We start from the raw sequence: 57,671 nt of genomic DNA, 5'->3' as shown, positions 1-57,671 counted from the left end.
CGCAGGTGCACGCCTTCGAAGCGGAAGTGCCCACGCTGCAGCGGCTGCAGGTGGTAGTGCAGCGTGGAGGCGCTACTGGCCCGCAGGCGCACGCGCTGTGGCAGCGATTCCAGTGGCCAGCCGCCGGGGACCAGGTCGAACACCTGCACCGTCATCGATTGCTCGGCCTGCAGCCGCAGCGCCGCCTCGCGGCGCACGCCCAGCGCCAGCGCTTCGGGCAGTTCGCGCTGTACCTGCGGCGACGGGCGCTGCGACTGGCGCCACAGGTCGAACAGCGCAGGCAGCGCGATGGCCACGGCGGCCAGCGTCCAGCTCCAGCGCGGCAGCAACCCGCCCAGCACCAGGCCGCCCAGGGCGGCCCAGGCCAGCAGCAGCGCCAGCAGCAGCGGGGCAGGCCTCATCGGCGCGGTGCTTCCACCTTGGCCAGCAGTGCGCCCAGCACGTCGTCGGCGTCCTGGCCTTCGATCTGCAGCTCCGGGGCCAGTGCAATGCGGTGGCGCAGTGCCGGGCGAGCAATGTCGCGCACGTCGTCCGGCGTGACGAAGTCGCGGCCGGCCAGCACCGCCTGCGCACGCGAGGCACGCACCAGCGCGATGCTGCCGCGTGGGCCGGCGCCGACCGCGATGCCTGGCCACTGCCTCGTGGCCGCCACAATCCGCACCGCGTAGTCGATCACTTCGTCATCGACGGTGATCGCCGCGGTCGCACGCTGCAGTTCCAGCAGTTCGCCGGCACCGAGTACGCGTGGCACCTGGCTCAGGTCGAAATCGCTGGCGGCGCGGCCACTGGTGATCGCGGTCACCATGCGCTTCTCGTCCTCCAGCTGCGGGTAGTCGATCAGCACCTTCAGCAGGAAGCGGTCCAGCTGTGCCTCCGGCAGCGGGTAGGTGCCTTCCTGCTCCAGCGGGTTCTGCGTGGCCAGCGCCATGAACGGCGGCGCCAGGGTGAACGCCTTGCCTTCGATGGTCACCTGGCCTTCCTGCATCACTTCCAGCAGTGCCGACTGGGTCTTGGCCGGCGCACGGTTGATCTCGTCGGCCAACAGCAGGTTGGTGAACACCGGGCCACGGCGGATCTTGAAGCTCTCGCTCTTCGGGTCGTACACCGCATGGCCACTGACGTCGCTGGGCATCAGGTCGGGGGTGAACTGCACGCGGCCGTAATCCAGTTCCAGGGCCTGTGCCAGTGCGCGCACCAGCAGGGTCTTGCCCAGCCCGGGCACGCCCTCGATCAGCACGTGGCCACCGGCCAGCAGCGCCACCAGGATCTGGTCCAGTACATCGGCCTGGCCAATGAAGGCGTGGCCGACGGCATCGCGGATGGCATCGACGCGTTCGATCAGGCGGGCGTTGGCGGCCGCCGGCAGCTCGGGTACTTCGGTCATAGCAGGGATCTCATCTGGAGCAGCAAGCGGATGCGCTCGCGCAGGGCGGAGGAATCGTGCGGCGGAGGGGGCGTGAGCGCGCTGGCAACGCGGCCTTGCGGCCAGGACAGCAGTTCGGCGATGGCCTGTTCGCGCGGCGCGCCGTCCAGTGCGGCGGCCACCGGTGCGCGCAGGCGCAGGCGATGCAGGAACAGGGCGAGCACGGCGTCATACAGGCGCGCGCCTTGGCCGAAGCGCAGCAGCAGCTCGCCGCTGGCACGCACGTGTTCCAGCAGCGAGCGGCGTTCCAGCACCGGCGACGGCAGGCGGCTGCCGAAGCGTTGCGAACGGCCCCACAGCCAGCCCAGCAGGGCCAGCAGCAGCGGCGCCCACACCGGCCAGCCCTGGTAGAACAGGCGCGCCCACAGCGATGGCGGGCGGCTGGCGTAGACCAGCCAGAAAGTGCCCTTGCCGTAGTTCGGATCGAGCAGATAGCGGGTCAGGTCGCGGTGCGAGAGATCGTGCAGGCCGTCGCTGGCCTTGCCCGCAGCCGACGCCAGGCGTGCTGCCGGCGAATCCACCTCGCCGCGCATGAACGCCATGTCGGCCAGCACGCTCACCTTGCCCTGCCCGTGGCGCAGTCGCGCGAACACCAGGTTGCGCTCGTTGCCCCAACGCCGTTCGGCGCGTGTACGGGCGGCAAAGCCCAGCGTGAAGCGACGACCACCGCAGAACTCCACATGGCTGGGATCGTCGATGACGTGGAACGGCTGGCAGTCGCTCTGCTGGTACAGGCTGTCCACGCCCAGCTGGTCCAGCAGCGGTCCCTGCGTACTGCTGGCGTCGTCCTCTGCGGGTGGCGGCGTGCGCACCAGCAGATGGCCACCACCATCGACCCAGGCCAGCAGGGCCCTGGCCGCCGGTGCCGGCAGTTCGCTGCTGTCCTGCAGCAGCACCACCGTGTCGCGCGGACCCAGCGCCATCTGCTGCAGGTCCAGCCGCGGCCGCGAGTGCACGTCGATGCCATCGGCACGCAGGGCCTGTCCAAGCACGTACAGCGGGTTGTAGCCAGCTTCGCCCTGCGGCGGCAGCTGCACGGTCTCGGTCACCCGCTCATGCGTGCGCAGGTAGAGGATCGTCAGCGGTACGCCGAGCAGCACCAGCCCGCCCAGCAACAGCGACCAGAACAGGCGCGGGCTCATGCCAGCCACCGGTACTGCTGGCGCAGAGTGTCGGCCAGTGCATCGAAATCGGCGCGGCTGGGCAGGCGGCCACCGTAGGCGGCGTACTGCCACATGCGCACGATGCGCGCGAACAGGTCACGGTCGGTGGCATCGGGCATGCGCCGCGAGGCGCGAAGGCATTGCGCTTCGGTGGCACCGGGCGGAAGCGCGATGCCGCTGCGCTCGCCCACCGTGCGCACGCTGGCGCGGTACAGCAGGGCCAGCGCCTGACGCGGCCGGCCCTGGTCCCACAGCAGGCCGGCCTGGGTGGCCACGTCCGGCGGCAGCACGACCGGCAGCTCCACCTGTTCCTCCACCACCTGCGGTACAGCGTCGGCCTTGCGCCGGCCACTGCCGCGCAGCCACGGCAGCCACAGCCGTGCGGTCAGCAGCAGCACCAGCAGCAGGACGCCCAGCAGGGCCCACAGGCCCCACTCGGCCAGGCGCGCCAGCCAGGCAATGCCGGCCTTGCGGTTGCTGCGCTCGCCCTTGCTGCTGCCGTCGCTCTGCAGCGCCTTGTCTTCCTTCTTTTTTTCCTCGGCCTGTTCGATCGGCTTCCAGCGCGTGACCTGGCGGGTCGGGCGCTGCAGCGGATCTTCATAGGCGCGGTTCACCGCCTGGCGGAAACCGGCGGTGTCCACCGGCGCCGCACCGAAGATCATCGCCGGCGTATTGGCCGGGTCGTTGGCCGCAGTGGCGGGTTCTTCCGCGCTGTCCTCGTCCCCTTCGGCATCGCCGGCCTGCCCAGCGACCGTCTGCGCGTCCTGCGCATGCACTGGCGCGAAGGCCAGCGGCAGGGCAAGGCACAGCAGCAGCGCCAGCGTCGATGCTGCCGGCAGCAGCCGCTCGCGCAGGCGGCGCAGCGCGATCTCCACGTCCCACGCTTCCATCTGCGTACGCCGGTTCAAGTACAGGCCGAAGCCGGCGCCGACATAGAACGGTCCGATCAGCACCGATGCCAGCCAGCACGCCAGGTTGAAGCCCAGTTGCGCCCAGGCAGGCGTGTCCTGGCCGATCATGTCCCATGCGGCACGCCATGATTCGGACATCAGCTCCAGTGGCATGAACATGAACACCGCGCCGATCGCACCGGACACCAGCACCCCTTCAAAGGCCATGCAGGCCACGGTCAGCACGACGGCGGCGCCCGCAGCACCGGCCGCCACGGCGCGGCGGCGTGCACCGCGCTGGGCCGGCGCGTTGCCTTCCAGCAGGTTCACCGGCAGGCACAGGCTGCGCAGCACGCTGAAGCGGCGCCAGCCCAGGTAGCCCCAGAAGCCTGCATTGCCCCAGCTGCGCTGCGCGCGCAGCGCTGCCAGCGCGCCCACCGGCTCACCGAAGATGCCGCGCGACAGCACGTACAGCGGCGCTCGCTCGAACAGTGGCTTGCACCACCACATCGCCAGCCAGGCCCAGCCGAACGCATCCAGCCACCAGCCCAGCGCGTTGAAGATCACGAACAGCGGTGCACTGGCCAGCAGCCAGCTGCCCCATACCGCACGCGCGTGGCGGCGCGACAGGGCGCTGCCCAGCTCCATTGCTTCCCAGCCACTGCGCGCGCGCAGCGCCACGTCCAGGCGGTCAATGCGCATTGCCGCCTCCGCGCCCGCCGCGCCACAGCCACAGCAGCACGCCGGCCCACAGCACGCCGGCCACGCTGAACTTGCCCCACGCCGGCACTTCGGCAATCGACGACCAGAACGCTTCGATGAACGCGGCCACCAGCAGCATGAACGCCACGCCCAGGCACAGCCGGGCCCCGATGCGGCCGCCTTCGACCAAGGCATCCAGGCGGCTGCGCCGGCCGGGGGCCAGCAGTTTCATGCCCAGCTGCAGGCCGGCACCGCCGGCGATCACTATCGCGGTCAGCTCGAACGCACCATGGCCCGCGACGAAGCGCCAGAACGGATCGCCATGGCCGATGTGCTGCAGGTGGCCGGCCACCGAACCGATGATCACGCCGTTGAACAGCAGCACCAGCAGCGTGCCCAGGCCGGCCAGCAGGCCACTGGCGAAGGTACGCAGGGCGATGCTGATGTTGTTCAGGATGTAGTGGCCGAACATCATCCAGTCCGTGCCGCTGTCACGCCCGAGGCGCTCGGCCGCTGGATCGTACATGCGCTCCATCTCGGCGATCTGGCGGTTGTCCATCACCATGTGGATCAGGTCCGGGTAGAGCTGCGCCAGCACGAAGCAGGCCACCGCCGGCAGCGCGAACATCGCCAGTGCCACCCACATGCTGCGCGCCTGGCTGCGCACCAGCAGCGGGAAGTCGGCCACCAGGAATTCAAGTGCACCGCGCCAGCGCGTCGGCGGCGTGCGGTACAGCACGCTGTGGCCCTGCTGCATCAACTGCTGCAGGCGCTGCACCAGCTGCGGGCTGTAGCCGCGCTCGCGGGCCAGTGCCAGCTGCTGGCACAGGCGCCGGTAGCGCTGCGGGAAGGCGGCGTCGTCCACTGCCAGCGCGCTGGCCTTGCGCCGCGTGCGGCGCGCAGCACCAGCACGCAGCAGCAGCCAGTGTTCCAGGTCCTGCCATTCCTGCTGGTAGCGGGCGACGAACTGCTCCTGCTTCATCGCCGCCCCAACAGCCAGTTGGCCATGGCATACAAGCGCAGTACGCCGACCTGGCCGTGGGTGCCGGTCAGCGGTTCGGCGATGCCGGCCAGTTCCTGCTGGCGGGCCGCCGACAGCCGTGGCGCGCGCTCGGCGAAGGCCATCAGCGCGGCCTGCTCTTCCGGTCGCAGCGGCTGCGGCGGGGCCAGCACGCTGTCGATGGTGGGCGGAGGCGGCAGGTACAGCACGGGCGCATGCACCACCACGGTGCCGGCCACCAGATCGCCCAGGCGACGGCCATGGGGATCGAACAGGCTGCTGATCAGGCCCAGTGCATAGCCGAACGGCAGCATGTCCACGGTGCGCAGCAGGTTGCGGGTGATGGCAGGCATCCAGCCTACCGGCGCGCCGTCGCGCGCAAGCACGCGCAGGCCCAGCGCGCGCTTGCCGAGGGTACGGCCCCACAGCGCTTCGCAGACGATCGGGTAGGCCCAGTAGACCAGGAACATCAGCACCAGGCCGAGCCCGGAGCCGAACGAATCCAGCAGTGCCAGTGGAATCGACATCACCACCAGTACCGCGATGCGCACGCCCAGATCCACCAGCCACGCCATCGCCCGTGGCACCGGGCCGGCTGCCGGCAGCTGCAGCGGCACACCCTCCGGCGTCACCACCTCGCGGTAGGTATCGAGCATCGGTGCGGCCATCAGTGCGATGGCCTTCGTTGTGGGCGCCGGAGTCCTCTCCGGCAGGCAGCCACAGGCATGGGGGTCTCGACAGGTCCTGGTCGGGCCCAGACTTTAGCAGAGCCGCATGGCGGCGTTGGCTGCTCAGCCCAGGTATTCGTCCTTCAGCCGCACGTAGTGGTCGGCCGAGTAGTGCAGCGACCCGATCTCCTTGTCGCTCAGCGTGCGCGCCGGGCGGGCCGGATTGCCCACCCACAGCTCGCCTTCGCCAACCACCTTGCCCGGGCCGACCACCGCACCGGCGCCGACGAAGCCATGACGCTCGACGCGCGCACCATCGAGAATGCAGGCGCCCATGCCGATCAGGCTGTAGTCGCCGATCGTGCAGGCATGGATGATGCAGCCGTGGCCGACGGTCACGCCTTCGCCGATCAGGGTCGGGTAGCCGGCCTTGTTGTAGGGGCTGTGGTGGCTGACGTGGATGATGGTGCCATCCTGCACGTTGGTGCGCGCGCCGATGCGCACGTAATTGACATCACCGCGGATGACCGTGCCCGGCCACACTGATACGTCCTCGGCCAGCTCCACGTCACCGATGACGGTGCAGGCCGGGTCGATGTACACGCGCTCGCCGAGGACGGGCATCTTGTCGCGGAAGGGGCGCAGCGGGTTCATCGAAGTCTCCGGAAATCAGGGCGTTCGCGACGATGATACGCGTGCGTCCGCTGGGGGAGGTACCGCCCTGGGCCGCGCGGATACACAGTAGATCCACGCCATGCGTGGATGGTGATCTCGGTGCCGACCAAGGTCGGCAGCTACCAGAAACGGGTGCAACCGCTCAGGACGGCGCGTGTTCGGCCAGCATCCGCCGGAACAGCACGTCCAGCCAGGCGCTGTCGCCCTGTCCGGCCGGCAGCTGCGGGGCCTGCGCCGCGCGAACGGCCATCGCATGGTCAATGTACTCGCTGATGAGCGCGATGCGCGGACGAGCGCTGACCTCGGCGCTGGCGCGCTTGACCACCAGCAATGCGTCGATGGCGTGGCGCACCGGGCCGTCCGGCAGCAACCGGTCCAGCAGATCCTCGAAGGCCATCGGCGGCGGCGTGGGCTCGTTCTCGATCCACTGGCAGGCAAGCAGGGCGCGCAGCACATACAGGTACTTCTTGGTGCTGATGGTGGGCTCACCCAGGTGGCGGCTGTGCGTGGTCCTGGCCATGCTCATGTAGTGCCACCAGCTGCCCAAGGGTGAGTAGAAGCGTTGGGCCGCTTCCCACAGCAGTGCCACCGCAGCGTCATCCTGCCGGTACACGATCGGCGAGCGCAGCCATTCGATCAGTGTCGGATTGGATTTTGAGACCAGCCGCAGTGCCTTGCGCAGGTCCCAGCCGCTGACGTCGAGCTCATCGTCGATCGGCAGCTCGATCACATCGCGCTGCGCTTCGCCGGGACCGGTGCTCTCGTTGACGCTGAGATACCACGGCTGGCGATGCACGTAGATGAAGCGTGCATCGTAGTCGCTGTCCGGCGAAGAGAAGCCCCAGCCACGGCTGCCGGATTCGCAGGCCAGCAGCACACGCACATTGTGGCGCTGTTCGATGTCGGCGAGGCTGGAAAGAATGGCGGCGCGCTTGTCCGGCGCGATCGGGTGGATGTCGTCCATGCAGGTGTGTTCTTAATGTCGAGCGTTCTCGACTGTAGCGCAGGTCTGCATCGCTGCGCTCGCCGGGCATGGCCCGGCGCTACCAGAGGGTGACGTTCGTCGACGAGGCGTGACGGGGTAGCGCCGGGCCAAGCCCGGCGAACGCGATCACGGCTCGTAGCTGTAGCCCATGCCATACACCGAACGGATCGGTTCGCCTTCCATGCCGGCGTCAGCCAGCTTGCGGCGCAGATTGCGCACGTGGCTGTCGACGGTGCGGTCGACCACCACGCGGTGGTCCAGATAGAGGCGGTCGAGCAGCTCGTCGCGCGCCCAGATCCGGCCCGGCGTGGCCAGCAGCGTGCGCAGCAGGCGGTATTCGACCGGGGTCAGGTCCAGGCCCTTGCCGTTCCAGGTAGCGCGGGCTGCCGGTTCGTCGATATGCAGCCCGCTGTTGGCACGCGCAGCGGGGTCCGGGCGGTAGCGGCGCAGCACCGCCATCACCCGTGCGACCACTTCGCGCGGACTGAACGGCTTGCAGATGTAGTCGTCGGCACCGATGTCCAGGCCCAGCAGGCGGTCGATCTCCTCCACCCGTGCGGTGACCATGATCACCGGTACATCGCTGCTGGCGCGCAGTTCGCGGCACAGGTCCACGCCATCGCGCTGCGGCAGCATCAGATCCAGCAGCACCAGGTCGGGCTGGTAGCGCGCGAATGCGTCGATCACCTGGCCGCCATCGTCCACCCATTCGCTGGTCATGCCGGCGGCGGCCAGGTAGTCGCGCAGCACCGAGGCCAGGCGTGGCTCATCCTCGACGATCAGGATCTTCGAGGACGCGGCGGTGGACAGGCTCATGCAGGCTCCGGCAGGGTAATGACCACGCGCAGCCCGCCCAGCGGCGATGGCTCGGCGTGGATGAGGCCGTGGTGGGCGAGGATGATGTTGTGGCTGATGGCCAGGCCCAGCCCGCTGCCGCCGCTGGCCCGGTTGCGCGAGCTCTCCACCCGGTAGAAGCGCTCGAACAGCAGCGCGCACTTGTCCGCCGGCACGCCTGGCGCGGTGTCTTCCACGATCAGCTGCACGCCGGCAGGCACGCGCGCTGCCTGCACGCGTACGCGGCCCCCGGCGTGGGTGTAGCGCAATGCGTTTTCCAGCAGATTGGCCAGCACCTGCTGCAGGCGTCGTTCGTCACCGGATACCTGCAGCGGTGTGGCGGGCAGGTTCTCCTCCAGTGCCAGCCCGGCCGTGGAGAAGCGCACGCGCATGCCATTGAGCTCGCTGCGCAGCAGCGCCACCAGGTCCAGCGGTGCGAAGCGGTAGGCCAGGCCGCCGGACTGGGTCATCGACAGGTCGTGCAGGTCGTCGATCAACTTGCCCAGTTGGCGGATCTCGCCCTGCAGGGCACCGAGGTTGGCGCGGTCCAGCGGGCGGATGCCGTCCTCGATGGCTTCCAGTTCGGCACGAACCACCGCCAGCGGCGTGCGCAGTTCGTGCGAGATATCGGCGATGAAGGCACGGCGGTTGCGCTCGGTGTCGTCCAGCGCCTGCGCCATCCGGTTGAAGTCGTTGACCAGTGCATCCAGCTCGTCGTCGCTGGTGCGCTCGATGCGGGTGGCGTAGTCGCCAGCGGCGAGCCGGTGGGTGGCCGCCGCCAGTTTGGCAAGGCGCTGGCGCAGCGCGCGCGACACCAGCCAGGCCAGCAGCACCGTCACCAGCAGCAGCGCGATGCCGATCACCCACCACGCACGCATCTGGGTGTTGTAGAAGTTCAGGTCGTTGGTGGCGATGACGGTCTGGAACGGCACCATGCCCAGCCAGCCGACCGTGTGCCCGTCCACCTGCACGGCGTGCGGCTCGTCGTCGCTGGTGGCGTCCGGGTTGCCGGCTACGAACCGATGCTGTGCATCGAACAGGCCCAGGCGGGAGGGAACGCCGGTCTGGTCGGACAGCGGTGGCACGGGCCCCTCGTGCCCATGGGCCAGATCCGGGCGCAGCAGCCGCGCCCAGCGGTCACTGTCGCCGCGCAGGTGCTCCCAGCCGCCGTGCGCACTGTACTCGCGCTGCAGGTGCGGCATCACGCGCTGCATGCGCAGGTCGCCCTGGTCATTGAGGTAGTCCAGAAAGCCGGTCTGGAACGCCACGCGGCTGGCAATACCGTTCACTGCCAGCACCAGCAGGCAGGCGGTGAAGATCGCGAGGAAGGTCTTCGCGGTCAGGCCGAATTTGAGTCGAATCTTCGCCATCGCGGGGCCATTAGCGGCGCATGCGGCGCCGAAAGCAAGCGCCCGCTGAGCCGGTCGCACAATCTCCATATTCTCTGCACAGTTCCACGGCAGCGTGCACGGGTCAACGCAAGGCCCCCACGCCCCCCATGTCACTCCTGCTCCCGCTGTCCCGCTCCCCCCGTCCGCTGTTGCTGCCCCTGCTGCTGGCCCTGGCGGCCTGCTCGGCGGGCAGGCCCGAGGCCCCGGCCACCCCTGAAGTGGGCGTCATCACTGCCAGCGTGCAGCCGCTGGCCCTGCAACAGACCCTGCCCGGTCGCGCCGTACCGTTCGAGGTGTCCGAGGTGCGCCCGCAGGTCGCTGGGCTGATCCGCCAGCGGTTGTTCACCGAAGGCCAGCAGGTCAAGGCCGGCCAGCTGCTTTACCAGATCGATCCGGCGCCGTACCAGGCCGCCTTCGATACCGCGCGTGGCCAGCTGGCGCAGGCCGAGGCCACTGTGTTGTCGGCGCAGCCGAAGGCCGAGCGCACCCGCACGCTGCTGGGCATGGATGCGGCCAGCAAGCAGGACGCCGACGATGCCACCTCGGCACTGAAGCAGGCCCAGGCCAATGTGATCGCCGCGCGCGCTGCGCTGCAGGCGGCCCGCATCAACCTCGACTACACCCGGGTTACTGCACCGATCGATGGCCGCATCGGCACGTCCAGTGTCACCGCTGGCGCGCTGGTCGCCGCCGGCCAGGACGCGGCGCTGGCAACCATCCAGCGGTTGGACCCGGTCTATCTGGATGTCACCCAGTCCAGCACGCAGATGCTGGCGCTGCGCAAGCAGCTCGATGCCGGCCTGGTGAAAGCCATCGACGGCAAGGCACAGGTGAAGGTGCTGCTGGAGGACGGCAGCACGTACGCGCATGAAGGTACCCTGGAGTTTGTCGGCAGCGCAGTCGACCCGGGCACCGGCAACGTGCTGCTGCGCGCGGTCATTCCGAACCCGGAGGGCCTGCTGCTGCCGGGCATGTACCTGAGGGCGGTGCTGCCGATGGCCACCGATGCGCGCGCCCTGCTGGTGCCGCAGAAGGCGGTGCTGCGCAATGAACGTGGCGAGCCGCTGCTGCGCCTGCTCGACGCAAAGGACCGCGTGGTCGAGCGCCGGGTCAGCACCGGCCAGGTAGTGGGCAACCAGTGGCAGATCACGCAGGGGCTGAAGGCTGGCGATCGGGTGATCGTCAGCAACGGCAGCGCGGTAGCGCTTGGCCAGCAGGTGCAGGCGGTGGCGGCCACCACCGCGCAGCTGGCCGCAATGCCGGCGATCGACCCGACCGGCAACACCGACGAAACGTCGCACTGAGGCCTGCCGCGCATGGTTCGTTTCTTCATCGACCGGCCGATCTTCGCCTGGGTGATCGCCATCGCGGTCAGCCTGCTCGGCCTGCTCGCGATCCTGATCCTGCCGGTGGACCGCTACCCGCAGATCGCCCCACCCACCATCACCATCCGCGCCACCTACACCGGCGCCTCGTCGCAGACCGTGGAAAACGCGGTCACCCAGGTCATCGAGCAGTCCCAGCAGAGCCTGGACCACCTGATGTACATGACCTCCACCAGCGCCTCCGATGGCTCGGCGCAGGTCAACCTGGTGTTTGCCACCGGCACCAATCCGGACACCGCGCAGGTGCAGGTGCAGAACCAGCTGCAGGCGGCGATGGCGACGCTGCCGCAGGCGGTGCAGCAGAACGGCCTGACCATCACCAAGTCCAGTGGTTCGATCTTCGAGGTGCTGTCGTTCACCAGCGAAGACGGCAGCATGGACAACTTCGATGTCGCCAACTTCATGGAAGCGCGCATCGACGACCAGATCAGCCGCGTCAGTGGTGTCGGCAACATCCAGCCGATCGGCCAGGAATACGCCATGCGCATCTGGCTGGACCCGGAGAAGATGCGCCAGTACGCGCTGATGCCGTCGGACATCGAGACCGCACTGCAGGCGCAGAACACCGACGTCTCGGCCGGTGAGCTGGGTGGCCAGCCGGCACTGAAGGGCCAGCAGCTGGACGCCACGGTCACCGCGCGCAGCCGCCTGCACACGCCCGAACAGTTCGCGCGGGTGGTGCTGAAGGCCGATGCCAACGGCAGCGTAGTGCACCTGGGCGACGTGGCGACGATCGGCCTGGGGCCGGAGAGCTACGACAGCATCAGCACCTTCAACGGCAAGCCGTCGGCGTCGCTGGGCATCGAGCTCAATGCCGGCGCCAATGCCATCGCCGTGTCCAAGGCCATCGAGACCCGCCTGCAGCAGTTGCAGAAGTACTGGCCGCACGGCTACACCTACCACGTGGCGTTCACCACCACGCCGTTCGTGACCATCTCGCTGAAGGAAGTGGTGATCACCCTGATCGAGGCGATCATCCTGGTGGTGCTGGTGATGTACCTGTTCCTGCAGAACTGGCGCGCCACCCTGATCCCGACCATCGCGGTGCCGGTGGTGCTGCTGGGCACCTTCGGCGTGCTGGCGGCATTTGGCTATTCGATCAATACCCTGACCATGTTCGCACTGGTGCTGGCCATCGGCCTGCTGGTGGACGATGCCATCGTGGTGGTGGAGAACGTGGAGCGGGTGATGACCTTCGAAGGGCTGGCGCCGAAGCCGGCCACGCTGAAGGCGATGGGCCAGATCACCGGCGCGCTGGTGGGCATCGTGCTGGTGCTGACCGCCGTGTTCCTGCCGATGGCGTTCTTCAGCGGTGTCACCGGCGTGATCTATCGCCAGTTCTCGGTGACGATTGCCGCTGCGATGATCCTGTCGGTGCTGGTGGCGATGACCATCACCCCGGCCCTGTGCGGCAGCATCCTGCACCAGATTCCCAAGGGCGGCCATCCGCATGGCGACCACGGCGGTGAGCCGAGCCTGCTGGGCAAGTGCTTCATCTGGTTCAACCATCGTTTCGAGCGCACCTCCAACGGCCTGCGTCGCCGGGTGGATGGCTTCCTTGGCCGGCGCACGCTGGGCGTGGTGTTCTACCTGGCGCTGAGCGTGGCCACCGGCCTGCTGCTGTGGCACCTGCCGGGCGCGTTCCTGCCCGACGAGGACCAGGGCATGCTCAACGCGCTGGTGAAGCTGCCGGCCGGTGCCACCCTGGAGCAGACCCGCGCGGTGATGGATCGCCTGAGTGCCGCCGCGGTGAAGGACGACGGCGTGCTGTCGATCCAGGCCACCGCCGGTTTCAGTGTCACCGGCAGCGGCCAGAACGTCGGCCAGGCCTTCATCCGCCTGAAGGACTGGGATGACCGCAAGGATGACGCCGACACCATTGCCGCACGGTTGACCGCGGCCATGGCCAGCGTGCCCGATTCGCAGGTGTTCATCACCTCGCCACCGGCCATCCTTGGCCTGGGCGATGCGGGCGGTTTCACCCTGGAACTGCAGGACGAAGGCGGCGCCGGCCATGCCGCCGCCGTGGCCGCGCGCAACACGCTGCTGAAGGAGGCCGCCAGGGATCCGAAGCTGGTCAACGTGCGCTACGCCAGCCTGGAAGACGCGCCGGTGTATGCGGTGAAGGTGGACGACGCCAAGGCGCAGGCCATGGGCGTGAATCCGCAGGACATCAATGACACCTTGAATGCGGCCTTGGGCGGCGACTTCGTCAACAACTTCATCTACAAGGGCCGCATCAAGAAGGTGTTCATCCAGGGCACCGCCGAAGCGCGCATGCAGCCGCAGGACATCGAGCGCTGGAGCGTGCGCAACCAGGCCGGCCAGATGGTGCCGCTGTCGTCGCTGGTCAGCGCGCACTGGACCAGCGCGCCGGCCGCGCTGCAGCGCTACAACGGCGTGTCGGCGATGGAGATCACCGGCCAGCCCGCGCCGGGCGTCAGTTCCGGCGAGGCGATGGCCGAGATCGCGCGCCTGGCCGACGCGCTGCCGGAAGGCTTCAGCCATGCCTGGTCGGACATGGCCTACCAGGAACAGCTGTCGGGCAATCAGGCGCCGATGCTGTACGCCATCTCGCTGCTGTTCGTGTTCCTGTGCCTGGCCGCGCTGTATGAAAGCTGGGCGGTGCCGTTCGCGGTGATGCTGGCGGTGCCGGTGGGCGTGTTTGGTGCGGTGCTGATGATGAACCTGCGTGGCCTCAACAACGACGTGTACTTCCAGGTCGGCCTGCTGACCACGATTGGCCTGGCGGCCAAGAACGGCATCCTGATCGTCGAGTTCGCCCGCATCCTTGAACAGCAGGGCAGGAGCACCCGCGAGGCGATCCTGCAGGCCGTCTATCTGCGCCTGCGGCCGATCGTGATGACCTCGCTGGCGTTCCTGATGGGTGTGCTGCCGCTGGTGTTCGCCACCGGCGCTGGCTCGGCCGCGCGCCGCTCGCTGGGTACCGGCGTGGCCGGCGGCACGGTCGCCTCGATGGTGCTGGGCATGTTCTTCGTGCCGCTGTTCTACCTGCTCGTGCGCCGCCTGTTCCCGGGCCGCGCGCCTGCCGAAGCCACTGCCCCGGAGGCAAGCCCATGAAGCCGATGCTGCTGCGCGCCATTGCTGCCGCAACGATGACCACCGTGCTGGGCGGCTGCGTGAGCATGGCGCCGCATTACCAGAGGCCCGAGGCGCCGGTGCCGGCACAATTCGGCAATGCCGCCACGGCCGAGGCCGAGCCAGCACTGGCGGTGCCAGCCTGGCGCGAAGTCTTCCTCGAGCCGCGCCTGCAGCAGGTGATCGCGCTGGCGCTGCAGAACAACCGCGACCTGCGCGTGGCCATGCTGCAGGTGGAGAAGGAACGCGCGCAGTACCGCATCCAGCGCGCGGCGCTGCTGCCGTCGGTGGATGCCAGCGGCAGTGTCACCCGCTCGCGGGTAAGTGATGCCAACAGCGAGACCGGTGCCACCCAGGTAACCGAATCCGATGCCGTGCAGGTGGGTATCAGCAGTTGGGAACTGGATCTGTTCGGACGCATCCGCAGCCTGAAGAACGAGGCCCTGCAGAACTGGCTGGCCAGCGCCGAGAACCAGCGCGCCGCGCGCACCAGCCTGGTGGCCGAAGTGGCCACGGCGTGGCTGGCGTTGGCAGCGGACGAGCAGTCACTGGCGTTCACCCGGCAGACCCTGGACAGCCAGCAGCAGACCCTGCAGCGCACCGAGGCCCGCCACGCCCAAGGCCTGGCCTCGGGCCTGGACCTGTCGCAGGTACAGACCAGCGTCGAAGCCGCGCGCGGTGCGCTCGCCAAGCTGCAGACGCAGCAGGCGCAGGATCGCGATGCATTGCAGTTGCTGGTGGGGGCGCCGCTGGATCCGGCCTTGCTGCCAACCGCGCAGGCGCTGGATGGCAGCGTGGCACTGGCGCCGCTGCCGGCCAACCTGCCGTCCAGCGTGCTGCTGCAGCGCCCGGACGTGTTGTCCGCCGAACACGCACTACAGGCGGCCAATGCCGATATCGGTGCCGCGCGCGCCGCATTCTTCCCGACGCTGACCTTGACCGCCAACTACGGCCACAGCTCCACCGCGTTGTCGACGCTGTTCTCGGCCGGCACCCGTGGTTGGTCGTTCGCGCCCAGCATCACCGCGCCGATCTTCCACGCCGGTGCGCTGAAGGCCTCGCTGGATGCCTCGAAGATCGGCAAGGACATCGGCATTGCGCAGTACGAGAAAGCGATCCAGCAGGCCTTCAGTGAAGTAGCCGATGCCCTGGCCACGCGCGATCACCTGACCGTGCAGATGGACGCACAGCGCGCGCGGGTGGCCGCCAGCCAGCGCAGCTACACGCTGGCCGATGCGCGTTACCGCACCGGGCTGGACGGCTATCTGCAGGCACTGGATGCGCAGCGCAGCCTGTTTGCCGCACAGCAGGACCTGATCGCGCTGCAGCAGCAGGAAGCGGGCAACCGGGTGACGTTGTTCAAGGTGCTGGGCGGCGGTGCCGACGCACGGTAGCGCGTTCGCCAAGGTGGGTGCGTGTTCCGCTCCGGTGGGTGCCGACCTTGGTCGGCACGGAGACCTTCATCCACGCATGGCGTGGATCTACCGGAGCGGGAGGCCTTGGTAGGTGCCGACCTTGGTCGGCACGGAGGCCTTCATCCACGTATGGCGTGGATCTACCGGGGTGGGAGGCCTTGGTAGGTGCCGACCTTGGTCGGCACAGATGCATGCAGCATCGCGATCGGATGATTTGTGCCGACCAAGGTCGGCACCCACCAGAGTAGAGTCCTGTGCCGACCAAGGTCGGCACCCAGCAGAAGCAGGTTCGACCGCTTACGCCACGCGGCCGCGGCGCGCGCGCTCCAGGTGCACCAGCAGCAGTGAGATCGCTGCCGGGGTCATGCCCGGAATACGCTGCGCCTGGCCGATGGTCTGCGGGCGCACCCGCTCCAGTTTCTGCAGTGCTTCGGCCGACAGCCCGCGCACGGTCGCATAGTCGAACGCCTCGGCGATCGGCGTGGCCTCATGCCGCTGCTGGCGCTCGATCTCCTCGCGCTGGCGGTCCAGGTAGCCGGCGTACTTCACGCCGATCTCCACCTGCTCGGCCACCTTGGCGTCGGCCACGGCCGGCCCCAGCGATGGCACCTGCATCAGCTGCGCGTAATCCAGCTCGGGGCGCTTGATCAGGTCCAGCACGTTGGTCTCGCGGCTGACCGCCACGCCCAGCATGTCCTGCACTTCGCGGCCCAGCGCATTGGTCGGGGTTGCCCACAGCGCACCCAGGCGCGCGCGCTCGGCAGCAACAGCGGCCTGCTTGGTCTCGAACGCACCCCAGCGACGATCATCCACCAGGCCCATTTCGCGGCCGGCCGGGGTCAGGCGCTGGTCGGCATTGTCCTCGCGCAGCTGCAGGCGGTACTCGGCGCGGCTGGTGAACATGCGGTACGGCTCGTTGGTGCCGTGGGTGATCAGGTCATCCACCAGCACGCCCAGGTACGCCTCGTCGCGGCGCGGGCACCAACCGTCCAGCCCACGCACCTGGCGTGCGGCGTTGAGGCCGGCCAGCAGGCCCTGCGCGGCGGCCTCCTCATAGCCGGTGGTGCCGTTGATCTGGCCAGCGAAGAACAGGCCGTTGACCAGCTTGGTTTCCAGCGACGCCTTCAGCCCGCGCGGATCGAAGAAGTCGTACTCGATGGCGTAGCCCGGGCGGGTGATGTGCGCGTTCTCGAAGCCACGGATGCTGCGCACCATCTCCAGCTGCACGTCGAAGGGCAGCGAGGTGGAAATGCCGTTGGGGTAGATCTCGACGATGCCCAGGCCTTCCGGTTCGACGAAGATCTGGTGGCTGGCCTTCTCGGCGAAGCGCACCACCTTGTCCTCGATGGACGGGCAGTAGCGCGGGCCGATGCCTTCGATCTGGCCGCTGTACAGCGGCGAGCGGTGCAGCGCGTCGCGGATGATCTGGTGGGTCTGCTCGGTGGTGTGGGTGATCCAGCAGCTGACCTGCTGCGGATGCTCGTCCACCGAGCCGAGGAAGGACATCACCGGCCGCGGCGAATCGCCCGGCTGCTCGTCCATCACGCTGTAGTCCAGTGAGCGGCCATCGATGCGCGGCGGCGTGCCGGTCTTCAGGCGGTCCACCTGGAAAGGACGCTCGCGCAGGCGCGCCGCCAGCGTGGTGGCCGGCGGGTCGCCCATGCGGCCGGCGGCGTACTGGGTCGGGCCGACATGGATCTTGCCGGCCAGGAAGGTACCGGCGGTCAGCACCACGGCCCCGGCGTCGAAGCGCAGGCCGGTCTGGGTCATGACCCCGCGCACGGCGTCGCCTTCAATGACCAGGTCATCGACGGCGGCCTGGAACACGGTCAGGTTGGCCTGGCCTTCGACGATGGCGCGGATCGCCATGCGATACAGGTTGCGGTCGGCCTGGCAGCGGGTCGCGCGCACGGCCGGGCCCTTGGAGGCGTTGAGCGTGCGCCACTGGATGCCGGCGCGGTCGGCGGCATGCGCCATCGCACCGCCCAGGGCGTCGATTTCCTTGACCAGATGGCCCTTGCCGATGCCGCCGATGGCCGGGTTGCAGCTCATCGCGCCCACTGTTTCGATGTTGTGGGTCAGCAGCAGGGTGCGCACGCCGGTACGGGCCGCGGCCAGCGCGGCTTCGGTGCCGGCGTGGCCACCGCCGATGACGATGACGTCGTAACGATGGAAGGACGGGTTCATGGGGCTGTTCAGCTGGGGGCGGGCGCGGCCGGGGCGGCACCGGGGTGGCGATTTTAGCGCCATTCGGGGCTGGGACGTCGGCGCCAGCCGGCTCCCGTCGAAATCAGCTCTAAAGTTGGCAGGATTTTTGCAGATAACCCAATAGCACCCACCGTGGCTGGCGCCGCAGGCGCCCGTGACCGGAATTGGAACAGGGGCCGGTACAGGCGCACGGTGGGGGAGCAGGGGGCCGGCAGTCGGGGGACTGCCCGGCCCTGTTTTTTTCTGGAGGCTATCGGGAGAGCTCCATCCACGCATGGCGTGGATCTACTGATGACGGGCCTTGGGTAGATCCACGCCATGCGTGGATGCCGTGGCGGCGGCACCAGAACAACGTGCCCCAAAACAAACGGCCCCGCACTGCGGGGCCGTCTGCTTTCAGAGGTGCCGACATCCGACAGGGCCGGAACAGGGGGGATCCAGATGTTCCTGTCGGATATCGACGTAGAGATTTTTGCGGCGGCCCGTGTCGTTTTTGTCACTTTGTGACGCGGGCCGTCACTGGCCCCGTAGAGTGCGGCTTGGACCGTGTGAAATGCAAGACGGTTCAGCGCTCAACTGTGCGCTGCGTCCCACGATCCATGTTGCGCCAGGGGGAACCGTTCATTCTTGGCGCACTCGGCGCCGGAGCCGGACGGGCCGGCGGCGGAGGCGCAGAGGGCTGGATGTTCGATTGCGGCGGCCGGCGCATCGAGTCCATGTTCCGCCACGGCGAACCGCCGTTGTACGACGGCCGCGACGGCGGTGGCGGGCGGTTCTCGCCACCGTTGCCGGGTGGGCGCGGTGGCGGGCGGTGGTTGTGCGGCGGGCGGTAGATCGGGCGCGAGTAATACGGATTGCCATAGCCGCCGTAGTAGCCGCCATAGCCGCCGTAGTACGGGTAGCCGTAGTTGTAGGGATAGCCGGCGGGGTAGCGGTACTCCACCGACGGCGCACCGTGGTAGTAGCTGCCGCTGCGGCCACCGCCGACATAGTCGTAGGTGGTGCAGCCGGCCAGGGCCAGCATCAGGCCACCGGCAAGCATCAGGCGCGTTTTCATGGTGGGTCCCCCCAGAGGACGGGTTGTACAGTGAGCTTCATGCGCAGGCGTTGAATCGGCCCTTAACTTCACTGTCCAGGATGAATGGAGGTGAAGGCTGCCATGCTGGCATGACCTGTGCCGGGGTCGCCAGCAGGGAGCCATACGTTAATCTTGCGTCATGAGCGATTCACTGTTGCCCCGTGCCGATGATGTCCTGGCTGCCGCTGCGCGGATCGCGCCGCACGCCAGCGTGACCCCGGTGCTGCGCTCGCGCACGCTGGATGCGCTGGCCGGCGCGCAGCTGGCGTTCAAGGCCGAGCATCTGCAGCGCGGTGGCGCATTCAAGTTCCGCGGCGCCTGCAATGCGGTGTGGTCGCTGGATGCCGATCGCGCCGGCGCCGGCGTGGTCACCCATTCCTCCGGCAACCACGGCGCCGCCCTGGCCCTGGCCGCGCGCACCCGTGGCATTCCCTGCCACGTGGTGGTGCCCGAAGGTGCAGTGGCGGCCAAGCTGGCCAACATCGCCCGCCATGGCGCCACGCTCTGGCGCTGCCCGCCAACCATCGCCGACCGCGAGGCCTCCTGCGCCAAAGTGCAGGCTGATACCGGCGCGACCTTGGTCCATCCCTATGCGGACCCGGCGGTGATGGCCGGGCAGGGCACCGCAGCACTGGAGCTGCTGAACAGCGACGGCCCGTTCGACGTGCTGGTGGTGCCGGTGGGCGGCGGTGGCCTGGCCAGCGGCACCGCGCGGGCCCTGCAGCTCGCCAGCCCGCAGACCCGGCTGGTGCTGGCCGAGCCGGCCGGCGCGGACGACACCGCGCGCTCGTTGGCCGCTGGCGAGCGCCAGGCGGCGTTCACCCCAGACACGATCTGCGACGGTCTGCGCACCCTGATCGGCGCGCCCAACTTCGAGCTGCTGCGTGCGGCCAACGCCGAGGTGATCGTGGTCGATGACGCGGCGACGATGGCGGCGATGCGCTTGCTGTGGGAGGTCCTCAAGCAGGTGGTCGAGCCGTCATCGGCGACCGTGCTCGCCGCGGTGCTGGCGCAGCCTCAGCGTTTTGCCGGCCTGCGCGTGGGCCTGGTGCTGTCCGGCGGCAACGTCGACCTGCCCGCACTGCGCTGGGGCGCGCCGTGAGCCGCGACCGGCACCGGCATCGCACTGGCCTGCTGGGCTGGCTGTGGCGGTTGTTTGTCCTGCTGGTGATCTGGCTGCTGGGCGTGACTGCCTGGATCGTCTGGGTCGGCGAGCGTGACCAGGCGGCCAAGGCCGACGCCATCATCGTGCTCGGTGCGGCGGCCTATGACGCCAAGCCGTCGCCGGTATTCGAAGAACGCATCCGTCACGGGCTGGATCTCTATGAGGCCCAGTTCGCGCCACTGCTGATCTTCACCGGCGGCTATGGTGGTACCGGCGCGCGCTTTTCCGAGTCACAGGTGGCGCGGCGCTATGCGCTCAAGCACGGCGTGCCGGACGATGCGATCCTGATCGAGACTGCCTCGCGCAACACCGTGCAGAACCTGGTGGAAGCCAAGCGGCTGATGGACCAGCGCAACCTGCACCGGGTGATCATCGTCAGCGATCCGCTGCACATGGCGCGCGCGCTGCGCCTGAGCAGGGCGCTGGGCATCGATGCACTTGCCTCGTCCACGCCCAGCACGCGCTTCCGCAGCTTCCACACCAGCTGGCGCTTCCTGGTGCAGGAAATCTATTTCTTCCACCGCGACCTGGTGCGGCCGCCGCTGAGTTCGCCGGCCAACACCTGAGGCGGAAACCTGATTTGGGCGGGTGCCATGCGGTAGTGCCGGCCGCTGGCCGGCAGACGCCCACCATGGAATCGTGAGGTTGCCGGCACTGTGCCGACCAAGGTCGGCACCCACCAGAGCGATTCGCGTATGGCGTCGCATTTGGTAGTGCCGGCCGCTGGCCGGCAGATGCCCACCATGGAATCGTGAGGTTGCCGGCCAGCGGCCGGCACTACCAGACGATCAGGTCTGCTTGCGCCGGATCGGAATCGCCGAAACCGGCACTGAGGCCACGTCATGCCCGCCTTCGCGGATCGGTGCGCCCGGGTCCGGTGCCCAGGCATGGGCATAGATCACTTCCCAGCTGCTGGGCAGCTTGCCGTCGGCGCGCCGCATCGGTTCATACGCCGCTGCCGCCGCAGCGAAACGGCCACGCCCGGTCAGCGTGTGGCGGCGATCCACCCGTGCATTGGTCGCGCCCATCGCGCGCAGCTCGCGCATCAACGAGGGCAGGTCGTCGTAGGTCAGGGTGAACAGATCGCGGTCCAGCACCGGGTCGCGGAAGCCGGCCATCATCAGCGCATCGCCGAACTGGGCGATCTGCGCGAAGCGGCTCACGTGCGGGCGGTCATCGGCGGCCGCGAAGGCCTCGTTGAGTTCGATCAGGGTTTCCGGGCCGAAGGTGGAACACAGCAGCAGGCCACCGGGCTTGAGCACGCGACGGAAGCCTGCGAACACCGCCGGCAGGTCGTCCACCCACTGCAGGCACAGGTTGCTGAAGATCACGTCCACGCTGTTGTCGGCCAGCGGCAGCGCGGCGGCGTCGCCGCACAGGCGCTGGAACGGCTTCCACCAGCCGGCCTGGCGCTTGGCCTGGTCCAGCATCGGCAGTGCCACATCCAGCGCGATCACCTGCGCCTTCGGCCAACGCTTCTTCATCAACGCGCTGGCGTGGCCGGTACCCGCGCCGATGTCCAGCACCACCTCGGGCTTGCGTGCCTCCAGGTAGTCCAACGATTCGATCAGCCGCGACTGCACCTCGCGCTGCAGGGCGGCGGCAGCGTCGTAACTGGTGGCGGCACGCGCGAATGCGCGGCGGACATGGCGGGCATCGAAGTGGGACGGCATTGCGAAAGTCTCTTAGAACGTACCGGGGTAGGCGCCGCCGTCGATCAGCAGGTTCTGCCCGGTGAGGTAACCGGTGTGTGCGCTGCACAGGAAGGCGCAGGCGGCGCCGAACTCGTCCGCCGTGCCGAAGCGGCCGGCGGGAATCTGCTGGCGGCGGCGTTCGGCCACTTCGCCGGCATCGCCGTCCTTGCCCGCAGTGTGGGCGAAGTTGGCGCGCAGGCGGTCGGTGTCGAACTGGCCGGGCAGCAGGTTGTTGATCGTGACGTTGTGCGCGACGGTGCGGCGCGACAGGCCGGCGACGAAACCGGTCAGGCCGCTGCGTGCACCGTTGGACAGCGCCAGGATGTCGATCGGCGCTTTCACCGCCGACGAGGTGATGTTGACGATGCGGCCGAAGCCACGCGCAATCATCGCGTCCACGGTGGCGCGGATCAGCGCGATCGGCGCCAGCATGTTGGCGTCGAGCGCGGCGATCCAGTCGTCGCGCTCGAAAGTGCGGAAGTCGCCTGGCGGCGGGCCACCGGCATTGGTGACCAGGATGTCCACCTGCGGGCACGCGGCCAGCGCCGCGGCACGACCGGCGTCGGTGGTGACGTCGGCGGCGACCGCGCGCACCTCAGCGGCACCGGGCAGTGCACGCAGCTCTTCGGCAGCGACCTGCAGTGCAGCCTCGCCACGGGCCACGATCACCACGTTGACGCCCTCGCGCACCAGCGCGCGCGCGCAGCCCAGGCCCAAGCCCTTGCTTGCGCCGCAGACCAGTGCCCAGCGGCCGTTGATACCCAGATCCATGCGTCAATCCCGTGGAATGAGGAAGGCGCTCATTGTCCGCCATCGGCCGGTGACAGGCCGGCAACGAAGTGTTGCAGGGCGCTGGCCACCTCGTCGGCATGGCCGAGGAAGGGCGCGTGGCCGCCATGGGCGATGGTCAGCGCCTGCGCACCCGGGGCCAATGCCGCAGCGGCCTGCATCGCCGCCGGAGACACCAGCCGGTCGCGCTGGCCGGCGATCCACAGGCTGGGTTTGCCCAGTGTTGGCAATGCGCCGCGCAGGTCGGTGCTTTCCAGCAGGCGCAGGCCTTCCAGCAGGGCCCGTTCGGTGGGCGCGCCGCGCTCAACCAGGCGTTGGCGCAGCGTGCGCAGCTCCTCGCGGGCGTGCGCCGAGCCCATCACATCCAGCGCCAGGAAGCGTTCCAGGGTGCCACCGAAATCGGTCGCCAGCTCGCGCCCGAACTGCTCGAAGACCGCCGGCTCCACCGCATGCGGCCAGTCGTGGCCGCGCACGAAGCGCGGCGTGGCCGCGATCATCGCCAGCCCGCGCACTTTCGGAAGCGTTGCGGCGGCGTGCAGTGCGAACAGGCCGCCCAGTGACCAGCCGCACCACACCGCCGGCGGCGTGGCCGCGGCAATGGCGTTCACCACGAACGGCAGGCGCAACGGCGTGGTGTCTTCGCGGCTGTGGCCATGGCCCGGCAGATCAACCAGATGCAGGGTGAACCGGTCGGCCAGGCGCTGCACCAAGGGTGCGAACACACCGCCCTGCAGGGCCCAGCCATGGATCAGTACCAGGTCCGGCCCCTGGCCGGTGACGTCGATATGCATGGGAAAACGACAGCAGGCTCAGGCAAAGACAGGCAATGGCGGTGGCGCGGCGTCACGCACCGCCAGATCCACGCGATCGCGCGCGCTGGCGATCGCGTCCACCAGGCCACGCACCTGTTCCGGCGTGTGCAGGGCGGACAGGGTCACACGCAGGCGCGCCTTGCCTTCGGGCACCGTGGGCGGACGGATCGCGCCGACCAGCCAACCAGCCTGCTCCAGTGCCTTGGACATCGCCACGGCGCGGTGATCGTCACCACACAGCAGCGGTTGGATCGGCGTTTCCGAAGCCATCAGGTCCAGGCCATGGCGGCGTGCCTCGCTGCGGAACAGCGCGATCAGGTCGGTCAGTTTCGAGCGGCGCCAGTTGTCACGGCGTGCCAGGCGCACCGCTTCCAGTGCAGCGGCGGCCAGCGGTGGCGGCATCGCCGTGGTGTAGATGTAGGGGCGTGCGGTTTCAGCCAGGTGCTCGACCAGATCGTCGCGGCCCAGCACCAGCGCGCCGGAACCGCCCAGTGCCTTGCCCAGCGTGACCAGCTGAAGCGGCACATCGTCCACGCCCAGCCCGGCGGCGGCCACGGCACCACGGCCGTCACCGACCACGCCTACGCCGTGCGCATCGTCCACATAGAACAGCGCCTGCTGCAGGCGTGCCACAAGCGACAATGCACGCAGCGGTGCGATGTCGCCATCCATGCTGAAGACACCATCGGTGGCCAGCATCGCCGCGCCGTCGGGCGCGTGCTTGAGCTGGCGCATCGCGCCTTCGGCATCAAGGTGCGGATAACGGCGCAGGCGCGCACCGGCCAGCCGCGTCGCATCCAAGAGGCTGGCGTGGTTGAGCTTGTCCTGCACGCAGACATCACTCTCTTCGCTCAGCAGTGCCTGCTGCACGGCCAGGTTGGCGGCGAAGCCACTACCGAACAGCAGCGCGCTCGGGTAGCCCAGCCACTCCGCCACTTCGCGCTCCAGCGCGTCATGCAGGGCGTGGTGGCCGCAGACCAGATGCGATGCACCGGCGCCGGCGCCTTCGCGTGCAGCGGCATCTTGCAGCGCGTTGACCACGCTGAACTGCTGGGCCAGGCCCAGATAATCATTGCTGCAGAAGCCGGTCAGCCACTGGCCGTCCACTTCCAGGCGGACGCCATCACGACGGTTGACCGTGCGCCGCGTGCGGCGACGGCCTTGGGCATCGCGCAGGGCGCGCTGGGCGTGGAGGCGGGCGGTCAGGTCGGGGCGGGCCATGGCGGCTGAATGCGGCGACGGGGCGGCTAGGGTAGCGCGTTGCCGCGACGCCTGCTTGTACCCCGTCTCAGGCCGCGTGAGCGCAGCCGCAGCCGGGCGCATCGGCGCTGATGTCGGCGTGCACTGTACCGCCGTGATCGTGGCCCTCGGCATCCACCTGCACCGCCATCGGTTGCAGTCCCAGCCGGGCGAACAGGGCCAGGTCGCGCTCACTCTCCGGGTTGCCGGTGGTCAGCAGCTTGTCGCCGTAGAAGATCGAATTGGCACCGGCCAGGAAGCACAGCGCCTGCAGTTCGTCACTCATGGCTTCGCGCCCGGCCGACAGCCGCACCATCGAGCGCGGCATGGCGATGCGTGCCACCGCGATCATGCGCACGAATTCGAACGGGTCCAGCTCCGCGCTGCCATGCAGCGGGGTGCCCGCCACCTGCACCAGCCTGTTGATCGGCACCGAATCGGGATGCGCCGGCAGCGTGGCCAGCGCCAGCAGCAGGCCAACGCGCTGCGCGCGCGTCTCGCCCATGCCGACAATGCCGCCGCAGCAGGTCTTCAGGCCGGCCTCGCGCACGTGCTCCAGCGTGTCCAGGCGGTCCTGGTACTGGCGCGTGTGGATGATCGAATCGTAGTAGTCCGGTGCGGTGTCGAGGTTGTGGTTGTAGTAGTCCAGGCCGGCGTCCTTCAGCGCGCGTGCCTGTTCGCCACTGAGCATGCCCAGCGTGGCGCAGGTCTCCAGGCCCAGCGCCTTCACCCCGGCGATCATCGCCGCTACCTTCGGGATGTCGCGGTCCTTCGGTGATCGCCACGCGGCACCCATGCAGAAACGCGACGCACCGGCGGCCTTGGCCTGGCGGGCCTTGGCCAGCACCGCATCGGTGTCCATCAGCTTCTGCGCGTTCACCCCGGTGCTGTAGCGCTGCGCCTGAGGGCAGTACGCGCAGTCTTCCGGGCAGCCTCCGGTCTTCACCGACAGCAGCGTGGAGACCTGCACCTGCGCCGGGTCGAAGTGCTCACGGTGGACCGCCGCGGCGCGGAACAGCAGCTCGGGCAACGGCAGGTCGAACAGGGCCTGCAGTTCGTCGTGTTGCCAGTCGTGGCGGATGGCAGCAGCCATGGCGGACCTTGGGTGCGAGTGGAGCGAGGGCGGCAGTGTGGGTGGGTTGGTGAGTGCTGTCAACCAAATTCTATATAGAAAAGTTTACATTGAGCGGCCGCCATGAATGGGCGCTACGGTGTAAGTTCATTGCTGCATAAGGACGCGCGAGTACATGCCATGAACAGCTACCAGTCCTATCCGATCCGCCGCGACGCGGTGCTGTGCAGCCTGGCCGCACTTCCTGACGGCGGCCTCCGCGTGGTGCTGGATGATCTGCGTCAGGCCGATGCGCCGGGGCAGTGGAAGAATCACACCTTCGTGACCTTCAAGGACTACGCGGCGGGGGAGCTCGATCCGGCGATGCTGCCGAAGGAGGAACTTGAAGCATTCGGTCACTATGTCTTGGTTCGCTTGTTGGCGATAAACGGTTGCCTGCGTGATACGGACGAAGGTCCTGACAGCGATGTCCCTCTCACCGACCAGTAGCGGCAAAGCACCGCCGCGCTGACCGATGGAGGCATCGCCCGGATCGATGCGCAACTGCGTTTCCACTGCGATGGACAGTTCCGAACATCGCCTGCATCGTGGGGAACGCGATGTCGCTGGACCCGCAGCGCCACCCCGGCATTGCCGATGTCTTCTACGCCCAGCGTGTGCGCGAACGGGTTGCGCGCGGTGTACTGGAAGCGCGGGGTGAAAAAGCGCCGGTGGCGGGAGCGCCTGCGCGTCCAGCGATGTACGCACGGGGCAGGCAGTCGGGACGACCCGTATCGGGGCATTTCACCGCATCCTGCAAGGCCTTCAGCCACAGTAGCCGCTGTCCGCTCGCACCCGCCGCATCCAGACTGTCCTGCATGACCGATCTCAATCGCCTCCGCGGCCGCATCACCGCGCTGGTTCTCAGTGAGGCCTGGCGCCGCCGTGCCGCGCTCTGGGGCGGTGCTGTGGCCGTAGCGCTGGTGGCCATCCTGTTTGCCAAGGCCAGCGACGCGGCCTTCCATCTGTTCCAGCGCATCACCGCGCACTCGCCGTGGTGGGCCCTGCTGCTCACGCCCGGCATCTTCGCGTTGCTGGCCTGGCTGACCGCGGGTGCGCTCAAACCCACCCGCGGCAGTGGCATTCCGCAGGTCATTGCCGCACTGGACAGGCCGGACGAGTCCTTCCGCAAGACCAACCTGTCGCCCGCGGTCTCGGCGGGCAAGCTGCTGCTGACCTCGCTGTCCCTGCTCGGTGGCGCGTCCGTTGGTCGCGAGGGCCCGACCGTGCATGTGGGCGCGAGCCTGATGTACCTGTTCGGCCGCTGGTTCGGCTTCAAGGACCCGCGCGAACTCTCGCACTTCCTGCTGGCCGGGGGCGCGGCCGGCATCGCGGCGGCGTTCAACACACCGCTGGCCGGCATCGTCTTCGCCATCGAGGAGCTCAGCGGCCGCTTCGAGCATCGCTTCTCCGGCACCCTGCTGACCGCAGTGATCGTCGGTGGCGTGGTCTCGCTGGGCCTGCTCGGCAACTACACCTACTTCGGCCATGTGAGTGCGCGCCTGCCGCTCGGCCAGGGCTGGCTGGCGATCCTGCTGTGCGGCGCAGTGGCCGGATTGCTGGGCGGATTGTTCGCGCGCGCGGTGTTGGCCAGTGCGGCGGGCCGCCCCCGTTGGCTCGGGCAACTGCGGCAGCGGCATCCCGTGTTGCTGGCCGCAGGCTGCGGGCTGGTGGTGGTGCTGCTGGCCCTGGCGTTCGGAGAAGGCGCATTCGGCACCGGCTACGAACAGGCGCGCAGCCTGGTGCAGGGGCAGGCGATGGTGGGCCACGAGTTCGGTCTGGTGAAGCTGCTGGCGAACCTGGCGTCCTACGTGGCGGGCATCCCCGGCGGCCTGTTCTCGCCGGCGCTGGCGGTCGGTGCCGGTCTTGGGCATAACCTGGCGATGTTGATGCCGGGCGTGGATCCGCGTGCGTTCGTGCTGCTGGGCATGTGTGCCTACCTGACCGGCGTCACCCAGGCCCCGCTGACCTCGGCGGTGATCTCGCTGGAGCTGACCGACAGTGGTGATCTGCTCCTGCCGATCCTGGCCACGGTGCTGATCGCGCGCGGCGTGTCCGGGCTGGTGTGCCGCGTGCCGATCTACCGTGGGTTGGCGGAGCTGTTGATGGTGCCGAAAGCAGAGCCAGCTGACAGGCCTCACTGATTGCCTTGATCAACAGGACCAATCATCTCGAATCTTCACTCCTGTAGTGAAGCTGATTCCGCGCTGCACCGTCTACCCGATGCCGCGTGCGCCGCAGAAGATGCGTCCACGCCGGGGCTGCACCCGGACCCGCATCGAGAGCAACATGATCAACTGTCGTATCCGCAGCCTGGCGGCTGCCGTCCTGGCCCTGGCCAGTTCCCCCGCGCTGGCGATGTCCGGCGCGCCCATGCTGCCCAGCGAGCGCAGCATCGGTACCCTCGAACCGGTGGCGCGTTTCGAGGGTGCCATGCCCACCAGCGTGGCGGTATCTGAAACCGGGCGCATCTTCGTCAACTTCCCGCGCTGGGGCGATGACGTGAGCTGCAGCGTGGCCGAATGGCGCGACGGCCGCGCCGTACCCTATCCGGATGCGCGCATCAACAGCGCGGACGGAGCCGACCCGGCTGCACACTTCATCAGCGTGCAGAGCGTGGTGGCCGATGGCCAGGGCCGGCTGTGGGTGTTGGACACTGCAGCGCCCGCATTCTCCGCACCGCAGGCCGGTGGCGCCAAGCTGGTGGCGATCGATCTGGCTACCAATACCGTGGCCAGGACACTGGTGTTCCCGGCCAACGTCATCGACGCGCGCACCTACGTCAACGATGTGCGCTTCGACTTCCGGGTCGGCCGCGAGGGCGTGGCCTACGTGACCGACTCGTCGCTGAGCGGTATCGGCGGCATCATCGTGATCGACCTCGCTACCGGTAGCGCCACCAAGCGCCTGATCGGGCATGTGTCCACGTCAGCCGACCCGACCTTCGTACCGATCGTGGAAGGGCAGCAGATGCGGCTGCGCAACGCGGATGGTTCGACCCAGCCGTTCACCGTGGCCGCCGATGGCATCGCCCTGTCGCCCGATGGCGCCACGCTGTTCTACACGCCCTTGTCCAGCCGTCATCTGTACAGCGTGCCGACCGCGCTGCTGCGCGATCCGAAGGTGAGTGAAGCGGAACTGGCGGCCGCAGTGGTCGACCACGACGACAAGGGCGCCTCCGATGGCATGGAGATGGACGCCGACGGGCGGTTGTATGCCAGCGACTACGAGCACAACGCGATCCATGCCCGCGACGCGCAGGGGCGATGGACGACCGTGGTTCACGACCCGCGCATCCTGTGGCCGGATACGTTGTCGATGGGGCCGGACGGCTATCTGTACTTCACCGCCAACCAGCTGCACCGCCAAGCCGGATTCAATGGCGGCGTTGATCGGCGGCAGGCGCCGTACATGGTGTACCGCACGCGGGTGGATGCCGCGCCGGCGCCCACGAGGTGAAGTGATCCGGTAGAGCGGTGAAAGTTCCTACGGCCCACTGGGAACACAGCCGATGGCATCGCGCCATCGAGGTGCTCACGCTGCAACGTATGCCTGCCTTTACCCCCGCCGCCTGGAGCCTGCAGGCCGTGCTTCGCCTGCTGCTGCCATTGCGCTGCCTGGTCTGTGACGACCCAGGCCATGATGGCCTTGACCTATGCCGCGCCTGCCTCGCCGAACTACCCTGGGCCGGCCGCGCCTGCCTGCGTTGCGCGCTGCCGCTGCCGGACGCCGCCCTGATCGTCTGCGGCAGCTGCCGCGAGGAAGCGCCACCGCAGACGGCCACCCATGCCAGCCTGTTGTACCTGCCGCCAGTGGACCAGCTGCTGCTGCGCTACAAGTTCCATCAGGACCTGGCGGCTGGCCGCCTGCTGGCGCAGTTGATGCAGCGGGCACCGCCCGCCTGGTCATGCCCACCACTGGCGCCGGTACCCCTGCACCGCCGCCGCCTGCGCCAACGCGGCTACAACCAGGCCGCCGAGCTGTGCCGGCTGCTGCCGTTGCCGGTCTGGCATGGGCTGTACCGGCGGCGGCATACCGCACCGCAGTCCGAACGAACGGCCGAGCAACGCAGGGAAAACCTGTTCGATGCGTTCGATGTACGCGGTCCGGTGCCACCCCGATTGACCGTGGTTGACGACGTGATGACCACCGGCAGTACGGTGATGGAGATTGCCGAAACGCTGCGCTGCGTGGGTGCTGAAGAGGTGCGGGTATGGGTGTGCGCGCGGGTGCCGTGATCGCTGTCTTCATCGCCGGGGGCTAGGATGTGGCCGGTTCCGGATCGAAGGAGTGGCCATGAATTCCCCCTTGTCTCCCTTGTTGTCGGCGGTGGGTCGCAGCTGGTGGATCCTGCTGCTGTATGGGCTGGTTGCGCTGGGCTTCGGCATCATCGCCATCGGCTGGCCGCTGTCCGCCGCCATGGCATTGGCGTGGACGCTGGGCGTGATGGCCATCGTTGAAGGCGTCATCAGCCTGTTCGCACTGGTCAGCGGCGGCAGCGGCGCGTCGCGTGGCTGGCTGGCACTGTATGCCATCGCCTCGCTGGGTTTCGGCATCCTGGCGGTGATCAATCCGCTGGCCACCGCCAGCGTGCTGGTGCTGTTCCTGGCGGCGTGGCTGCTGGTGGCCGGCATCTATCGCATCGTGTTCGCGATCCGCGTGCGCAAGCAGATCCAGGGCGAATGGTTGCTGATCCTCAGCGGCGTGCTGGCGGTGGTGCTGGGCCTGCTGTTTGCGGCGAATCCATATGCCGGCGTGGCGGTAACTACGCTGTGGATCGGCATCGGCAGCCTGCTGTACGGCCTGCTGCAGGTGCTGGTGGCATTCAAGCTGCGGAAGCTGAAGTGAGGGCTGCGCTTCCGCTGTTGCTGGGCGTGGCCTTGACCCTGGCCGGCTGCATGCCGGGCGCCACGCCCGGTGGCTTGGCAGGGAAGGATCACGTGCCGCGCCCTGGCGTGGATGTGCGCCTGAGCGCGGTGGACGCCTCCGGCAAAGGCAAGCCGGCGCAATGGCAAGGCGAAACCCTGGCCCTGCGCGAGCCGCCGATTGCCGGCAGCACCGACATTGCCGACGTGCGCTACGTGCTGGATGAAGCCAAGCAACCTGGCCTGCAGATCCGCTATCGACCCGAAGCGCACCAGCGCATCCACGATGGCACGGCAGCACTGGTGGGCCAGCGCGCGGCGCTCAGCGTGGACGGCCGCGTGCTGATGGTGGCGACGGTGAAAGGCCCGTTCGGTGAATCGATGATGCTGAGCGGGCTGCCGAGCATTGCCGAGGCACAGGCGTTGGCGAAGCACATCACCGGTCAGTGACGGGCGCGCCAACACCACCGCGTTACGCGCGGAGGTCGACCAAGGTCGACCGCTACCGGGCGAACCGTGCCTCGATCTCCTCCAGCGACTTGCCCTTGGTCTCCGGCAGCCAGAACGCGGCTACCAGGAAAAATACGAAGGTGCACGCCGCCCAGAACACGAACATGCTGGCGTAGCCGTAGTGGCCAACCGTGGGCAGGAAGATGGCGGCGATGGTGGTCGACACGAACTGGTTGATCAGCAGCGCGATGCTCATGCCATTGGAACGGATGCGGTTCGGCATCAGCTCCGACAGTGCCAGCCACACGCACACGCCGGGGCCGACCGCGAAGAACGCGACGAACACCAGGATGCAGGCGGCCACGGCCCAGCCGTGTGCCGGTGGCGGCACCGGGCCGATGCGGGCCTGTTCGACGCGCAGCGGCGCCTGCGCGGCACTGGCGGGGTCGGCGAACGGGTTCAGATGCAACTTGCGGAAGAATGCGCCGATCACGCTGTCCGGCTGTACGGTGCCGGTGCGGTCGATACGCAGTTCGCGATCAATCAGGTTGTCGCTGCGCACGGCGCGCACATTGGTGAAGTCGCCGTAGGCGTACGACACGGTCAGCTGCAGCGGCCGGCCCTCGCTGTCGATGCCAGCACCGAGGCGCTGCCACTGGGCTTCATCCAGCACCAGCTGCAGGCCATCGCCGTTGACCGCCGCCTGCAACTGCGGCTGCACATCAGCGCGACCGCGCTCGGCCTGGAAGAACAGCGTGGCCGCGGCCAGCAGGGCCACGCAGATACCACCGCTGCCGAGCATCAGCAGGAACTTGCGGCCCTTGCGGTCGACCAGCAGCAACGCGACCACGGTCATCACCGCATTCAGCAGCTTGATCGCCACGTCGGCGCCGTTGGCCACTGAACCGGACAGGCCGGCCTGATTGAGGATGTTCACCGCGTAGGCCAGTACCGAGTTGATGCCGGTGGCCTGGGTGCAGGCCAGCACGACGCAGGCGAGCAGGAACGGCACCACGTAGCGGCGGCTGAGCAGTGGATCGCGCTTGCTGTGGCTGCTGCTCGATTCCGGCGCCTGGATCTGCGCAAGGGTGGGCTCCACATCGGCAGCGGGCAGTACGCGCTGCAGGCTGCGGCGGGCTTCATCAATGCGGCCCCGGCGTACCAGCCAGCGTGGCGATTCGGACAGCCAGAAGATGCCCGCGCAGAACAGCAGGCCCGGCGCCAGGCAGGTCCAGAAGATGGTGCGCCAGGCGTGGTCCTTCACCGTGAACAGCTCCTGCGCCTGCTGTGCCAGCGGCAGCGAGCGCACGGTTTCGGCGGCGGCATCCACGGCGTGGGCGTGGTACAGGCCGATCAGGGCTGCCAGCACCAGGCCAACGGTCAGCAGCAGCTGGAACATCGCGGCGCCGCGCCCGCGTCGCTCGGGGCTGAGCACTTCGGCCAGGTACAGCGGAATCACTACACCGATCAAACCGCCACTGATGCCCTGCAGCAGGCGGCCCAGCAGCAGCGGCGTGTAACCGGAGGCCAGCGCCATGATCGGAATCGAGGCGGTGAACAGCAGGCCGGCCAGCAGCATCGCGCCGCGGCGGCCGATCAGGTCGGCGATCATGCCGGCGAACAGCGAGGACAGCACGCTGCCCAGCAGTACCGCGGCCACCACGAAGCCAAGCTGCTGGCTGCTGAGCTGCCAGGCGTGGCTGGCGGTGGCTTCAAGATAGGGCAGGGCGCCGGCGATGATGCCGATGTCGATGCCGTACAGCAGGCCACCGAGGCCGCCGATGAAGAGCAGGTAACGTACGGGCCAGCGCGGAGCGGTGCTTGCAGTCATCGGCAGTTCCTGTGGTAGCGCCGGGCCAGGCCAGGCGGCGGTTCGTCGCAGAGTGCATTCTGTAGAGCCGAGCCATGCTCGGCTGCTTTCCGTTCCGATATCGAGGTTCCCCATGCCGCGCTTCGTGCGGTGAGCCGAGCATGGCTCGGCTCTACAGGGAGCCCGCGCGGCATCCGGGCCGCATCGCTTGCGTCAGGTCAGATCGATCACGCGCCCACCAATGACCACCTGCTGCAGGCGCAGTTCGGCGTCCAGCACCACCAGGTCGGCACGGGCGTCGGGCGCGATGCGGCCGCGATCGCCCAGGCCCAGATAGTCGGCCGGGAAGGTGGAAACGCGCTGCGAGGCATCGGCCAGCTCCAGGCCCACGCGCACCAGGTTGCGCAGCGCCTGGTCCATGGTCAGCGCGCTGCCGGCCAGTGAACCGGTCGCCAGGCGCACGCAGCCGCCGCACTTGTGCACGCGCTGCTCGCCCAGCGCGTACTCGCCGTCGGGCATGCCGGTGGCGGCCGTCGCGTCGGTCACCGCATACAGGCGCGGGATCGCGCGCGCGGCCAGGCGGATCACGCCGGGATGGATGTGCTGCAGGTCGGGAATGATCTCGGCGTACTGTGCATGCGCCAGCGCCGCCGCGGCGATGCCGGGTCGGTAATGGTCGACACCGGTCATGCCATTGAACAGATGGGTGAAGCCGGAGGCGCCGGCCTGCAGCGCGGCTACGCCTTCCTCGTAGGTGCCGGCGCTGTGGCCGAGCTGCACGCGGATGCCCATCGCCGAAAGCGCCGGAATCAGTGCGGTGTGATCGCCGATTTCCGGTGCCAGCGTCATTACCCGGATCGGCGCCAGTGCGTGCAGTTGCTGCACCAGCGCCAGCGTCGCCTCGATCGTACGGTTGGGCTGTGCACCGAGCCGCTGCGGGCTGATGAACGGTCCTTCCAGATGCACGCCGACGATGCGGGCGGCGTCGGCATCGGGCGCCGCCATCGTCGCAGCCACGCCCTGCAGCGCGTGCTCGATCTCAACCAGGCCGGCGGTCATGGTGGTTGCCAGCAGCGTGGTGGTGCCGAAGCGCAGATGCGTGCGCGCGATGGTGCGCGCCACGTCGCCGCCCTGCATCAGATCCACCCCGGCCGCGCCGTGCACATGCAGGTCGATGAAGCCGGGCAGGATCACCGGCAGCTGCAGGTCGTCAGCACCACTGTGGTCATCCACCTGCAGCTGGCGCACGTGTGAATCGAAGTGGACCTGGCCACGCCGCCAGCCCAGCGGGGTGAGGATGCGGCCATGCAGGGAACGGATGTCGGTCATGCGGGAGGCTCGGCAATGATCACTTCGATACCCAGCCGCTGCAGCCCTTCGCGGGTTGCCTCGTCGATGCCGGCGTCGGTGATGATGGCGTGGATCTGGTCGAGGCGGGCGATGCGGTGCAGGCTGACACGGCCGAACTTGGAGGCGTCGGTCAGCACCACGATGCGGCGCGCGCGCTCGACCATGCGGTGGTTGAGGCGGGCTTCGGCCTCGTCGTGGGTGGTCAGGCCGAACTGCAGGTCCAGGCCATCCACGCCAAGGAACAGGGTGTCGAAGCTGTACGAGTTGAGGCTGGCCTCGGCCTGGCTGCCCTGCAGCGACAGCGACTGCTGGCGCAGCAGGCCACCGGTCAGCAGCACGGTGATGCCTGCGGCATTGGCCAGTTCCCAGGCGATGTTCAGGCCATTGGTCATCACCGTCACGTCGCGATGCGCGCGCAGGTGGCGAGCCAGCGTCATCGTGGTCGAGCCGGAGTCGATGATGATGTTGTCACCAGGCCGTACCAGGCGCGCGGCACACGCGCCGATCGATTCCTTTAGCGGCAGGTTCAGTGCGTCCTTTTCGTGGATGTCCTGTTCCTGCGGCGGCGTGCGCACCAGGGTGGCGCCGCCGTGGGTGCGGTTGGCCAGGCCCTGCGACTCGAAGTGGGTCAGGTCGGCACGGATGGTCACCGCCGACACGCCGAAACGCTCGACCAGATCGGCCACCTGCACCGAGCCGTGCTCGATCAGCAGCTGCAGGATCTGTTGCCGGCGGGAGCGGGTGTTGCGCATGGCCATTCTCGGTTTCGCGGGGAAAGGTAGAGATTAGCCGTTCGCAGCAACTGCGGCAGCCGAACGTGCGTTCTGCGTGCGGGTTCCGGCCTGGTTGGCGCTGCAGGCGCGCGCGTACTCGCCCAGGCACAGGCCGATGCGGTGCTGCACCAGCGCGGTGGGGGTGTTGGCCAGCGTGCCCTCACGCACGGCGCGGTACTGCTCCGGCAGGTACTGGCTGAGCAGCACCAGTGGCGGCGCGTGCTGTTCCAGGTTGGCGAACAGGGTCTGCACCGCCTGCACCAGCGCGGGCTCGCCCCAGTAGTAACGGCAGCGGTCACTGAAGGAGTAGCTGCGCAGCAGGCGCAGCGCAGTGTCATCGCCCTGGTAGTAGGACTGCCAGTACTTCGGCTGCGCCACCATCACCTCGTCCAGCACCTGCGGCAGGCGCGAGCACTGTGCCGCCGGCAGCAGTTCGGCCTCGATCGCGGCCAGCGCGAACAGCGCTTCGCGGTAGGCGAAGGTGGCCGCGGGCCCGACCTTGAGGATGGCGAAGTGGTCGCGCACCAGCGCGTGCAGGCCGCTCTCGCGCTGGTAGTCGGTGGAGTGCGCTTCGAACACGATGCGTGGCTGCTGTTCGAGGAAATCGGCCAGCGTACTGGCAGCGGCAGCGTCGTACTCGTGCACGCTGCTGTGGTCGAAGTCCACGCCCGGCTGGACCACCATCGCGATCACACGCTGCCACGCATCGCGCAGCTGCGGGGTATCGAAGGCCTGCCGGTGGATGGCCAGGGTCTGCGCGGCGGCGGCCGGCGTGGTCACCTGCAGGCCCTCGGCCAGCGAGGCTTCGCCTCCGGGAATCGGCACTTCGGTACCGATCACGTAGACCGGCGGCGGCAGGCCATGTTCGGCGGCGGTGCGTTCGGCGATTTCGGCCAGCTCGGCCGAGCGCGCAGCGACGATGGCATCGGGCAGCGGCACCGGATCATCGGCGCAGGACATGCTGCAATCCAGATGGATCTTGTGGAAACCGGCGGCGACGTAGGCTTCGATCAGCACGCGCGCGTGGGTCATCGCTTCGGCCGCCGGGCGCTTCTGCCAGGCATTCGGGCCGAGGTGGTCGCCGCCCAGGATCAGCCGCTCGCGCGGGAAGCCTTCTTCATCGGCCAGCGTGCCCACGTAGTCGCGGTATTGCGGCGGGGTCATGCCGGTGTAGCCGCCGAACTGGTCGACCTGGTTGGAGGTGGCCTCGATCAGCAGCACGGTGCCATGCGCCAGGGCGACGTGCATGGCCGCGCGCAGCACCTGCTCGTTGCTGCAGCAGACGCTGTACAGGCCGACGTTAGCGCCGGCGCGGTGGGAAGCAAGCAGGGTCTGCAACGGGGACATGGTCAGGCTCCGGAGATCGGGAAAACGAGGGTTGGCAGGCGAGCAGGGCGGCACCACGTGCGCCACCGGCATCGCCGAACCGTGGCGGCACGATCGGGGGGACCTGCACGCCATCGAACAGATGGGTGGCGATGGCGGCCGGCAGCTGCCGGTACAGCGGCGCGTACTGCGACAGGCCACCGCCGAGCACGATCACGTGCGGGTCCAGCGCCAGCACCAGCGCGGCCAGGCTGTGGCCGAGCAGATCACGATGAATGTCCAGCGCCTTGCGCGCGTGGGCATCGCCGGCTCCGGCCAGCGTGATCACCGCACTGGCATCGACGGCGCTGCCTCCGAGGTGGCGTTCGATCATGGCCAATCCGCTGCCGGACACATAGCGCTCCACGCAGCCCTGCAGGCCGCAGCCGCAGTCCACCAGCGGCAGGCCATGGCGCTGCAGCAGATGGCCGGGCACGCTCCAGTGGCCCCACTCGCCGGCCAGGCCGTTGAAGCCGGACAGCAGCCGGCCCTGCAGGCAGAAGCCACCGCCGGCACCGGTGCCGAGGATGGCGCCGAACATGCTGGGGTAGCCATCGGCGGCGCCGCCGTGCGCTTCCGACAGGGCAAAGCACTGCAGGTCATTGCCGAAATGCAGCGGGCGTTGCAGCCGCGCCTGCAGATCCTTCGCCACGCATTGGCCGGTCAGTGCGGGCACGTTCGCGCTGAGCTGGCGGCCGCTGCGGCGGTCACGCACGCCGGGCAGGGCAATGCCGATGGCCGCATCATTCCGGCCCAGCGCGGCGTCGGCCTCGGCCACCAGCGTCACCACGGCCTGCAGGAAACCATCGTAGTCGCCCTGCGGCGTGGCCACGCGGCGGCGCCAGGTGACCTGCATCGCCGCATCGCACGCCACCAGCTCGATCTTGGTGCCGCCGATGTCGATGCCATAGCAGGCGTGGGCGATCAGCTCAGCCATGGTGGATGGTGACGCCCTTGACGACGCGGTTGACGGTGCCGTCCGGGAACGGGTTGTCCGGGGTCAGTCCCAGCGCGGCCGAGCGCTGCAGCGCGAACAGCTGCGCGAAGCCCAGCCACACCGGTGCCAGCCACGGATCGTCCAGCGCCGGTACGGTGAGGGTGTAATCGTCATCGGCGCCGATGTCCGAATGTGGACCGATCGCCAGCACCTGCCCGGCCACGCCATCGCGGCGCAGTTCGTCCAGCAGGTCCTGCTCGTAGCGGCGCGCGAGCGGCTGCACGCTGCGCAGCACCACCACCAGGGTGTTGCCATCCAGCGTCGACTTGGGACCGTGACGGAAGCCCAGCGGCGTGTTGGCCAGCGCCAGAACGCGGCCAGCGGTCAGCTCCAGCACCTTCAGTGCACACTCGCGGGCCAGCGCTTCCAGCGGGCCGCTGCCAAGGTAGATCACGCGGTTGAACGGGCGCTGCGCAAGTGTTGCCACTGGTGCGTCCCACTGCGCCTGCCCTTCGCGGGCCAGCGCGGCGATCTGCTTCAGGCGCGCCACGCGCGCATCCCACGGCGAGCGATCAAACACCGTCAGTGCCGCCAGCAGCATGCAGGTCAGGCTGCTGGTCATGGCGAAGGCACGGTCGCAGCTGGCCGACGGCATCAGCAGGGTGCACGTATCGCCACGGCCGGCGCCACGGCGGGCCAGTTCGCCATCGGCGTTGCAGGTGATGTCGAGGAAGCGCGCGTCGTCCACGTCGCTGCGCACGCGATCCACCGCTGCCACGCTTTCCGGGCTGGAGCCACTGCGGCCGAACGACACCAGCAGGGTCGGGCGGTCACGCTGCAGGTACAGCGCCGGGTGGGTCAGCAGGCTGGTGGTGTGCACCACGCGCACCTCGGCCGCCCACTGTGCGTTGATCGCGTCGGCCACCATCTCGGCGATGAAGCCGGAACTGCCGGCGCCGGTGAACAGCACGCGCTGGTTGGGATCGTTGAGGCTGTCGCCGAGGAAGGCCTGCAGGCGGTCGCGGGCACGCGACAGGTCCTGTGCGAGTGCTTCCCACAGCGCAGGCTGCTGGGCGATTTCGATTGCGGTATCGGCTCCGCCAAGGCGCTGCCAGGCGGACACATCGGAAAGCAGGGTGACGTCCATTCGGAGGTTCCAGTTGGGCCAGCGCACCATCTGTGTTTTCTTTCGAAATGTCAAACATCGAAAGTAAAAAGAAAGAAAATGGCCGAGTGGCTTTCCCAGTCGCGGAATGACCATGAAAACGAAAGGACGGGTCAAATGCCGTATCGCACAATGCTTAACAGGCGACTGCAAGCGCTTACACAAAGTATTGCGACGCAACAACTTTCGTTTCAATGGAATATATCTTCCTTTTTCCTTTCAATTTGTTGACATCTTTCGAATCGCTGCCCTAGAGTCGGCCCAATCGCTTTCGAAACGCCCGGTGAACGGGTTGGGAGTCCGCGTGGAAAACTGCGTACGTCGCTCGCCGCTGATGCTGGCCCTGTTGCCGGCCTTGATGCTGGCGTCCATGACGGCCCGGGCCGAGCCGGTCGGAAACCTGCGATCGGTCAGCGCCAGCGCCAGCCGCGATGGCGTGCAGGGCTGGGACCTGCAGACCGACAAGGGCGCGCGCATCCGCATTGAACTGCCGGCGACCGACATCATCCGCGTGCAGGCCGGCCGCAACGGCACGTTGACCGGCGCCGGCGACAAGGCCGCACCGATCGTGCTGCCGCAGCCCAAGGCGAACGTGCAGGCGCAGCTGGAAGAAGACGCGCAGGAAATCCGCGTGCGTACCGACGCACTGGTCCTGCATGTGCAGCGGCAACCGCTGCGCCTGCGCCTGGAACGCCTGGACAACGGCCAGCCCACCGCGCTGTGGCAGGAACTGCAGCCGCTGGACCTGGAGGCCACGCAGAGCGTGCAGGTGCTGTCGTCGCAGGCCGATGAGGGCTACTTCGGTGGCGGCCAGCAGAACGGCCGCTATCAGTTCAAGGGCCGCGAGCTGGAGGTGTCCTATTCCGGCGGCTGGGAAGAGGGCGACCGCCCCAGCCCGGCACCCATGCTGCTGAGCAGCCGTGGCTGGGGCATGCTGCGCAATACCTGGAGCGATGGCAGCTACGACCTGCGCCAGCCCGACCAGGCCACGCTGCTGCATCGCGAAGACCGTTTCGATGCCTACTACTTCGTCGGCGCGGACCTGCCCAAGCTGATCGAGCGTTACACCCAGCTGACCGGCCGCCCGAACATGGTGGCGCGCTGGGCGCTGTCCTATGGCGATGCCGACTGCTACAACGACGGCGACAACAGCAAGAAGCCCGGCACCGTGCCCGAAGGCTGGAGCGACGGCCCGACCGGCACCACGCCGGATGTGATCGACAGCGTGGCCAAGCAGTACCGCGCCCACGACATGCCCGGTGGCTGGATCCTGCCCAATGATGGCTACGGCTGCGGCTACAAGCAGTTGCCGGAAACGGTGAAGGGGCTCGCCGGCTACGGCTTCCGCACCGGCCTGTGGACCGAGAACGGCGTCGACAAGATCGCCTGGGAAGTCGGCAAGGCCGGCAGCCGCGTGCAGAAGCTGGACGTGGCCTGGACCGGCAAGGGCTACCAGTTCGCGATGGATGCCAACCGCCAGGCGTTCAACGGCATCCTCGACAACTCCGATTCGCGCCCGTTCCTGTGGACGGTGATGGGCTGGGCCGGTATCCAGCGCTACGCCGTAGCGTGGACCGGCGACCAGAGCAGCAGCTGGGATTACATCCGCTGGCACGTGCCGACCCTGGTCGGTTCGGGCCTGTCCGGCATGGCCTACGCCAGTGGCGACGTCGATGCAATCTTCGGCGGCAGCGCCGAGACCTTCACCCGCGACCTGCAGTGGAAGGCGTTCACGCCGGTGCTGATGGGCATGAGCGGCTGGTCGTCGAACGCGCGCAAGCACCCGTGGTGGTACGACGAGCCGTACCGCAGCATCAACCGCGACTACCTGAAGTTGAAGATGCGCCTGACCCCGTACATGTACGGGCTGGTGCACGAGGCCGCGCAGACCGGCGCACCGCCGGTGCGGGGGCTGATGTGGGACTACCCGCGCGACCCGCATGCACAGGATGAGACCTACAAGTACCAGTTCCTGCTCGGCCGCGACCTGCTGGTGGCGCCGGTGTACCGCAGCCAGGCCGCCAGCCGTGGCTGGCGCCGCGACATCCACCTGCCGGCCGGCGGCTGGATCGACTACTGGGACGGCCGCCGCGTGCAGGCCGGTGCCGACGGCCGCCAGCTGGACCGCCAGGTGGACCTGGCCACGCTGCCGGTGTTCGTGCGCGCCGGTGCGATCCTGCCGATGTACCCGTCGATGCTGTTCGACGGCGAAAAGCCGCTCGATGAAGTGACCTTCGACCTGTACCCGCAGGGCGACTCGCAGTACACGTTGTACGAAGACGATGGCAACACGCGCCGCTACCAGCAGGGCGAGTCGAGCACGCAGGTAATCCGCGTGCAGGCGCCTGCACTGGGCAGTGGCCCGGTGCAGGTGCAGATCGATGCGGTGCAGGGCCAGTACAACGGCCAGCTGGCGCAGCGTCGTTATGGCCTGCGCGTGCTCAGCCGGCAGGCGCCACGTGCAGTGCAGGCCGGTGGCCGCGCGTTGCCAGCGCTGGCCGATGCGGCGGCGTTCAACGGTGCGGCTGAAGGCTGGTACTTCGATGCCAAGGAGCGCCGTGGCACGCTGCACGTGCGTACCGCTGTCCAGGACATCCGCCAGCCGCTGCAGCTGCAGCTGGACTTCGCGGCGGCCGCTGCGGCCGCCGACGATGCCTATCCGGCCGCGCCGGTACTCGGCCGCGAACTGCCCGCAGACAGCCTGCTGGTGGTCAACCGCCCGGCCGAGGAGCCCGGCCATGCGCTGGAGAACGCCTTCGATGACGATCCCAACACCTGGTTCCGCAGCGTGCGCAACCAGGCCGTGCGCACTGGCGCGCACGAGTGGGTGATCGGCTTCGGCGAGCGCAGGATGATCGATGGCATCGACATCGCGCCGCGCAACGACAAGAACTGGAAGCACGGCCAGGTGCGCGATTACGAGGTGTACCTGGGCGACAGCAATGGCGAGTGGGGCGAGCCGATCGCCCGTGGCCGCCTGCAGCTGAAGGAAGGCGTGCAACGCATCGACTTCCCGGCCCATGCCGGCCGCCTGCTGCGCTTCCGCGTACTGAGCGTGCAGAACCCCGAAGGCGACGGCGCCAGCAGCACCGACCCGATGGTGACCGCCGCCCAGGGCAGCGCCCGCGCGTTCGATGCACTGCAGCCGCGCGACGTCGGCCCGATCGCACTGTCCACCTTCCACATCCTCGAACACCAGGAACCGGAGCGACCGGCCCGGCAGCGCTATCTCTCCGAGCTGCCGGTGCCGGCCGCGCTGGCCAGCCAGCTGCGTACCGACCAGTCCTTCCGTGGCGACGCCGGCATGCGCATGAACGGCCTGCAGTTCCGCCGTGGCCTGGGAGTCGGCGCCAACAGCCGCATCGACCTGCGCCTGCAGGGCGGCTGGCACCTGCTGCGTGCCGACCTCGGCATCGACGACGCCTGCCGCAACGCCGGCGGCCTGCAGTTCCAGGTATGGGGCGACAACCGCCTGCTGTACGACAGCGGCCTGGTGAAGGCGCCCGGCGTGGTCAAGCCGGAGCTGGACATCCGTGGCCTTTCCACCCTGAGCCTGCGCACGCTGGGTGCGCAGGGCAGCCAACCCGCCCAGGTCTGTGCCAACTGGGCCAACGCCGTACTGATCGGCCAGGAGGGCGACTCCGCCAGCATCGTCGCCCCATGACCCCCACGTAACACCGCTCCTCCCCCGCCCCATCCCGACTACGGCCCTCATGGCCGTGGCCCGGGAGCGTTTTGCCCGCCGAACGCCCACGCGCTCACTCAGTTGCGCCGCACCCCTGCCAGGAGAGAACCCCGATGTTGCCCGCCCGCCACCACCGCCCCCCCTGCCGCTCGATCGCTCCGCTGACGCTGGCCATTGCCGGCGCGCTGTTCTCGCTTGCCGCTCCTGCCTTCGCCCAGGAGAGCAAGGACAACGCCACCGACCTGGCCCGCATCGAGGTCACCGGCTCCAACATCCGCCGCACCGACGTTGAAACCGCCTCGCCGGTGCAGGTGATCAGCAAGCAGGACATCCAGAACATGGGTGCGCGCACGCTGCTGCAGGTGCTCGACAACCTGCCGGCCGCACGCCCTGCGCAGCAGGATGCGCGTTCGCTGTTCACCGGTTCCGACGGTGCCTCGCAGGCCAACCTGCGTGGCTTGGGCGCGCAGGGCACGCTGGTGCTGCTGAATGGTCGCCGCCTGTCGTACTACGGTGCCCCGGCCGGCTTCCAAACCCAGTTCGTCAACATCGACGCGATCCCGGCGGCGGCCATCGAGCGCATGGAAGTACTGACCGACGGCGCGTCGGCGGTGTACGGCACCGACGCGGTGGCCGGCGTGATCAACGTGATCACCAAGCGCAACTTCCAGGGTGCCGAGATCAGCTTCACCAACGACACCTCCTCGCGCATCGATTCCTACGGTGAGCGCCAGGCCAGCATCACCGCCGGCTTCGGTGACCTGGCCGAGAACCGCTTCAACATCTACGGCGCGGTCAACATGTACCGTCGCGACGCGATTCCGCTGAGCGATTTCTACGACAAGCGTCCGGACCAGTACTACGTCAACAACCCGAACTACCTCAACAACCTGCGCCTGGGCGTGGGCAGCAGGCCGGGTGAGTTCAATCCGGGCACTTACTTCGCCTTCGATCCGGTCACCGGCCGCCGCGTGCAGGAAGCTGCGCCGGGTTGCAAGAACGTGCTGACCAGTGAAGCGGCCGGTCCGCGTTGCGTCTGGGAAACCTGGATGAACAACGAGATCGACGCCGGTGCCAAGTCCGAGCGCAACACCGCCTACCTCAACGGCACCTTCCTGGTCGGTGACAACACCGAGATATTCGCCGAGGCGACCTACACCGACATCGACCTGCGCGCCAACGGCGGCACGCCGCGCACCTACGGCACCACGACCGGCAACCCGACCAGCTGGTTCTCGCGCAACACCGGCAACACCGTCAACCAGTTCCTGTACCCGTTCCTGGGCCCGAACAACGAGTACAACCACGCCAGCCCGCAGTTGAAGGCCATGATGGGCGGCGTGGTCGGCCTGAACTACCTGCTGCAGGATGCCGGCCCGAACTATTTCGGCCAGCGCAATACCGACAAGAGCTATCGTGTGCTGGCGGGCGCACGTGGCAACGTGGGTGACTGGAACTGGGAAACCGCCTTCGCCAGCGCTGGTACCCACTCCACCACCTACCAGACGATCAACGTCAACACCAAGGGCTTCGAGAAGGCGTTCGGGCCGTACACGATCGATCCTGGTACCGGTCGGGTGATCATCTCCGACCACCCGGCGTACAAGTTCGGCGAGATCAGCGAAGCCAACGCCGCGTTGATCCGTGAAGCGTTCCCGACCTTCGACATCCAGTCGTGGACCCGCCTGCATACCCTGGACGGCAAGATCGAAGGACCGCTGTTCCAGCTGCCGGCGGGCGAGATGCGCGCCGCGTTCGGCTTCAACGCCAGCCGTGAGACCTTCTACACCCCGGGCAATGCCGATGCGGCCAATGGCCTGATCACCCAGCAGGGCGGCTCGTGGTTCGACGGCAAGCGCAACACCTACGCGCTGTTCGCCGAGACCGTGGCGCCGATCACCGACAAGCTGGAACTGGATGCGGCGGTGCGCGTGGACAAGTACCCGAACTTCAGCGCCAACATCGCGCCGAAGATCGGCTTCAAGTACCAGGCGTTCGATCAGCTGATGTTGCGCGGCACCTATTCCACCGGCTTCCGCGCACCGAGCCTGGCCGAGTCCGGCAACGGCGGCGTATTCGCACAGCTCGGTGGCTTCCGTGACGAACTGCGCTGCGGCGAGACCAACGCCATCGCCAACCTGCTGCTGAAGTCGCAGCGGCCGGGTGACGTCGATCTGGGCAAGACCCTGCTGAACGTCGATTGCAGCCGTACCGTCGCGCGCATGACCCAGCCGAACAAGGATCTGAAGCCGGAGAAGGCGAAGATCGCCACCCTCGGCTTCGTCTACGAGCCGGCGAGCTGGCTGTCGGTGTCGGCCGACTACTGGTTCATCTACCGCAACAATGAAATCGTCGCGCCGGACTATCGCCGCATGGAAGACATCATCTCGATGTCGCGCTCGCCGATCACCGACAGTGACCGCGCCAACCTGGCGCAGTTGGCGGCAATGTGCGCCGATCCGGCCAGCGGCGTGAGCTGCCCGGCCACCCTGCCGGGCTACTCCGCCGGTAACGTGGCCAGCGTGGTCGGCCAGTACAAGAACCGCGGCAAGACGCTGATCGACGGCTTCGACATCGACGCGCGCAGCCGCTTCTCGCTGGGCGACTGGGGCAACCTGAACATCGGCCTGGCCGCCACCATCGCCAACCGCAACCGCTTCTACATGGACGCCGAGAACGGCTGGTACTACGGCGACGTGGTGGGCTACTACAACAATCCGCGCCTGCGTGCCACGTTCAATGCAGACTGGACCTACAAGCAGGTGACCACCAGCATGTTCGTCAACTACGTGGGTGGCACCAAGTGGGCTACCGACCAGATCGACGAAGAGAGCAACAACAAGGAAACCTGCACCGGCGGCTACCTGGCCCTGCAGAAGAGCAAGTGCGATGGTGCTCCGTCGTGGTGGACCGCCAACATGAGCGTCACCTGGCGCCCGGATGATGCGTGGAACCTGAGCTTCACCGTCAAGAACCTGTTCAACCGCCTGCCGTTCTACGATCCGAACAGCTTCCTGGGTGACTCCAGTGACTACGCCACCATCTTCGGCCGTGGTTACAGTGTGACCATCGGCTACCGGTTCAAGTAATTCCGTTTGCGTGACCTGGCGTGCCGGCTGCGGCCGGCACGCTGCCAAGAGGAGAGATGTTTGCCATGAAGCGTAGGGAATTCATCGCGGCCAGTGCCGCTGTCGCCGCCAGCAGCCTGCTGCCGCAGACCCCGGCATGGGCACGCGGGCGCAAAGTGCGCCTGGCCATGATCGGTACCGGCATGCGTGGCCTTGTGCTGCTGAAGGAGCTGGTGCGCCGCGACGATGTCGAGGTGGTCGCGCTGTGCGACATCGAACCGATCATGCTCGGCCGTGCCATGGACATGGTGGCCAAGGCCGGCAAGCCGGCCCCGAAGACCTACGGCCAGGACCGCGATACCAACGCCTGGAAGCGCCTGCTGGAACAGAAGGGCATCGATGGCGTGATCATCGCCACGCCGTGGGAGTACCACGCACCGATGGCGATTGCCGCGATGCAGGCCGGCGTGGCCGTGGGCTGTGAAGTGGTGGCCGGCATCACGCTGCAGGACCACTGGGACGTGCTGAAGACCCAGCTGAGCACCGGCACCCCGTACATGCTGCTGGAGAACGTCTGCTATCGCCGCGACGTGATGGCGGCGTTGCAGATGGTGCGCCAGGGCCTGTTCGGCGAACTGGTGCATCTGCAGGCCGGCTACCAGCACGACCTGCGCGGCGTGAAGTTCAATTCCGGCGACCCCAACCAGCCCTACGACAGCGGCGTGGAGTTCGGTCCGAAGGGCTGGAGCGAAGCCCGCTGGCGCACCGAGCATTCGGTGGAACGCAATGGTGAGCTGTACCCCAGCCACGGCATCGGCCCCTGTGCGATGTACACCGGCATCAACCGTGGCAACCGCTTCACCCACATCAACGCCTTCGCGACCAAGGCACGCGGCCTGCACGAATACACCGTGGCCAAGAGTGGTGGCACCACCCACCCCAGCACCCAGGTGAAGTTCAAGCTCGGCGATATCGTCACCACCACGCTGGCCTGCGAGAACGGCGAGACCATCCTGCTGCAGCACGACACCTCGCTGCCGCGCCCGTATTCAATGGGCTTCCGTGTGCAGGGCACCAAGGGCCTGTGGATGGACGTGAACCATTCGATCCACATCGAAGGCCGCAGCCCGCCGCACCAGTGGGAAGAGTTCAAGAAGTACCAGGACGCGTACGAGCACCCGCTGTGGAAACAGAATGCCGACACCGCCGCCGGCGCCGGCCACGGCGGCATGGACTGGTTCGTCATCCATGCATTTGTTGAAGCGCTCAAAGCCAAGGCACCGATGCCGATCGACATCTACGACGCGGTGACCTGGAGTGCGATCACCCCGTTGAGCGAGCAGTCGATCGCCAACGGTTTCCAGACGCTGGAGTTCCCGGACTTTACTGCTGGTGCGTGGAAGACGCGCAAGCCGATCTTCGCGTTCGACGGTAAATACTGAGATTCATCCCTTCCATGCTGTGACGGAAATGCCGGGCGATGCCCGGCGTTTCTGTTTCTGGAGGCATTCGCCTTGTAGAGCCGAGCCCACGCTCGGCTGCTTGTTCGGTCGGCCGCTCGCTTTATCAGAAAACTCTGAAATCCGACCCACTCCACACTTTATGACTTGAATGTGTAAACGACATCGGAGATAACGTCCCCCATGCGGTCAGACCGCATTCCGGACCAGGGACGATCCGAAGCATGACGTGGTGAGGCAACCGCCCCACGTTCTCGTTCCCGCCGGTGCTGTGTTTGTCCAGGAAGGAGAACAGGGATGTTGAAACGACTGAAGACCATTTCGTGTGCCGCACTGGCGATGATCGCGCTGGGGAGCTTGGCTCCTTGGGCTGCGCAGGCGCAGGAGGTGCAGAAGAAGTGGGAGAGCTACCTGTCGATGGGCCAGCCGCGAGCCACCGAAGCGGCGGTGCAGAAGGACATCAAGTCGCTCTTTTCCCAGTACGAAAAGGACAAACCCTTCGATTGGCATGTCAAACGCCAACGCGTCCTTGGAAAGAAGGTCATCTACGATTACCGGGTGAGACCCGAGAAGATCGTTACTACCGACTGGGTCTACATCCACTCAGGGCAGGAGTACTCATCCGAAGATCAGATTCGTAGCGCGATCCTCGCTACCCGCGTCAGCGACCCGCAGTGCCCGGCGACTTCACTCACGGAGGATCCTTGGGTGGAGCTCCTTGGACTTGGCAGGGGCGACGACGGTAGCGTCACCAACGAGGAGAAGGATTTCCATTACACCTTGAACTTCTATCATCAGAGCACTCAAGAATGCTCGTCGATAGTGGGGTGGGAGCGTGTGCGCCGGGCCAGAACGGCGCTTTGTCCGAATCGACCGTCCCTGACGTGGAATGAGGCCCTGCAGATGTGCTCCCTGGTCCAGCAGGACGAGCCGCACATGTCGCCCATGCTCTCCTACACAAGCGGGCCGCTGCCGCCGCAGCAGTGTCCTGTTGGTAACCCGTGTGATCCGACCACTGGCGATAAATCCCAGCCTGAGCCGGATTTCAACCTTGGATGGGTGAGCTTCCAACGCCACTATCACTCCCTGACAAGCACGGCGGGCGGCGCGTTGGGTACGGGCTGGACCCATTCCCACAATCTGCGGCTTACCGCAGGCGTAGACGATTCCACCTTCCCTCCCAGCCCCGAACTGAAAGTTGGGCTGATCGGCGCCGATGGCGGGCAGACCGCATTCCAGAAAGTGGGGGCAAGCTACGAAGCCATGGACGGAAGCGGCGATCGTGCGGTCCAGCAGGGCACCAACTGGCAACTTTCACGTGCCGGAGAGCGCATTTATTTTGATGCTGATGGCTTGATGCAGCGCCGTGATCTCGAAGACGGTACTTCGCTGACCTATACACACGACAGCCGCGGCCGCCTGCTCAGCATCACCCATTCAACCGGTCGGCGCGTGGACGTCCAGTACCTCGCGCCGGGCGACGATTCACTGATCTCGGCCCTGGTGATCGCCGGCCAGCCTGTGGTGAGCTACGCCTATTCTCCGGCCGGGGAACTGATCACCGCGACCTATGCCGACGGTGCCAGCCGTACCTATCACTATGAGGACGCCCGCTTCCCGGGCTACCTGACCGGCGTGACCGCCGAAGACAACCAGCGCTACAGCTGGTACGGCTATGACACGCAAGGGCGAGTCACCTGCAGCCGCCATTCCGGCGATTGCAGCCAAGCCGACGTGGGCATTGATGGCGTGCGCCTGGAGTACACGCCGGCAGGCACCACCATCGTCACCGACGCACTGGGCAAGCAGAGCACCTACGCCTTGACCGCCAGCGGCACCAGTGGCCTTCCGCGCAAGGTCAATAGCATCACCGAAAGCAACGGCAGCATCACTCGCGCCTATCTGCCCGAGGGCACCGATTTCCGGCGTCGGCTGCAGTCGGTGACCGATCGCCGTGGTGTCGTCACCAGCTACGCCTATGCCGAGGCCAGTGATGCTGCCGCAGGCGCCGTCAGCGTGACCACCACCACCGAAGCGGCCGGTACTCCGGACCAGCGCATCAGCGAAATGCGCGTGGCCATGGACAGCAATCGGCTGGTGCAGCAGACCATCGGTAACCGTGAGATCCGCATCGCACGCAATGCGCGCCTCCAGCCAACCACCATCACCGTGCGCGACAGGGTGACCGGTGATACCCGCATCACCACGCAGACCTACTGTGAGGCCGAAGGGCCGGAGTGCCCGCTGGTGGGACTGCTGCGTAGCGTGGATGGCCCACGCAGTGATGTGGCGGATGTCTCCACCTATGCCTACTACACCGCGGACGACGCGGGATGCGCGACCAGTGGTGCCTGCAGTTATCGCAAGGGCGACCTGCGCAGCGTGACCAATGCGCTGGGCCAGACGGTCGAGACCTTGGCCTACGACGCGTTCGGGCGGCCGTTGTCGGTCAAGGATGCCAACGGCGTGGTCACCGATTACACCTACCATGCGCGCGGCTGGCCGACCTCGGTCACCGTGCGCGGTGCCACCACAGCCGAGGACCGGGTGACCCAGATCAGCTACTGGCCGACCGGCCAGGTGCAGCAGGTCACCGAGCCGGACGGCAGCAGTGTCACCTATGTCTATGACGCCGCCCAGCGCTTGACCGATATTGCGGACAACAGCGGCAACACGATCCACTACGTATTGGACAACGCCGGCAACCGCCTCAAGGAAGACACGCTGGATGCAGGCGGCACCCTGCGCCGTACCCTGGCGCGGACGTTCAACACGCTTGGCCAGCTGACCGCGCTGAAGGATGCGGGCAACCACGCCACCGGCTTTGCCTACGATGCCAACGGCAACCCACAGACGGTGACCGATGCCCTGCAGCGCGTGACCAGCCAGCAGTACGATCCGTTGAACCGCTTGGCGCAGACCCTGCAGGACGTCGGCGGCGTCGCGGCGGAGATCCGCAGCCAGTACAACGCGCTGGACCAGGTCACCCAGGTCACCGACCCGAAGGGCCTGCATACCACCTACGCCTACAACGGTTTCGGTGATCTGACCGGGCAGGTCAGCCCGGACAGTGGCGCCAGCAGCTACACCGTGGACGCGGCCGGCAATCGCAAGACGGCCACCGATGCACGCGGCGTCACCGCCACCTATCACTACGATGCACTCAACCGCCTGATCGGTATCGCCTATCCGGACCCCAATCTGGACGTGGGCTACAGCTATGACGTGGCACCGGCCGCCTGTGCCGCCGACGAGCGCTTCGCCGAGGGCCGCCTGGGGCAGGTGCTGCACGCCAATGGCAGCACCCAGTACTGCCATGACCGTTTCGGCCAGGTCACCCGCAAGGTGCAGACCGTCAATGGTGTGGCCACCACCCTGCGCTATGCCTACAGTAAGTCGGGTCGCTTGACCGCGTTGACCTACCCCGACGGCAGCGTGGCCGACTACGTGCGCGATATCCAGGGCCGCATCAGCCAGATCGGCCTGACCCGGCCCGGCCAGGCACGCCAGATCGTGGTGAACAACGTGACCTACGCGGCCTTCGGCCCGGCCACCGGCTGGACCTACGGCAACGGCCGCCAGCTGCAGCGTCCGCTGGATCTGGATTACCGCCCGCAGGCGGTACACGACCCGGCCGCAGGTGGCCTGTCACTGGGCTATGGCTATGACCCGGTTGGCTCGATCACCGAGCTGAAGAACGGCGCAGGCTCGGCGGTGCTCGCCAAGTACGCCTACGACGCGCTGGGTCGCCTGACCCAGACCCAGGACGGCGCGACCGGTACGCCGATCGAAACCTATGCCTATGACGCCACCGGCAATCGCACCGCGCTGACCACCTCGGCAGGCACCGCCAGCTACACCTATCCCGCAACCAGCCACCGGCTGACTGCCGTGGATGGCGAGGCACGCAGCCATGACGTGGCGGGCAACACCACCGGCATCGGCAGCAAGACGTTCACCTACAACGACGCCAACCGCATGAACGCGGTGAAGCAGGGCGATGCCGTGCTGGAAAGCTACGGTTACAACCATCGCGGCGAGCGCGTGCTGCGCAGCCCGTCCGGTGGAGCTGCCCAGATCACCCTGTACGACGAAGCAGGGCAATGGCTGGGCAACTACTCGGCCACGGGCCAGGCGCAGCAGCAGGCCATCTGGCTGGACAACTACCCGGTGGCGCTGATCAACGTGCCGGGCACCGGCGTGCCGGAGCTGGCCTATGTCCAGCCGGACCATCTGGGCACGCCGCGCGTGGTGATCGATCCGGTGCGGAATGTCGCGATCTGGGAGTGGAGCAACAAGAGCGAGGTGTTCGGCAACCAGATTCCGAGTGCCGATCCCGATGGCGATGGTGTGGCGTTCGAGCTGGCGTTGCGCTTCCCCGGCCAGCAGGCGACGGATTCGAGTGGGTTGTTCTACAACTACCAGCGCGAGTACGACCCGGCGGTGGGGCGGTATTCGCAGAGTGATCCGATTGGGTTGATGGGGGGAATAAGCACGTTCACCTATGCGGGCGGTGGACCGCTAATGAGCGTGGATTCGCTTGGCCTTCAGTCAAGAGATCTGGAGTACATCTACAAGTATTCCGGCGCAACGCCCCCTCCTCCGAGCGGGTACCCAACGGAGTACAGGCAGGGGGTCCAGGATTTCGTGAGAAACTACATCGACATGAGGCTGGCTAACACGAAGCTCCAGGATAAGTACTTTCATTGCAAGGCAAACTGTGAGGCTGCTCAGCGCGGACAAGGCGGCAAAGCGGCTGCTTGCAATATGAGCAATGCTCGGGAGATATTTGATCAGCGGGTGAAGGGGGATTCATCTGCAGCGTCGGCCGCAGACCAACGGGCCAATTTGTTCGGCCGAAATAACGCGGGCGAGGGGTCATGTTCTGAAGTATGTTCACCATTCAGGCCGAATGGATTGCCGGACAATTATTGAAATGAAAAAACAGTCAAAGACCGTTGTACTTCTCTGTGCAATTGTAGTGATTATTGCTCTTGCTTTTTGGTTTCGGGGGCAAATGGCTATCGATGCCTGTTTAGATGATGGAGGGAGTTGGAACTACTCGACGAGCCAATGCAGCACTGAAGAGTGACAGCTTCAAAGGCTCAGATGGATGCATCTGCAACTGCATCTTCGTTCTTCAATCGTGTGGCTGGACAGTTGGAGGATTGCTGATCTTGTGTGGCGAGAATGAAGTTGCAGAGTTGGAGAGTCTGGCGGAGCAGGCTCCTTCTCTTCGCATGCTGCTGAGCAGGAAATGGCGGAACTTCGTGTGGGAAGACGAGTACAGCATGCTACGTGCGCGAACCCCAGGGCCGCATCAGCCAGATCGGCCTGACCCAGCCCGGCCAGGCGCGCCAGATCGTGGTGAACAACGTGACCCATGCGGCCTTCAGCCCGGCGACCGGCTGGACCTATGGCAACGGCCGCCAGCTACAGCGTCCGCTGGATCTGGACTACCGCCCGCAAGTGGTGCACGACCCGGCCGCAGGTGGCCTCTCGCTGGGCTATGGCTACGACCCGGTCGGTTCGATCACCGAATTGAAGAACGGCGCAGGCTCGACGGTGCTGGCCAAGTACGCCTACGACACGCTGGGCCGCCTGACTCAGACCCAGGACGGCACGACCGGCACCCCGATCGAAACCTATGCCTATGACGCCACCGGCAATCGCACCGCGCTGACCACCTCGGCAGGCACCGCCAGCTATACGTATCCCGCAACCAGCCATCGCCTGACTGCGGTGGACGGCGAAGCGCGCAAACATGACGCAGCGGGCAACACCACCAGCATCGGCAGCAAGACGTTCACCTACAGCGATGCCAACCGCATGAGCGCGGTGAAGCAGGGTGATGCTGTACTGGAAAGCTACAGCTACAACCATCGCGGTGAACGCGTGCTGCGTACCCCGGCCAGTGGCGCGGCTCAGATCACGCTGTACGACGAGGCAGGGCGGTGGCTAGGCAACTACTCGGCCACGGGCCAGGCGCAGCAGCAGGCCATCTGGCTGGACAACTATCCGGTAGCACTGATCAATGTGCCAGGCACCGGCGTGCCGGAACTTGCCTACGTGCAGCCGGATCATCTGGGCACACCGCGCGTGGTGATCGATCCGGTGCGCGATGTGGCGATCTGGGAGTGGAACAACAAGAGCGAGGTGTTCGGCAACCAGATTCCGAGTGCTGACCCGGATGGCGATGGAGTGGCGTTCGAGCTGGCACTGCGCTTCCCGGGCCAGCAGGAGACGGATGCGAGTGGGTTGTTCTACAACTACCAACGCGAGTACGACCCGGCTGTGGGGCGGTATTCGCAGAGTGATCCGATTGGGTTGGCCGGTGGAATAAGTACCTTCAGCTACGCACTAAGTTCCCCGGGCTCACATAGTGACGCAGAGGGTCTGCAAGTCATGCGCAGCGGCGTGCACGCAGGCTCTCGCGCTATGATGAATTCGAACCAAGCTCCTACAGGAGACAATCAATCAAACTTCGCTGCGCCCGCTTCTTGGGGGGAAGTGTCTTCTGGCCTTGCCGCAACGACAAATGCGCTGAACAGCCTTAGCTTAACTCACTCAAGCAGTGTCTTAAATCCGCAAAGTCCCGCGTCAATTCTGACGCGGAACATCATATCCAAGGCGTGCGAGAAAGAAGACGACGATGACTGTAATCGTCTCATAGCAAAGATAGATTCTTTGGTGGTCGAGCTGAGAAAGCGATACTGGGATCTTAAACTGGATAGACGTGGGCTTCTGGCTACCGGTCGTATGTCAATAGATGGGCATGTGCAGCAATTTCAAAACAAGCAGGCACAGTTGAGGCGATTGCTTGCTGAATCTGCAGCAAAGCGCTGTGCAGGTTATAGCAATGAGGCTTGGCAATGGGCCACTATGGCTCAACCAATTTGAGATCTAGACAATGCTTGATAAAGAGTGCATGGAAAAAGTCGCTGAAGCATGGGTTAACTTTAATCGGCTCGCAGTCGATGCGAATGAGCGGGGTCCGCTCACAGGCGTGCTGGATGAAGTTGATGGCATCATCCAGCGAGATCCTGGCGAAGGTTGGAAATTCATTGAGGCTGTCAGGCGAATGGATGTGGATGCGCATCTACTTTCCAATCTTGCTGCCGGACCTTTGGAGGACTACTTGGTTGCCCACGGCGAGACCGAAATCGAGAGGGTTGAAAGCTTGGCAAAGCACGACCCATCTCTTCGGAATCTCCTTGCTCGGACGTGGAAGAACTCGATGTCGGATGAGGTATGGCGGCGGGTACAACTTGCTGCTGCATCAGGTTAGGCTGCCATGGGTAACGCTCGAACGCCTTATGACTACGCTTGGCAGCTTCGCTATCGGCATGTCCCGCGAGGCCGCAGGGGGAGTACAGTGCAATAAATAATAACTGCGGGACGCCGTTGCAGAATTGCATGCGGGAGATTGGCAAGGGGCTTCAGCCTGTGAACATGATTCTTCCGGAATCAATAAACCCCCTGCTTTGGTGGATGTCTGATGACTCAACCATTCAACGCGGGAAAAGGTGATGAAATTTATTCCTGGAATTTTTCTTATCTGCTCAGTCTTAACTATCACCTCTTGCGAACACAAGGGTAGAGAAGTTGTGCCGGAGGGCGTGATCGAAGTTTATGATTCGGCAGAGGGCGGGGGCGTAATTGGTACGAGTACTACTCCGATTCCGGTTGTTGGATATGTTTATCCGGATAAGACTCGTTACGTGCTGAAGGTCTGCTATCTGGGTCACATAGGGTATGTGCGGGATGGAATACGAGAGCTAAGATCAACAGTGGGCCGGAGCTCATCCTGCCCGGAAACCGCGAGAAGCGCGGACTAGAGTTAACTAAGCGAGGCGAAACTGAGATCACCAAGCTGGAGACTGTGGCGAAACAGGAGCTGCCACTGCGTGAATTACCTAGTTGGATATGGGCCAGAGCGTACCCAGCAAGGTTGGGAGGACACAGTGATGGCAGGGCACCTTGGTGCGGTGACGTCTGCTGAGGGATGCACGGGGGCTCGGCGCCCCCGCTACACCCTATCCCGCAACCAGCCATCAGCTGACTGCGGTGGATGTCGAGGCGCGCAGCCATGACGCAGCGGGCAACACCACCAGCATCGGCAGCAAGACGTTCACCTACAACGATGCCAACCGCAACTCGGTTGCCAATGGTCGACTTAATCGGGCTGCAGCGCATCCGGGGAACGCCAATCTCTTGCGGGGTGGGTCGAAGATACTTGGGCCCCTTGGAGCAATCGTGAATTACAGGTCAAACTGCAATAAATGCCAATGTCCGGCGAAGTGATTTTCATAAGGTTCATGAAGGGTGCAGCTGCGGCGGGAGCGCTGGGGATCTGTTGCGCGCTGATCGCGTCCATGTTGAGTATGCGCTGTCCAGTAGCTAGGTACTCTCCGGAAGTTATGTTTGCTCTTTCTTTCGCGTTGCTGATGTTGCTCGTATATTCCAAGTTCGAACTGGCGAGAAGGGGAATTCTGTCGATTGAGGTTGGGCAGGTGCGTTTCGCGTTCGCAATAGCGCTCCTGGCCGAGATGCTGATGATTGGGTTGCTCGTCGCCCGCAACCTCGAATGCGATAGCTTCGTTCGCGCGATTCCCATTCCTGGTGCACTACTTGTTTTCTATACAGCTGTCGCATTCTCATTTGTATTCGGTGATATCTATCTTGGTCCTGCGCGAAAAATCATCAGGCTTGGAGCTCGGCCGAGGAAATTCTTGAGGGAGGAATAGTTGGCACTGGGTGGATTGGAGTGGAGCAGATTGGGTGGCTTCGCCGCCTTTTCTCACTTGAAGATATGAGGCGAGATAAGGTCGGTGGTGGATCCCTTTCGGTCCCTCCACTGCTTGGAGCTGGGTTTGGCGTCATGTCGGGATCTGGCTACACAGTTCCTGGTCAGATAGCTGCGCCGACTGGAAAAGGATGCGGGTGTCCTTGAGATGAGAAAATACAATCGTTTTTTTTGGGGCTTACTACATCATGTTCTTCTGGGCGCTCAGGCTGGTTGCTTGCCTTGGAGTTGCCGTAAATTCAGTGCTCCTTGCCTTTGTGCTGGTTGATATTTCTGATGGTGGACGAGACTACGGATTTGCGGGTTTGGCGTTTGTCGCGCTCTCTCTTTGCACAGCGTTTGCCATGTGGAAAATCGGGTCTGTCGGCCTGCTCCGTCTTCGGCAAAGGAGGGCACCATAGATCTTTCCAGGGATGCTCTGAACAACTGCCGGGGTAGTGCCGGCCGTACGCAGGTGGCGTCCCGTTGTATTTGGTAGATCCACCTGGTCTGTGCCCGTGTGAGTGCGTCGACTACTTGGGCGTGACGTTCGGTGTGGCAGACCTCGCCTTTGGAGGCTTGGAAGCTGTGAATGGCGAAGGAGTCACCATTGCCGGTGTTTTGTCTCCGCAGCCCGAAGTTGCAATCCCCGGATTCCTGGTAATGGTGAATGGTGGAGCAACGGCGTACGATGGAGTGTCAGTGATACAAACCGCTCAGGATGCAAAGGAAAGAGAGTCCATCTATACCGAGGTGGCGGGGGGCAGTTGGCGCGAAGACGGGAGAGCTGTCGTCATTCGGCTTGACGTTCAACGGTCACCTTAAGGCCACACGGAACTGTTGCACTTCGTAGCCCCTGACAAGGATGCGCTGGATGCCATGAAGGCGGTGAAGGATGTTTCGGGTGGGTCTGGGTGCAGTTGCATATAATGGAGGTGATATGCATATGCGCAAGAAAATAATGAATTGGCTTGGTTTGTTGTTATTTGCGCTAGTTTTTTTGAGGTCCTCGTCCTATCTTGTATTGAAGGTGTATGCTATTGGTCACCTTGAGAGGGGTGATTATTTTGTAATGTTGCCTGTGGCGCTGGGGTCACTCCTGATTTGCGGCATGTTCATGGCGATTGTGATTAAAGGAATGAAATCCGATCAGTAGGCTGCGCCTGGAGCATCACGCGCGACGTATGGTTCCGACAGGTTATTGCATGGGTATCACTATTCACGATTTCCAGCTGGTTGGAATTCGTCTTGATCCGCTGTCAGGTGTGACTGTTTCTCTGTTCGATGAATCTTCGCGGGCATCCTATGATTTTGTCTTTGGCCAAGTCAGGAGAGCAAGCGTTGATGGTTTCTCTAGCCAGAATGTCGTGCTCGATCTCAAGGTCTTCAATCGAAAGGATGATTACTTTGAATTCAAGCGGTGTTGCTTCCTCCTTGGCCTAGATCCAGTGGCTGCCAGGGAAATTGTCGATGGTGACACCTTGGTCTTCATTGAGGCCTCTGTCGGCGCAGAGATTGCACTTCTAGTAGAGGGCACTTGGGATAGCCGGTTGATTCCTGTCAAGTCATGATTCCTGATCTGTCGAGCGCATCGCTCCAAGACGCACGCACCGCTTGGCTTGTAGGTCGACAGGGATCTGACGGAGAGATGGATTGTGGGACGGACCACCATCGGGCCAACGCAATGGGCTCTACCGTGCGTGCAGCCCGATGAACATCATGGATCCTGTACTCAGCGAACTGCTTTCCCGGCTCGGTGTCGGCACTGACTTCGGCGATACGGTGCTGACTTGTCCGGAGACCCAAGGGGCCTATGAGGACACGCCCCTGCATGTGGTGGCCTATTACAACGATGTGGCCCTCCTCAGCGCATTGATGCCCTTCGTGACTACCATCGATGCGCGTGGTGATCTTGATCTGACGCCGCTGGCAAGAGCTTTGATGATGTGGTGCGTATGGTCGACGCCGCAGATGGAACCTGCTGATGGAAACTTCTGAAAAGAGGTTTTACCGATGCGCCTGATGACCTTCATCTGTCCACTTTGTGGCGCTAGCGGGCAGCGCTTTCCCCTGAGATTTGCTGGGAGGCGTCAAGCAAAGATGTCCTGCCGGAGGTGTCGCGTCGAGCTTCGTTCAGACCCGCGGTTGGGCACGTACACGCTCTATCTTCTGTACACACAGGTCGTCATCCTGGTGGCGGCATTGCCGCTGATCGGGGCCAGTGTCGCGGGT

Annotated in this window: 42 protein-coding genes and 2 pseudogenes (1 of these 44 running past the window's edge); 21 read left to right on the top strand and 23 right to left on the bottom strand. The window is 66.3% G+C overall.

The window, feature by feature from the left end; translation table 11 throughout:
* The 10 genes from ACEPA4_RS19125 to baeS form a co-directional block, all read right to left on the bottom strand.
* On the bottom strand, positions 1-401 hold the 5' end (the start) of the coding sequence (locus ACEPA4_RS19125) for a DUF58 domain-containing protein (RefSeq protein ID WP_164092984.1). Its footprint begins 898 nt before the window's first position; 401 of the gene's 1,299 nt are visible here — the first part of the coding sequence; the start codon lies at positions 399-401; its stop codon lies beyond the left edge, outside the window.
* Entirely contained in the window at positions 398-1,384 is a 987-nt protein-coding gene (locus ACEPA4_RS19120) for a MoxR family ATPase (protein WP_005411535.1), read from the bottom strand. The genes ACEPA4_RS19125 and ACEPA4_RS19120 overlap by 4 nt, the downstream gene beginning before the upstream one ends.
* Positions 1,381-2,565, bottom strand: a complete 1,185-nt coding sequence (locus ACEPA4_RS19115; RefSeq protein ID WP_235648992.1) for a DUF4350 domain-containing protein — start codon at positions 2,563-2,565, stop codon at positions 1,381-1,383. The genes ACEPA4_RS19120 and ACEPA4_RS19115 overlap by 4 nt, the downstream gene beginning before the upstream one ends.
* On the bottom strand, positions 2,562-4,178 hold the full coding sequence (locus tag ACEPA4_RS19110; RefSeq protein WP_139727960.1) for a DUF4129 domain-containing protein: 1,617 nt from the start codon (positions 4,176-4,178) through the stop codon (positions 2,562-2,564). The genes ACEPA4_RS19115 and ACEPA4_RS19110 overlap by 4 nt, the downstream gene beginning before the upstream one ends.
* The gene (locus ACEPA4_RS19105; protein WP_065177881.1) at positions 4,168-5,160 is read right to left on the bottom strand and encodes a stage II sporulation protein M; all 993 of its coding nucleotides are present in this window, start codon (positions 5,158-5,160) and stop codon (positions 4,168-4,170) included. Before ACEPA4_RS19105 ends, ACEPA4_RS19110 begins: the two co-directional genes overlap by 11 nt.
* Positions 5,157-5,846, bottom strand: coding sequence for an RDD family protein (locus ACEPA4_RS19100; RefSeq protein WP_005420157.1), 690 nt, complete (start codon positions 5,844-5,846; stop codon positions 5,157-5,159). Before ACEPA4_RS19100 ends, ACEPA4_RS19105 begins: the two co-directional genes overlap by 4 nt.
* Positions 5,847-5,969: 123 nt before the next feature.
* Entirely contained in the window at positions 5,970-6,500 is a 531-nt protein-coding gene (locus ACEPA4_RS19095; RefSeq protein WP_262090183.1) for a gamma carbonic anhydrase family protein, read from the bottom strand.
* 163 nt (positions 6,501-6,663) lie between these two features.
* Positions 6,664-7,485, bottom strand: a complete 822-nt coding sequence (locus ACEPA4_RS19090; RefSeq protein WP_262090182.1) for a nucleotidyltransferase domain-containing protein — start codon at positions 7,483-7,485, stop codon at positions 6,664-6,666.
* 147 nt (positions 7,486-7,632) lie between these two features.
* Positions 7,633-8,322, bottom strand: coding sequence for a response regulator (locus ACEPA4_RS19085; protein WP_005420147.1), 690 nt, complete (start codon positions 8,320-8,322; stop codon positions 7,633-7,635).
* The gene (gene baeS, locus ACEPA4_RS19080; RefSeq protein WP_188248108.1) at positions 8,319-9,710 is read right to left on the bottom strand and encodes a sensor histidine kinase efflux regulator BaeS; all 1,392 of its coding nucleotides are present in this window, start codon (positions 9,708-9,710) and stop codon (positions 8,319-8,321) included. The genes ACEPA4_RS19085 and baeS overlap by 4 nt, the downstream gene beginning before the upstream one ends.
* 128 nt (positions 9,711-9,838) lie before the next feature.
* Between baeS and smeA the strand changes: the two genes are divergently transcribed.
* The 3 genes from smeA to smeC are packed head-to-tail and all read left to right on the top strand — an operon-like array spanning position 9,839 to position 15,609.
* Complete coding sequence (gene smeA, locus ACEPA4_RS19075; RefSeq protein WP_262090181.1) at positions 9,839-11,035, top strand: multidrug efflux RND transporter periplasmic adaptor subunit SmeA; 1,197 nt, start codon at positions 9,839-9,841, stop codon at positions 11,033-11,035.
* 12 nt (positions 11,036-11,047) lie between these two features.
* Entirely contained in the window at positions 11,048-14,197 is a 3,150-nt protein-coding gene (smeB, locus tag ACEPA4_RS19070; RefSeq protein WP_262090180.1) for a multidrug efflux RND transporter permease subunit SmeB, read from the top strand.
* Positions 14,194-15,609, top strand: coding sequence for a multidrug efflux transporter outer membrane subunit SmeC (gene smeC / locus ACEPA4_RS19065; protein WP_262090179.1), 1,416 nt, complete (start codon positions 14,194-14,196; stop codon positions 15,607-15,609). The genes smeB and smeC overlap by 4 nt, the downstream gene beginning before the upstream one ends.
* A 318-nt stretch (positions 15,610-15,927) precedes the next feature.
* Here the strand turns inward: smeC and mnmG are convergent, their stop codons facing one another.
* Positions 15,928-17,817 (bottom strand): tRNA uridine-5-carboxymethylaminomethyl(34) synthesis enzyme MnmG, encoded by a 1,890-nt coding sequence (mnmG, locus tag ACEPA4_RS19060; RefSeq protein ID WP_262090178.1) that lies wholly within the window; start codon positions 17,815-17,817, stop codon positions 15,928-15,930.
* A gap of 586 nt (positions 17,818-18,403) precedes the next feature.
* Positions 18,404-18,895: a hypothetical protein gene (locus ACEPA4_RS19055; RefSeq protein WP_053496813.1), complete on the bottom strand. Its 492-nt coding sequence runs from the start codon at positions 18,893-18,895 to the stop codon at positions 18,404-18,406.
* Between the two features lie 160 nt (positions 18,896-19,055).
* On the opposite strand from ACEPA4_RS19055, the gene ACEPA4_RS19050 reads away from it, so the two are divergent.
* Both ACEPA4_RS19050 and ACEPA4_RS19045 read left to right on the top strand, forming a co-directional pair.
* The gene (locus ACEPA4_RS19050; RefSeq protein WP_262090177.1) at positions 19,056-20,018 is read left to right on the top strand and encodes a pyridoxal-phosphate dependent enzyme; all 963 of its coding nucleotides are present in this window, start codon (positions 19,056-19,058) and stop codon (positions 20,016-20,018) included.
* The gene (locus ACEPA4_RS19045; RefSeq protein WP_374083052.1) at positions 20,003-20,647 is read left to right on the top strand and encodes a YdcF family protein; all 645 of its coding nucleotides are present in this window, start codon (positions 20,003-20,005) and stop codon (positions 20,645-20,647) included. Before ACEPA4_RS19050 ends, ACEPA4_RS19045 begins: the two co-directional genes overlap by 16 nt.
* Before the next feature lie 222 nt (positions 20,648-20,869).
* Here the strand turns inward: ACEPA4_RS19045 and bioC are convergent, their stop codons facing one another.
* The 5 genes from bioC to bioB form a co-directional block, all read right to left on the bottom strand.
* Positions 20,870-21,754: a malonyl-ACP O-methyltransferase BioC gene (gene bioC, locus ACEPA4_RS19040; RefSeq protein ID WP_005420131.1), complete on the bottom strand. Its 885-nt coding sequence runs from the start codon at positions 21,752-21,754 to the stop codon at positions 20,870-20,872.
* Between the two features lie 12 nt (positions 21,755-21,766).
* Positions 21,767-22,546 (bottom strand): SDR family oxidoreductase, encoded by a 780-nt coding sequence (locus ACEPA4_RS19035; RefSeq protein WP_005420130.1) that lies wholly within the window; start codon positions 22,544-22,546, stop codon positions 21,767-21,769.
* A gap of 29 nt (positions 22,547-22,575) precedes the next feature.
* Positions 22,576-23,355, bottom strand: coding sequence for a pimeloyl-ACP methyl ester esterase BioH (bioH, locus tag ACEPA4_RS19030; protein ID WP_065177890.1), 780 nt, complete (start codon positions 23,353-23,355; stop codon positions 22,576-22,578).
* Positions 23,356-23,373: 18 nt separating this feature from the next.
* Positions 23,374-24,597 (bottom strand): 8-amino-7-oxononanoate synthase, encoded by a 1,224-nt coding sequence (gene bioF, locus ACEPA4_RS19025; RefSeq protein ID WP_065185871.1) that lies wholly within the window; start codon positions 24,595-24,597, stop codon positions 23,374-23,376.
* A gap of 67 nt (positions 24,598-24,664) precedes the next feature.
* Entirely contained in the window at positions 24,665-25,708 is a 1,044-nt protein-coding gene (bioB, locus tag ACEPA4_RS19020) for a biotin synthase BioB (RefSeq protein ID WP_005420125.1), read from the bottom strand.
* Positions 25,709-25,867: 159 nt separating this feature from the next.
* On the opposite strand from bioB, the gene ACEPA4_RS19015 reads away from it, so the two are divergent.
* The 6 genes from ACEPA4_RS19015 to ACEPA4_RS18990 all read left to right on the top strand — a co-directional run bounded on the left by ACEPA4_RS19015 (position 25,868) and on the right by ACEPA4_RS18990 (position 31,041).
* Entirely contained in the window at positions 25,868-26,176 is a 309-nt protein-coding gene (locus tag ACEPA4_RS19015; RefSeq protein ID WP_005420123.1) for a hypothetical protein, read from the top strand.
* 368 nt (positions 26,177-26,544) lie between these two features.
* Positions 26,545-27,870 carry a chloride channel protein gene (locus ACEPA4_RS19010; protein WP_065185870.1) on the top strand — a complete coding sequence of 442 codons (1,326 nt, stop codon included), beginning with the start codon at positions 26,545-26,547 and terminating at the stop codon, positions 27,868-27,870.
* Between the two features lie 145 nt (positions 27,871-28,015).
* Positions 28,016-29,185, top strand: a complete 1,170-nt coding sequence (locus ACEPA4_RS19005; RefSeq protein WP_065185937.1) for an L-dopachrome tautomerase-related protein — start codon at positions 28,016-28,018, stop codon at positions 29,183-29,185.
* 89 nt (positions 29,186-29,274) lie between these two features.
* The gene (locus tag ACEPA4_RS19000) at positions 29,275-29,964 is read left to right on the top strand and encodes a ComF family protein (protein WP_065185869.1); all 690 of its coding nucleotides are present in this window, start codon (positions 29,275-29,277) and stop codon (positions 29,962-29,964) included.
* A gap of 58 nt (positions 29,965-30,022) precedes the next feature.
* Positions 30,023-30,574 carry an HdeD family acid-resistance protein gene (locus ACEPA4_RS18995; RefSeq protein WP_049400854.1) on the top strand — a complete coding sequence of 184 codons (552 nt, stop codon included), beginning with the start codon at positions 30,023-30,025 and terminating at the stop codon, positions 30,572-30,574.
* On the top strand, positions 30,571-31,041 hold the full coding sequence (locus tag ACEPA4_RS18990) for a hypothetical protein (RefSeq protein ID WP_065185868.1): 471 nt from the start codon (positions 30,571-30,573) through the stop codon (positions 31,039-31,041). The genes ACEPA4_RS18995 and ACEPA4_RS18990 overlap by 4 nt, the downstream gene beginning before the upstream one ends.
* 52 nt (positions 31,042-31,093) lie before the next feature.
* On the opposite strand, the gene ACEPA4_RS18985 is transcribed toward ACEPA4_RS18990, so the two are convergent.
* From ACEPA4_RS18985 to ACEPA4_RS18960, 6 genes and pseudogenes are all read right to left on the bottom strand, one after another.
* Positions 31,094-32,872: an MFS transporter gene (locus tag ACEPA4_RS18985; protein WP_164092994.1), complete on the bottom strand. Its 1,779-nt coding sequence runs from the start codon at positions 32,870-32,872 to the stop codon at positions 31,094-31,096.
* A 192-nt stretch (positions 32,873-33,064) separates the two neighbouring features.
* Positions 33,065-34,180, bottom strand: coding sequence for an N-acetylglucosamine-6-phosphate deacetylase (locus ACEPA4_RS18980; protein ID WP_139727942.1), 1,116 nt, complete (start codon positions 34,178-34,180; stop codon positions 33,065-33,067).
* Positions 34,177-34,953 carry a DeoR family transcriptional regulator gene (locus ACEPA4_RS18975; RefSeq protein WP_164092995.1) on the bottom strand — a complete coding sequence of 259 codons (777 nt, stop codon included), beginning with the start codon at positions 34,951-34,953 and terminating at the stop codon, positions 34,177-34,179. The genes ACEPA4_RS18980 and ACEPA4_RS18975 overlap by 4 nt, the downstream gene beginning before the upstream one ends.
* A gap of 33 nt (positions 34,954-34,986) precedes the next feature.
* A complete protein-coding gene (locus tag ACEPA4_RS18970) occupies positions 34,987-36,321 on the bottom strand; it encodes a D-tagatose-bisphosphate aldolase, class II, non-catalytic subunit (RefSeq protein WP_065197284.1) in 1,335 nt (444 codons plus the stop codon).
* 19 nt (positions 36,322-36,340) lie between these two features.
* Positions 36,341-37,276: pseudogene (locus tag ACEPA4_RS18965) on the bottom strand (ROK family protein); the annotation flags it as partial.
* Positions 37,269-38,423 carry an SIS domain-containing protein gene (locus ACEPA4_RS18960; protein WP_005420100.1) on the bottom strand — a complete coding sequence of 385 codons (1,155 nt, stop codon included), beginning with the start codon at positions 38,421-38,423 and terminating at the stop codon, positions 37,269-37,271. The gene ACEPA4_RS18960 and the pseudogene ACEPA4_RS18965, both read right to left, overlap by 8 nt.
* Positions 38,424-38,745: 322 nt before the next feature.
* On the opposite strand from ACEPA4_RS18960, the gene ACEPA4_RS18955 reads away from it, so the two are divergent.
* The 10 genes and pseudogenes from ACEPA4_RS18955 (at position 38,746) to ACEPA4_RS18910 (ending at position 57,437) form a co-directional block, all read left to right on the top strand.
* Positions 38,746-42,105 carry a TIM-barrel domain-containing protein gene (locus tag ACEPA4_RS18955; protein ID WP_005420098.1) on the top strand — a complete coding sequence of 1,120 codons (3,360 nt, stop codon included), beginning with the start codon at positions 38,746-38,748 and terminating at the stop codon, positions 42,103-42,105.
* A gap of 134 nt (positions 42,106-42,239) precedes the next feature.
* On the top strand, positions 42,240-45,215 hold the full coding sequence (locus ACEPA4_RS18950; protein WP_262090172.1) for a TonB-dependent receptor domain-containing protein: 2,976 nt from the start codon (positions 42,240-42,242) through the stop codon (positions 45,213-45,215).
* Positions 45,216-45,280: 65 nt separating this feature from the next.
* On the top strand, positions 45,281-46,636 hold the full coding sequence (locus tag ACEPA4_RS18945) for a Gfo/Idh/MocA family protein (RefSeq protein ID WP_139727931.1): 1,356 nt from the start codon (positions 45,281-45,283) through the stop codon (positions 46,634-46,636).
* Positions 46,637-46,951: 315 nt separating this feature from the next.
* Entirely contained in the window at positions 46,952-51,589 is a 4,638-nt protein-coding gene (locus ACEPA4_RS18940) for an RHS repeat-associated core domain-containing protein (protein WP_262090171.1), read from the top strand.
* 348 nt (positions 51,590-51,937) lie between these two features.
* A pseudogene (locus tag ACEPA4_RS18935) lies at positions 51,938-53,053 on the top strand (RHS repeat-associated core domain-containing protein); the annotation flags it as partial.
* A gap of 529 nt (positions 53,054-53,582) precedes the next feature.
* Entirely contained in the window at positions 53,583-53,942 is a 360-nt protein-coding gene (locus ACEPA4_RS18930; RefSeq protein ID WP_262090170.1) for a DUF6869 domain-containing protein, read from the top strand.
* A 1,000-nt stretch (positions 53,943-54,942) separates the two neighbouring features.
* Positions 54,943-55,401 (top strand): hypothetical protein, encoded by a 459-nt coding sequence (locus tag ACEPA4_RS18925; RefSeq protein WP_139727925.1) that lies wholly within the window; start codon positions 54,943-54,945, stop codon positions 55,399-55,401.
* Positions 55,402-56,379: 978 nt separating this feature from the next.
* Complete coding sequence (locus tag ACEPA4_RS18920) at positions 56,380-56,595, top strand: hypothetical protein (protein ID WP_139727923.1); 216 nt, start codon at positions 56,380-56,382, stop codon at positions 56,593-56,595.
* Between the two features lie 49 nt (positions 56,596-56,644).
* The gene (locus ACEPA4_RS18915) at positions 56,645-57,010 is read left to right on the top strand and encodes a hypothetical protein (RefSeq protein WP_139727921.1); all 366 of its coding nucleotides are present in this window, start codon (positions 56,645-56,647) and stop codon (positions 57,008-57,010) included.
* 148 nt (positions 57,011-57,158) lie between these two features.
* Positions 57,159-57,437 (top strand): hypothetical protein, encoded by a 279-nt coding sequence (locus ACEPA4_RS18910; protein ID WP_139727919.1) that lies wholly within the window; start codon positions 57,159-57,161, stop codon positions 57,435-57,437.
* Positions 57,438-57,671 lie beyond the last annotated feature (234 nt).

Origin of the sequence: Stenotrophomonas sp. P2112, assembly GCF_041897515.1 — a bacterium.
In the GTDB taxonomy this organism is placed as follows: Bacteria; Pseudomonadota; Gammaproteobacteria; order Xanthomonadales; family Xanthomonadaceae; genus Stenotrophomonas; species Stenotrophomonas sepilia.
The sequence above is the reverse complement of the archived record's forward strand: the minus strand, read 5'-3'. Positions and strand labels throughout refer to the sequence as shown.

Bases quoted from the DNA above. Each gene is read 5' to 3' on its own strand.
- ACEPA4_RS18915 (WP_139727921.1), top strand. From the start codon at position 56,645: ATGGGTATCACTATTCACGATTTCCAGCTGGTTGGAATTCGTCTTGAT.
- ACEPA4_RS19005 (WP_065185937.1), top strand. From the start codon at position 28,016: ATGATCAACTGTCGTATCCGCAGCCTGGCGGCTGCCGTCCTGGCCCTG.
- ACEPA4_RS19110 (WP_139727960.1), bottom strand. From the start codon at position 4,178: ATGCGCATTGACCGCCTGGACGTGGCGCTGCGCGCGCGCAGTGGCTGG.
- ACEPA4_RS18910 (WP_139727919.1), top strand. From the start codon at position 57,159: ATGGATCCTGTACTCAGCGAACTGCTTTCCCGGCTCGGTGTCGGCACT.
- ACEPA4_RS19000 (WP_065185869.1), top strand. From the start codon at position 29,275: ATGCCTGCCTTTACCCCCGCCGCCTGGAGCCTGCAGGCCGTGCTTCGC.
- mnmG (WP_262090178.1), bottom strand. From the start codon at position 17,817: ATGAACCCGTCCTTCCATCGTTACGACGTCATCGTCATCGGCGGTGGC.
- ACEPA4_RS19090 (WP_262090182.1), bottom strand. From the start codon at position 7,485: ATGGACGACATCCACCCGATCGCGCCGGACAAGCGCGCCGCCATTCTT.
- ACEPA4_RS19085 (WP_005420147.1), bottom strand. From the start codon at position 8,322: ATGAGCCTGTCCACCGCCGCGTCCTCGAAGATCCTGATCGTCGAGGAT.
- ACEPA4_RS18960 (WP_005420100.1), bottom strand. From the start codon at position 38,423: ATGGACGTCACCCTGCTTTCCGATGTGTCCGCCTGGCAGCGCCTTGGC.
- ACEPA4_RS18930 (WP_262090170.1), top strand. From the start codon at position 53,583: ATGGAAAAAGTCGCTGAAGCATGGGTTAACTTTAATCGGCTCGCAGTC.
- ACEPA4_RS19015 (WP_005420123.1), top strand. From the start codon at position 25,868: ATGAACAGCTACCAGTCCTATCCGATCCGCCGCGACGCGGTGCTGTGC.
- ACEPA4_RS19120 (WP_005411535.1), bottom strand. From the start codon at position 1,384: ATGACCGAAGTACCCGAGCTGCCGGCGGCCGCCAACGCCCGCCTGATC.
- bioC (WP_005420131.1), bottom strand. From the start codon at position 21,754: ATGCCGTCCCACTTCGATGCCCGCCATGTCCGCCGCGCATTCGCGCGT.
- bioF (WP_065185871.1), bottom strand. From the start codon at position 24,597: ATGGCCCGCCCCGACCTGACCGCCCGCCTCCACGCCCAGCGCGCCCTG.
- ACEPA4_RS18925 (WP_139727925.1), top strand. From the start codon at position 54,943: ATGTCCGGCGAAGTGATTTTCATAAGGTTCATGAAGGGTGCAGCTGCG.
- ACEPA4_RS18995 (WP_049400854.1), top strand. From the start codon at position 30,023: ATGAATTCCCCCTTGTCTCCCTTGTTGTCGGCGGTGGGTCGCAGCTGG.
- ACEPA4_RS18985 (WP_164092994.1), bottom strand. From the start codon at position 32,872: ATGACTGCAAGCACCGCTCCGCGCTGGCCCGTACGTTACCTGCTCTTC.
- bioB (WP_005420125.1), bottom strand. From the start codon at position 25,708: ATGGCTGCTGCCATCCGCCACGACTGGCAACACGACGAACTGCAGGCC.
- ACEPA4_RS19095 (WP_262090183.1), bottom strand. From the start codon at position 6,500: ATGAACCCGCTGCGCCCCTTCCGCGACAAGATGCCCGTCCTCGGCGAG.
- ACEPA4_RS19105 (WP_065177881.1), bottom strand. From the start codon at position 5,160: ATGAAGCAGGAGCAGTTCGTCGCCCGCTACCAGCAGGAATGGCAGGAC.
- bioH (WP_065177890.1), bottom strand. From the start codon at position 23,355: ATGCATATCGACGTCACCGGCCAGGGGCCGGACCTGGTACTGATCCAT.
- ACEPA4_RS19115 (WP_235648992.1), bottom strand. From the start codon at position 2,565: ATGAGCCCGCGCCTGTTCTGGTCGCTGTTGCTGGGCGGGCTGGTGCTG.
- ACEPA4_RS19035 (WP_005420130.1), bottom strand. From the start codon at position 22,546: ATGGATCTGGGTATCAACGGCCGCTGGGCACTGGTCTGCGGCGCAAGC.
- ACEPA4_RS19100 (WP_005420157.1), bottom strand. From the start codon at position 5,846: ATGGCCGCACCGATGCTCGATACCTACCGCGAGGTGGTGACGCCGGAG.
- smeC (WP_262090179.1), top strand. From the start codon at position 14,194: ATGAAGCCGATGCTGCTGCGCGCCATTGCTGCCGCAACGATGACCACC.
- ACEPA4_RS19010 (WP_065185870.1), top strand. From the start codon at position 26,545: ATGACCGATCTCAATCGCCTCCGCGGCCGCATCACCGCGCTGGTTCTC.
- ACEPA4_RS19050 (WP_262090177.1), top strand. From the start codon at position 19,056: ATGAGCGATTCACTGTTGCCCCGTGCCGATGATGTCCTGGCTGCCGCT.
- ACEPA4_RS19055 (WP_053496813.1), bottom strand. From the start codon at position 18,895: ATGAAAACGCGCCTGATGCTTGCCGGTGGCCTGATGCTGGCCCTGGCC.
- ACEPA4_RS18970 (WP_065197284.1), bottom strand. From the start codon at position 36,321: ATGTCCCCGTTGCAGACCCTGCTTGCTTCCCACCGCGCCGGCGCTAAC.
- ACEPA4_RS18950 (WP_262090172.1), top strand. From the start codon at position 42,240: ATGTTGCCCGCCCGCCACCACCGCCCCCCCTGCCGCTCGATCGCTCCG.
- ACEPA4_RS18945 (WP_139727931.1), top strand. From the start codon at position 45,281: ATGAAGCGTAGGGAATTCATCGCGGCCAGTGCCGCTGTCGCCGCCAGC.
- ACEPA4_RS18980 (WP_139727942.1), bottom strand. From the start codon at position 34,180: ATGACCGACATCCGTTCCCTGCATGGCCGCATCCTCACCCCGCTGGGC.
- ACEPA4_RS18920 (WP_139727923.1), top strand. From the start codon at position 56,380: ATGCATATGCGCAAGAAAATAATGAATTGGCTTGGTTTGTTGTTATTT.
- smeB (WP_262090180.1), top strand. From the start codon at position 11,048: ATGGTTCGTTTCTTCATCGACCGGCCGATCTTCGCCTGGGTGATCGCC.
- smeA (WP_262090181.1), top strand. From the start codon at position 9,839: ATGTCACTCCTGCTCCCGCTGTCCCGCTCCCCCCGTCCGCTGTTGCTG.
- ACEPA4_RS18940 (WP_262090171.1), top strand. From the start codon at position 46,952: ATGTTGAAACGACTGAAGACCATTTCGTGTGCCGCACTGGCGATGATC.
- baeS (WP_188248108.1), bottom strand. From the start codon at position 9,710: ATGGCGAAGATTCGACTCAAATTCGGCCTGACCGCGAAGACCTTCCTC.
- ACEPA4_RS18975 (WP_164092995.1), bottom strand. From the start codon at position 34,953: ATGCGCAACACCCGCTCCCGCCGGCAACAGATCCTGCAGCTGCTGATC.